This is a genomic window from Planomonospora corallina (assembly GCF_042650625.1).
In the GTDB taxonomy this organism is placed as follows: domain Bacteria; phylum Actinomycetota; class Actinomycetes; order Streptosporangiales; family Streptosporangiaceae; genus Planomonospora_B; species Planomonospora_B corallina.
Genome location: NZ_JBHSBM010000024.1, coordinates 137413 through 191127, shown reverse-complemented (window position 1 = coordinate 191127; position 53715 = coordinate 137413). Strand labels below are relative to the sequence as shown.

Here is a 53715-nt window from a genome sequence, read left to right as displayed (position 1 = left end):
GTGCGGCGCAGTTCGCCGGTTCTCCGGCCCCGGGTCGTCAGCAGCAGATCGTTCACCCCCGGCCGCGGCCGGCCGCCGGTCTCCTGGAAACGACGGATGTGCTCGGCGACCCAGGGGTTCGGACTGTCGTGGACCTCGGGCATCACGCCTCCCGGACGCTGACGGCGGCACGGCGGTGACGGGGGACCTCGATCTCGTCGAGCAGCGCCACCGCGAAGTCCGCGTACGTGATCCTGTCGGCCGGGTCCGCGTGGCCGGCGATCCGGTACCGGCCGGTGCGCGTGCCGCCATGGTCGAAGTCGCCTGCCGGAGCGACGTACGCCCAGTCGAGGTCGCATTCCTGAAGCACGGCGAGACCCGCCGCATGGCCGAGGTAGAAGGCGCGGTACTCGTCGGGGTAACCGGGCTCGTCCATCAGCGGAGCGCCCGACGCCCCGGGCATGATCGATGCCAGGCCGACCACCAGCAGCCGTCGCACGCCCGCCTTCACCAGGCCGGTGGTCAGGGCGCGAGCCGACGCGGTGAAGAATTCGTGCGGCGAGACGGACAGGTCCACGGCGGCGCTGATGGCCGCGTCATGACCCGCGGCCGCACGCGCGACTCCCGTCCCATCCGTGACGTCGCCCGCCACCACCCGCACGTCGGTCAGATCGTTGTGACCCGCGGGGTCACGCACCACGGCGGTGACCCGGTGCCCCCGCCGGCGCGCCTCGGCGACGGCCTGCCTACCGGCCCTGCCGCCCGCGCCGAAGACCACGATGTTCATGGCGAACCACCTTTCACCGAGGCCGGATCCCGTCCGCCCGGCCGCTCCGCGGACGCTACCGAGGGCTGCGGTTACCACGGGGATACCGGCTACCGTGAGGCCATGAGGGAACCCCTGCCCGCCGACATGTTCGACGAGTTGTGCCCGTCCTCGCTCAATCCGATCCGGTTCGGTGACAAGTGGGCGGCGCTCGTCATCCGCTGCCTCGAGCACGGGCCGCGCCGGTTCTCCGAGCTGCGGGTGCCGCTGAGCCGCGTCACCCCCAAGGTCCTCACCCGGTCACTGCGCTCCCTCGAACGGGACGGCCTGGTCAAGCGCACCGTCCACGCCGGCGCCACCCCGCATGTCGAGTACGAGCTGACCCCGCTCGGCCGCAGCATGCTCGGACCGATGGCGATCGCCTGCGCCTGGGCGCAGGAACACTGGGACGAACTGCTCGACGCCCGCGAGTCGTACGGCGACGGCCCCCGCACCGACCCCCGCACCGACCGCCGCACCGACCGCGTCGACCGCGTCGACCGCGTCGACCGCGTCGGCTGACGCGGTGAACCGCTGCCCGGATGCACGCGCCGCCTCGACGGCGACCGGCAGCCGCGTCAGGGCCGGTTCTTCTTTCCGTCCAGCCAGAGCGTGTCGGACTCGTCACGGTGGGAACCGGAGCCGCCGACGTGCTTGGCGTCGATCTTCGGCCCGTTCTTGATCACATGCACCAGCGCCATCGCGTGTCCGCGCCCGAGGCCGTGGTCCTGCTTCAACCAGTCGATGATCGCGCCCGCTTTCGTGAACGGGCCGTCGAAACCGCGCTCCTTCGCCAGCGCGATGAACTCACGCGGGGTGAGGCCGGTCTTGTCCTCGATGTTGTCCAAGTACGCCTGGAACGACATGTGCATCTCCGTTCATCGTGGGCCGCCGGACCGCGGTGTGCCGCCCATGCGGTTCCGCATGGGCGGGCCCCCGGCCGCTCCCGTCCCGGTCGCTCATCGCCGTCGCCGATCCGCGTCGCCGGCGTGTGATGCCTCCCGTTACGTTTCTGGTGGTGAACGATCCCGTGCACCAACCACCTGGATCAACGTGTGATCAGCGAAGGAACGTTTAGCCGGACTCAACGGCGGGGGCCGCGATGCCGGAACGACAGGAGATCCAGGTGTTCCCGGTGCTCGCCGACGAGTTGCACTTCACACGCACGGCCGAACGCCTGCGGCTCACTCCGGGACACGTCAGCCAGACGATCAAAAAGGTGGAGCGGCTGGTCGGCGCGCCGCTGTTCGAGCGGACCAGCCGCCAGATACGTCTGACGCCGCTCGGCAAGCAGCTGCCGATGACCTGAGACCGCACGCCGACGACATCCAGGACGCGCTCCAACGGGCGATCGACGCCGTCTCACCCCCGATGGCGCGCGCCGGAACACCACCGGTCACCCGGCAACGCGGAGGACCGCTTCCGATCTGCCGGGAACGGTCTTGCACTTGAGTCGGTACGAGGGGATTCGAACCCCTGACCTCTTCGATGCGAACCCCTGTCGGGCGTACCGCGCCTGATTGCCGGATGCCAACCGGTGCCGTCAGATGCCGCGACGGTGACGTCCGTCGATCTCGGCTGCGCTCCCGTGTCAGCGGGTCCGCTGACTTTTCGCTGACTCCCTCCGGCGTCTATCGACCGGAGATGATCCTGACCACGGGGAACGCCGTGCCAAGCATCGTCAGATCAGCAGGAGAGTCTTGCCCAGAGCACTTCGCGACTCGATCACGGCATGCGCGTCCGCAGCACGCTCCAGGGGGAAAGTCTGCCCGATGATCGGCCGGATCCGACCCGCCGCCGCCTCCGACATCACCCGCTCGGCCCAGCCCCGCATCTTCGGCCCGAACCCGAAGAGCTGCTCGATCCCGATCACCTCGACTCCGCGCCGATGCGCCTGGGCAGGATCGATCTCCGTGACTTGACCGCTGGAAGCACCGTGTACAGAGAAGCGGCCGCCAGCCGCTGTCACCTCGAACGCGGCCCGGCCGATCGCTCCACCGACCCCGTCGAACACCACATCGGGACCCGCGCCACCGGTCACCTCGCGTACCTGCTCCGCCCAGCCCGGATCCGAGTAGTCGACCGCTGCATCCGCGCCCAGATCACGGACCATGTCCAGCTTCCGCGCACCGCGCGCGGCCCCCACGACCCTGGCACCCGCCGCCCGAGCCAACTGCACCAGCACAGTGCCGACGCCGCCACCTGCCGCCTCGACCAGCACCCACTCCCCGGGAAGGATCCGAGCCCTCTCGACCAGACCCAGAGCAGTGCTGCCGTCGGTATGAAGAGCGGTCGCCTCGGGCAACCCCAGCCCGTCCGGCACCGGGATCAGATCATCCACCCCGGCCACCGCGCGCTCGGCGAAGCCACCGGTCTCTCCCACATCGGCGATAACACGCCGTCCGGACCAGCTCGGATCTACGCCCTCCCCGACCGAACCCACCTGACCGGCCACCGTACCGCCCGGCACGTACGGCAGTGCGGGCCTGTTGTGCCATTTGTCGACACCCCGCCGGATCTGCGTCTCGACGAACGTGATGCCGGCGACGGATACGTCGACCACCACCTGTCCCGGTCCGGCGACCGGGTCCGGCACCTCGCCCGGAACCAAAACCTCGGGACCTCCGAAACGCTCCGCCTGCACCACTCGCACGTCAACCGCTCCCCTGTACTCAGCTCGCCCGACACCGGTACAGAGGAGTCTTCAACCGCAACCGAGGTTGAGGTCAAATGATCACGAGGCGGCATGGCTCCGATCCGTCCGCAGGCGAGCCAGGCCCACCCTGCGTCCGACGAGTATCGAGATCGTCCCGGCGAAGCGACAGCAGGTTCTCCCGTCATGCGGGTCGTTGCTGGATGACCCCTGCGGCGAGGAGGGCTGCTCCTGCTGCGCGGTCGTGAAGCGCCCGACGAACGAGGAGTCTGCTGGTGGGCGGCACGGGGCCGGAAATGGCCGTACTCGATCACCCAGTCGCAGACACCCGTGTCGAGGGGTACTCCGTGAGCATCCCCGTCAGCTTGCCGACCTTGATCCAGGACTCTGCGCGCTCTCGCGTCCGGAACACGCCGGACGGCCACTGCGCACCGTCGCCCAAGAAGACCCAAACGGTCACGGGACCGGAATCGCTCACCGCTGAGGCACCTCGCCACTGCACTCTGCGCAGCCCGAAGGGGTACGGCTCTGATGGATGGACCGTAAATCACTCAGCAACGCAGAAGGCCGCTCCCGATCTCTCGGAAGCGGCCTTGCGACCTGGGTGGAGATGAGGGGATTCGAACCCCTGACCCCTTCGATGCGAACCCCCTGTCGGGCGTACCGCGCCTGATTGCCGGATGCCAACCGGTGCCGTCAGATGCCGCGACGGTGACGTCCGTCGATCTCGGCTGCGCTCCCGTGCCAGCGGGTCCGCCGACTTTTCGCTGACTCCCCGACCTTCCGACTCGCCGGTGAGCCCTCCTCGCACCCTCAGCAACCGCACACACGCACAGTGCCTGGATACTTGCGGCCGTGGTCATCGTCGAAGTCGTCCTGGAGACCTACGATGCGGTGGACTTCACGGCCTGGCCGATCGCGGAGCCGTCGCGCGACCGTCTTCTCTCCCTCTCCGGCCAGATGTCTCCCGCCGAGGTCGGGACGGCCATGGCCGTCATCTTCAGCTACAACGGCATTCCCGTCACTCACGCCGCCGACCTGACCGAGGCGCACCTGGAGCAGCATCTCGCCGAAGCGGAATGCCTGATCGCTCCGGGTGGGCTGCGCTTCCACGACACCACCACCGACGTCAGCGTCTCGCCCGGTTGCTGCTTCGGCTTGGAGAACTGGCGGGACTGGTAGGACGTGGCCTGCGGGCAAGGATCTTGGCTCGGCCACGACCCCACGCCGCACATCACACATGTGGGTCGCATCATCCAGCTCCGGCAACACGATGAGGACGCTTCGTCCATCGAGATCACTCGCGGCGAGCTCTCCGGCCTGCTCACCACAGCTCAACGGCACTTCTCCGGATTTCTCGATCTCGCCCGGCGATGGGCGGCGGCCACTACGCCAGGGCTGGCCGACCGGCTCACCTCAGCCCTCGACCGACACTTCATGATCAATGGAGTCTCTTCGTTCTCGGACGGCCGTGCGACACAGTGATTCTGAATACTTCCGCACAAGGCGGGACATTGTGCCACCATGATGCGTCGTTCCGACGGAGGAGACTGATTGGTCGTTTTCGCCTGTGCGGAGTGCGGCGCCGCGATGACCACGAAGGTGGCCCGGGTGGCGCTTCCCGACCACTCTGGCCAGAAGTACGGGCATGGTCTGCTCCCCAGCCTTCTGGAGCCAGGGACGTACGCGGTGGACCCTGGAGACGGCCAGTCCTGGGAACCATTGAAGCCCGAGCCGGAAGCGCAAGGCGTCCGGCTGCTGACGTACTGCATCTCGGGCGCTCCGAACAGGATCGGAATCGCGCCGGGTGACGTCCGCGGAACCGTCTTCATCCCGGAGCGGTTAGGCGGCTGCTGCTGCGGCTGGGACGGCCAGTACGGCCCCAACCTGGCGTGCGCGAGGTGCGACCGTCCGGTGGCGACTCGCGTCGACGACTGCGGGTTCTGGCAGGTGGTGTGGCTGGAGCCGGAAGCCGTGCGTCCTGTCGCCGTCGGCGGCCCCGTCCAACGGGTGATCGACTGGGCGGAACTGCAGAGCATCCCGCCCGTTGATCCGCGTGGTTTCTGGAGCCCTCTATGGGAGGCCGCGGCGGCGGTGGCACTGGCCCACCTGCTGGCAGTATCGGGCGGTAAGCGGGTATCCGTCCCTGAGGGACCTGTCGCACAGGTGTTCCGCCGGGCGATCGACAGTCTGCTCCCTCCGGAGCCACCGGAACGCCATCTCGTCCTGGCCGGGCCCGGCCTGTCTGCCGCGATCACGGACATCGCCCTGGTGCCGCGGCATCCGCAGACCGGTGAGGTATGGCCCTGCGACGCGGGAGCGGTGGTGCCCCTGTCCGCGGGCGTGTGGACATACTTGGCGTTCAACGATGACCGGCGGCTCGTGCCGGCGGCGTACGGGATGCCTGCCGTCGTTCGCCGTGATGATCCGCCCCCGCTGCTACCGTCCAGCCCCTTCCGTCCCGACGGGCGAGTGTTCCTCAGCACGCTGGAGCGGCTGGCGGCGGTTCGGCAGCCGTGGTTGCGCCGCATCTACGACCGGGTGAAAGACCGCCCCCACATGGACCCGTTCGCGTAGATGCGCGAGCAGGGCGATGGCCTCACGGATAGGTGTCGTCTATGGACGTGACCGCCGTCCACAAGCCGGTACGGCCATGCCCCCGGAGGACATCCTCCTGCAGACCATCTGCGATATCAGTCCGAATCTGTCGGCCTCGCACGCCATGATCGGCGTTCATGCGTCCTATACGTCTACGTCCCCTCAAGGAGCGCCATGGCCGCCACCGACGATGTCAGATGGTGGGGCATCAAAGACTGGACGGATCTCGACCTGGTCCGCGCCGAGCTCGCCGCGGGCGCAGATCCGAACTACGGCGCGTTCATCTTTGAAAAGCCGCTGCACACCGCGGCTGATCGCGGCTCGCCGGACGTGGTCGCCGAGCTGGCCCGGCTCGTCGACGACGTCGACGCGGAACGCGAGGGCCGTACCGCGCTGTGGATGGCGGTCTTCGAAGGCCGCACCGAAAACGCCCGAGCCCTCGTCTCCGCCGGGGCGGACCCGTGGCGCCCCATGATGGCGGGCTGGTCCCCCGGCCGCCTCAGCCTGACCGGCCCCACTCCCGACCTCTTCCCCCTCCCCTCACCGGAGGCCGGTCTGTCCGAGGCCGAGGCCGCCGCCGTGGCGGAAGCCGGACGGCTGATCTCCGCGCTGGGAGACTACGACCACGACCTCTACGACGGCCTGGGCCTGGCCTGCGTGGCCGGGCTCAGCGCAGCCGAGGCGACGGCGCGGCTGGAGGCCGCACCCGCCGACGACGTGGACATCGACGGACTCTACGAGGCCTGGTGGAACAAGCCGGACGCCGATCTGATCGTCGGCGTCACTGACGTGCCCGGCGGCTGCGTCATCATCCAGCCCTGGGGATACACCCCGGGGACACCCGGTGTCGTCAAGCGCGTCTCGCCGGGCACGGTCTGCTACAGCATGTACGACAACCCCAAAGGTGGCATTTCTGGATATGTAGCCCGAAACAGCGCGATCTCAGGCTGGGAGTCCCACACCGCCTACACCATGCCCACCGACGCCTCCGCCGAGGAGATCCTCGCCGCCTACCTCTACAGCGACCACCCTGTGGCGTTCTGCTGCGCCGGCGCAGGCCTGCGCCTGGCCGACGCCGGGCCGATCATCGGCGCCGACATGTGGCTCAGGCTGCCCGAGCGGGACCGTTGGACCTGACCTGGGCAGATGGCGAAAGGCCCGGCTCCATGTTCCGGGCATCGAGCCTTCCGAACCGCCTTCCGGGAGCTGATGACCGCTCTGACGGCGCGCTGGGGCAGCCCCGAGACGGTCGATCTGGAACCGTACCTCTGGGCCGAGGCTCCGACCCCTGAGCCGATCAACGAACTGCGTCAGATGGCGGACAGCTGCTCGTCTGGCGGCGACCGGACGCGGGCCGGTGGTCGCGCTCACCGTCGGCCGGGTCGACCGGGAGTTCCCCATCCAGCTGTCAGCGGCGGTTGGAGCCGTCCCTGTCCCTTGATTCCTGTGGCCGACCGCCTCCGGCGTGAACGCGAGCACTCCCGTTCCCCGTACCTTCGTCTCGCGCGTCAAGGTGAACGGGCTGACACCGCGGGGTCCAGCCGCCCACCTCTGGAGTGACGAAGACCCGCGACAGGCGACGGCGATCATCCGGGTCATCATGGCCGCCGGCATCGATCGTCTGCCGGGCCTCAACGAACGTGGCCGGCCTGGGCGAGGACAGGCCCAGGACGTCCATGACTCCCGCCTGCTCACCGGCCGGGACCGCGCTCCAGCGGTTTCCAGCACGTCGACACCGGCTCAAGCCGGTCCTTCAGTGCTGCCATCACTTCCGTGGACACATCCTCGTTGTGGGCTGTGACTCCAGGAGGAAAAGACTCGCTGTCAGCCGACGTTACGACTTGACCGGTTCCGGGACGACGCCCCACACGAACGTGGAACTCTTCAACAGTTGCTCCGTCAACCTGATCCCGGTCAGGTGCTCGACGAGCAGGAAAGCCGGCCCTTCGTAGAGCCGGGGACCCGATGGGTAGAGTTTGCCGATCTCCGTCATCGTGTCCATGAGTTCGTCCGGGGTCTCCTCGAAGTGGTTGTCCTCGTCGCCCCAGGCGAATCGAATCTCGCCGTCCTCACACCAGTAGAAGTAGTCGATGTCCTCGATGCCGAGTGCCGCTTGGGAGACGAGGCGGGTGTCCTTGGAGAGCTGAGTGATCACCTCTTCGCGGGTGCCGAGCCAGTCAGGATCGAAAACGAACGTCCACTCACCGATGGAGGTGACACCCAGAGGATCCCCATAGCTTGGGTAGCGATCCGGGTCCTCAGGGAAGGGGCCCGGCGTGAAATCCTCCCATCGGCCGCCGAGGCGGGAAACCACCTGTTCGGGCGTGGCACGGACGTAGACGAAGCTGTAGCACTCCCCGCCGTATTCGCCGCGGAGCCAGGAGACATCGAGGGGCTGCATGGTCATGTCGCCATACTGCCAACCGGAACCGACAAACCCGGTCGTCACTGGACGATGGGGCCGGGCGCGGCGCGGCGTGACGCACCTTGGCCCGCCTGAACGCCGACATGTGTGAAGATCCATCGGTACTCGATGGGCTCCCCGTCCCAAGAAAAGCGGAAGCCGTCCCCTTGGGTGACTGGGCTTGATCCAGTTTGACGGACATCCGAGATCAAGGGCTCGCCCCCGGAAGGATGTCCATGACGGAGCACATGGGGAAGAAGAAACCGCGTCCTCGCCGCTCGTTCACGCGTGAGTTCAAGGCGGAGATCGTCGAGCTGTGCCGGCGCGGAGACCGTTCGATCGGCCAGGTGGCCAAGGACTTCGATCTGACCGAGACCGCGGTGCGCGACTGGATCCGCCAGGCCGAGGTCGACACCGGCCGACGTGACGGGCTGACCAGCAGTGAGCGCGAGGAATTGGCCGCGCTGCGGCGGGAGAACCGCCGCCTGCGCGAGGACGTCGAAATCCTCAAGCGGCCACGGCTTTCTTCGCCAAGGAGACCCGGTGAAGGTGCATCCCTTCATCGAGGCGGAAAAGCAGGGCGGCCACAACGTCAAACGGACGTGTGAGCTGCTGGAGGTCTCCCGATCCGCCTTCTACGCCCGCCGTCAGGGCGCGCCCGGTCCCCGGGCGGTGCGCGATGCGCACCTGGCCGAGCGCATCGCCGAGGTCCATCGGCACTCGCGGGGTGCCTACGGTGCTCCGCGCATCCATGCGGTCCTGCAGCGGGAAGGGACCGGCTGCGGCCGGCGCCGGGTGGCCCGGTTGATGCGCGCGGCCGGGCTGCAGGGCCGTCACCGGCGCCGCCGGCGGCAGACCACCGTCGCCGATCCGCGCGCCGCGCTGCGCCCCGACCTCATCGGCCGGGACTTCCGCCCGGATGCGGCCGCGCTCGATACCCGCTGGTGCGGGGACATCACCTACCTGCCGACCGGGGAGGGCTGGCTGTATCTGGCCATGGTCATCGACATCGCCTCACGTCGCGTGGTGGGCTGGGCCACCGCCGATCACCTGCGCACCGAGCTGGTCGCCGATGCTCTGCAAGCGGCCTGCCGCCGGCGCCGCCCCGCCCAAGGCGTGATCTTCCACTCGGATCGCGGTTGTCAGTACGCCAGTGGGGCGTTCGCCGAGCTGGCCGAGCGGCTCGGGGTCCGGCTGTCGGTCGGCCGGACCGGTCAATGCTGGGACAACGCCCTGGCAGAGTCGTTCTTCGCCACGCTGAAGGGCGAACTGCTCGGTGATCGGGCCTGGCCCGGCCGGGCCGCCGCCCGCAGCGCGATCTTCGAGTTCATCGAGGGCTGGTACAACCTGCACCGGCTGCACAGCAGTCTGGACTACGTTAGCCCTGCCGCCTACGAGGCCGCTGTCGCGGCCTGATCACCACACCGAAGGTGTCCGCCAAAGCGGAGCAAGCTCAATTTAACCGCTTCGCCGCTGCCCCCGCCAGGGCGAGCAGCCCTCCGAACACCGGCAGCCAGCCCAGGCGCTCCGGCAGCCAGGAGAGGTGGGCAGGCGGGGCGAGCAGTCCCGGGACGGCGCCGAAGCGGAGTGCGGCCAGGGCGGTCACGGCAGCCACTGTCAGGTGCCAGAGGAAGATCGTCATAGCGGACAGGTTGAGCAGCGCCACCGCGGCCCAGAGCCGGGGCCGGCGCATCAGCCGCCCCAGCGGCCCGTGCGCCAGCAGCGCCAGCCCCACCTGGGCGAGCCCGAAGGCGACGGCGGCGAGCGTGGGCGGGCTGAGGTTCGAGACCCCCGCCCCCGGCACGCCCACCATGCTCGCGGGATAGCCGAACCCGGCCACCAGGACCGCCGCCCCGGCCGCCCCTCCGGCCAGCAGCGCCACCGCCGTCCGCCGGGAGGCGAGCCCGCCGCCCGCCCAGCCCACCCCCAGCATGTACGGCACCAGCCACCCGGCCGCGAGGTTCACCCACCCCAGCCAGGCCGGCCCGCCCAGACCGAACCTGACCGCGTCCACCGCGAGCACCACCGCGGCCGCCGAGGCGGCGGTGACGCCCGGCCGCAGTTTCAGCAGCAGGGGAGTGGCGGCGGTGAGCACCGCGAAGACCGCCAGGAACCAGATCGGCCCGAGCGCCGGGAGCGCCAGCGCCCTGACCGTCGCGTACGGCGCGCCGTGCAGCGTCAGCCCCGCCGCGATCCCCGCCCAGACCAGCAGGAGCGGGCCCACCGGCCGCAGCAGCCGCCCCATCCTGGCCCGCACCCACGCCGGACCCGCCGCCGCCCGCGCCGGACCGTCCGTTCTCGCCCGCGCCGGACCCGCCGTCTCCGCCCGCGCCCGATCATCCGCAGTCCGCAGGCTCCGTGCCGCGGCGTACCCGCCCACGAAGAAGAACACCGCCAGCGTCTGCAGCACCCACGACAGCGGCGCGAGCTCCGGCATGAACGCGAGCGGGCTGGAGACGGCGACCGTCCCCCGGGGCCCGGGCACCCACGCCGTGACGAGCCAGTGCCCCAGCACCACCCCGGTGATCGCCAGCGCCCGCAGCGCGTCCACCCCCCGGTCCCGCCCCGGCGGCGTCATCGCCTCGACCCGCGCCGCCGTACGGCGCCCGGCCGGGTCACGCATGGGACACCTCGGTGGTCCGCCCGAGGGCGATCAGGGTGAGGTTGCGCAGGGACTCGCCGCCGGGGGCGAGGTAGTCGCTGTGCCCGGCGGCGCCGGCCGCGAACACCCGGGAACCGTAGCCGGGCTCGGCGGGATCGCGACCGAAGCCCAGCGGGCCGACCTTGATCTTGGGGATGCCGCGTGCCCAGTCCTCCGTGCCGCTGCCCACCCAGAGCGGGACCCCGCCCAGCTCGGCCGCCGAGGAGACGCCGAGCCCGGGGCTGCCGAACACGGCCAGGTTGTCCGCCCGGATCCCCGGCGCGGCCTTGGCGCACACCACCGACCCGTAGCTGTGGCACAGCAGGCTGACCCGCTTGCCGCGGAGCGTCTCGTTCACGTAGCGCCGCAGCGCCGGGGCGCCCTTCTCCGCGGCCCAGCCGGTGGCGGACCTCAGGCTGACGGTCGCCGGGCTGTCGTACCCGAGCCAGGCGACCACGGCCAGCCGGGCTGCCGGATCCAGTTCCCGCGCCTGGGCGAGCACCGCCCGCGCCCCGCCTCCGGGGGTGCTGTACGGCTTGGCCCGCCCGCCGTCGAAGGTGGCGGACGTGGTGTCGGCGCCGGGGACGATGACGGCCACGTGCTCCGCCGTACTGAGATCGCCGTAGACCCGGATGATCCGGTCACCCTGCGGCGAGGGGACGACCAGGTAGGTGAGCGCCGCGGCGGTGGCGACGGCGAGCGAGGAGCGGAGCACGGGGGCCTCCTGTCCGGTTCGGGGGAACGAGACAGGACGCTACGAATCAAGATCGGTAACTCGCGTCACACCGCGGTGCTCACCTTCACGTCACCCCCCGGAGGGAGGGAGGCGGCGCCATCCCGGGGAGCGGGGCGTGGGACGGTCCCCTGGGGACCTCATTCGCCGGGGCGGACCAGCCCGGACTCGTAGGCGTACACGATCGCCTGGGCCCGGTCGCGCAGGTTCAGCTTGGCCAGGATACGGCCGATGTGGGTCTTGACCGTCTGCTCCGAGAGTACGAGCTCCTCGGCGATCTCCTGGTTGGAGCGGCCCTTGGCGATGAGGACGAGCACCTCGGTCTCGCGTTCGGTGATGCCGTCCAGGCGGACGCGCGGGCGCTGCGGCCCGACGCGGGCGAACTCCGCGATGAGCCGCCTGGTCACCGAGGGCGCCAGCAGCGCCTCCCCGGCGGCGACCACCCGTACGGCCTCGGCCAGCTGCTGCGCGGAGGCGTCCTTGAGCAGGAACCCGCTGGCCCCGGCCCGCAGCGCCTCATAGACGTAGTCGTCGAGATCGAACGTGGTCAGGATCAGGATCTTCGGCGGGCGCCCGTCGTCCTCGCCGGAACCGGTCCGCTCCCCGCGCTCCCCGGACTCCCCGCGCGAGCCGGGGGAGAGGATCTCCCGGGTCGCGGCCAGCCCGTCCATGACCGGCATGCGCACGTCCATCAGGACCACGTCCGGCCGCAGCTCGGCGATGCGCTCGACCGCCTCCCGCCCGTTCACCGCCTCGCCCACGACCTCGATGTCGGGCTGGGCGTCCAGGAACACGGTGAAGCCGGTTCTGACCATGCCCTGGTCGTCGGCGATGAGCACCCTGATCGTCATGCGTCCTCCGTGATGGCCTGGATCGTCATGCGTCCTCCGTGATGGCCTGGATCGTCATGCGTCCTCAGCGATCGGAAGTATCGCGGTGACCGCGAAGCCCTTTCCAGCCGGCCCCGCCCACACGCTCCCGCCGAGCATGGCGGCCCGTTCCCGCATCCCGATCAGGCCATGTCCCGTGTGCTTCTCGCGCCCCGCCTTCGCCGCCTCCGCGGCGGCGCGGTCCCCGCCGTCGTCCGCCACGTGGATGTTCAGCTCGTCGCCGGATCGGGAGATCTTCACCGTGACGGCCGAGCCGGGCGCGTGCCGCATGGCGTTGCTGAGCGACTCCTGCACGATCCGGTAGGCGGACAGATTCACCGCGGTGGGCAGTTCGAGCAGGTCACCGCCCAGCTTGAGCTCCACGGCGAGCCCGGCGGAGCGCGCGGTGGCGGCGAGTTCGTCCAGGCGGCCCAGGCTCGGCTGCGGCGCGGTGTCCGTACGCCCGTCCCCGTCGCGCAGCACGCCCAGCACGCGGCGCATCTCGGTCATGGCGGCCAGCGAGAGCGCGCGGATCTCGCCGAGCCCCTCCTCCAACAGCCGCGCGTCCCCCTGCGCCTTCAGCGGTACGGCCTCCGCCTGGATGGCGATCACCGACATGTGGTGCGCCACCACGTCGTGCAGCTCCCGGGCGATCCTGGCCCGCTCCTCCAGCACGGCCTGCCCGGCCAGCGCCTGCTCGCTGCGCCGTTCCTCCTCGGCCAGCCGCCCGGCGGCCGTCCTCCTGGCCTGGACGTTGTAGCCGAACAGGACGGTGACGGTCACCATGGCGATGCCGATGAACGTCACGCCGGGCAGGTTGGGGCCGGATTGGATGCCGAGGATCCACAGGGCGGCAGCCGAGATCATCCACACGCCGATGATGACGTGCCGCTCGCAGCGGACCGCGACCGCGTAGACCACCAGTAGGTACATGATCACGGCGTCGGCGGAGAAGGCCGCCTCCAGGTCCTGGCCGCGGGTGACGATCCCCCAGGGAATCAGCACCACCGCGAGCCGCCAGGCCGTCAGCGGCCAGCGGTCGCGCAGCGCCAGCGGCAGCGAGGAGGTCACGGCGATGAACGCGATCTCTCCCTCGTCCAGAGGCGTCGCCATATACAGCGACTCGTCCCTCATGAGCGCCTGCACGGCGCGGAACAGGATGAAGGCCAGCACGAGATCAGCGACGAGGACCAGGTCGATCGTGCGGAACGGCAGCAGACTCAGGAACCCCGGCACGCGGGGGGCCAGCCGCCGGGGGCGGGGGTGCGGCGGACCGGCCCTGCCGGTCCACACGGCCGCGGTGAGCGCGCGGCCCAGCCGTGCGACGGGCCGCAGCCGCGCCCGCTGGGCGGGGGGAGAAGCCATCCGGCCAGTCTAGGGAGACCGCCGATCATCCGGATCACACCGTGGAGGGATCTCCCGCCTCACCCCGGTGAGCCGGATCACGCTAGTTGGAACCGGCGGAGCGTTGCGACCTGGCGGGCAAGGTTCCTGGGACCAAGCTTGTTGGCACCGATGGCTCATCGTGGTTGGCACCGGCCGAGGAATCCCCATGCTTTCTGCCACCGGCTTTCTGTGGTTGACGGACTGTGATGTTTCGTGTGCGATTTGCTGTGATGTGTGGGGTATCGAAGCCAAAGTGGCATGGGACCTCAAAGCCCGTTGTGGTCTCATCTGGTCGGCTGGGAGGACCTGCTGGTCCCGGTAACGGTAGATGCGGGCCTTTCTGAGCTGGATCTGAGTGAGGGTCGGCCGGATCGGTGGCTGGTGACCTGGAGACCGGACAAGGGCCTGAGATCGTGTTCGGTTCGGGAACTCGTGCGGCGGCCGGTGATGGATGGCGGGCCGATTCGCTGGTTCTCCTGGCGGCGGGCCCAGCGCCATCGGCCCGGACTGCATTTCCTGGTCAATACGGGCCGCCATCACGGAGCCGAGAGTCTTGAGGAAGCCCGGGTGCTGCTGGCGCTGGACTTCGCCAGTGATCTCATCGATGTCGTCTCGCAACCGCTGAAGCTGCGTTTCGGCACCGCAACCGGAAACAGGGAGCATACGCCCGACTTCACTGCCGTGACCCGGTCGGGGGTGTGGCTGATCGTGGACCACATGCTCTCGAACCACGTCCGGACCTGGGCGACGTACTGCGACTGCATCGAGGAGGCGTCCTCGGTCACCTGGTAGTGGAACAGCACGCGTCCTTGCCCATGACGTCGTACGTCTCGTGCGGCTCGCCCTTGATCCGGACCGTGTGCTTGACCACCGGGTAGAAGCCGAAGAACACCTGCTCCCGGTTGATCACGTAGAACTTGAACGCCGGGGTGGTCTGGTGGACGCGGACCTCGACGGAGGCGGACTTCACCAGTCCGAGGTCCGCCAGCTCGTGGACGGCCGCCAGGCCCATGACCTCGCGCGCCTGCCGTACGACCCGACCGCCACGCTGACCCTCGCGAGCTGGAGGTATGCGGGCCAGGGCTACACGGCGGGGGAATCCGCCCTCGCCGCATCGATCGCACCCGAAGGAGGACCCGTTGAGCGTTGACCTGACCTCACCCGCCGAGACCCGGCTCTACCGGGTCCCCGACGCCATGCGGCGGCTCGGGCTGAGCCGTACCGTGCTCTACGAGCCGATGCGCGCGGGACGGCTGCGCTCGGTCAAGGAGGGCCGCACCCGGCTCATCCCCGAGTCCGCGCTCCGCGAGTACATCGCACTCCTGGAGCGGGAGGCCGCCTGATGACCGAACGCCGGAGCCGCGGGGACGGCGGGCTCCACTGGGACGAGTCCCGGCAGCGCTGGATCGCCTCCGTCACGGTCGGATACACCCCTGCGGGCAAGCGGATCGTGAAGAAGGCCAGCGGCAGGACCAAGACCGCGGCGCTGAAGAAGCTCAAGGAGATCGTCCGCGACTACGAGGACGGGCTCCTGGTCTCCTCGACGGGCTACACCGTGGCCGACGCCGTACGGAACTGGCTGGAGTTCGGCCTCAACGGCCGGGGCTCCGCGACCGTGGACAAGTGCACGATCCTGGCGAACAAGCACATCATCCCGGCCTTGGGCGCCCGGAAGCTGGTCGACCTCACCGCCGACGACGTCGACCGCTGGCTGGCCGCCAAGGCGAAGGAACTGAGCACGCGGACCCTCCGTGAGCTGCGCTCGATCCTCGTCCGGGCCGTCAACCGCGCCCAGGCCCGCGACAAGGTGAAGCGGAACGTGGTGCTGCTGTGCGAGATCCCCAAGGGCAGGCAGGGCCGCCCGTCCAAGTCACTCACCCTGGAGCAGGCGGAGGCCGTGCTCAAGGCGTCCGAGGGTACGGCGCTGCACGCCTACATCGTGCTCTCGCTGCTGCTGGGGGCGCGGACGGAGGAGCTGCGGGCGCTCACCTGGTCGCACGTCGACCTCGACGGCACCCCGCCGTCCATCATGGTCTGGCGCTCGGTCCGGGAGGGCGGCGACATCAAGACCCGCAGCTCCCGGCGCACACTGGCCATGCCGAGGCGCTGCGTGGACGCCCTCAGGCTCCATCCTGAGCGCCAGGACGTGGCCCGCAAGGCGGCGGGCGCGAGTTGGCAGGACGACGACCTCGTCTTCGCCTCCAAGGTCGGCACCGAACTCGACTCCCACAACGTCCGCCGCTCGTTCCGGTCCGTGCTCAAGAAGGCCGGCCTGAACGCCGAGGAGTGGACACCCCGCGAGATGCGGCACAGCTTCGTCTCGCTGCTGTCCGACTCCGGCATCCCGCTGGAGAACATCTCCCGCCTGGTCGGCCACCGCAACACCTCGGTGACGGAGACCGTCTACCGCAAGCAGCTCCGCCCGATGCTCCTGGAAGGAGCCGAAGCGATGGACAAGCTCTTTCCCGATCTCTAGCTCAACACTCTGACGTAGACCCATGCCCGGCGAGAGCGTCCGCTTCCGCCGGGCTGTCTCTTTCTAGTACGGCATATGGCTCATGACAGAGGCCGAGGGCACGTCATTCAGCTCGACGGCGCCGTAGCTCCTCAAGCCATTGGTACACCTGCTCGTCGTCGTGCAGAAAGCCCTCCTCCGGGCCGTTGCGCAGGTCGATCCCGTGTAGAAGGCTCAATGCCCACCACGCCGCATCGTCCCAGACGAGATCATCATCGGCGACCCAGCGCCATGCCCAGCGGTCCGCCTCATCCCGGCTCATCCGTCCATCGAGCACCGCGATGAAGCACTGCTCGATCTCATCCAGACCCGGCTGCTCACCGCCGCTCATGGGCTGACCGTACTCCAACGGGGCAGACGTTGCCCGATGCGGCGCTAGTCCGGGTCCCCATCGGTGTAGTGGAAATGCTCCTGCTGCGCGGTCGTGAAGCGCCCGACGAACGAGGGAGTCTGCTGGTGGGCGGCACGGGGCTGAAAGTGGCCGTGCTCGATCACCCAGTCGTAGACGCCCGTGTCGAGGGGGTACTCCGTGAGCATCCCCGTCAGCTCGCCGGTCCTGATCCACGACTCTGCGCGCTCCCGCGTCCGGAACACGCCCGACGGCCACTGCGCACCCTCGCCCAGGAAGACCCACACGGTCACGGGACCGGAATCGCTCACCGCTGAGACACCTCACCACTGAACTCTGCGAAACCTGGAGGGGCACGGCCCTGATGGATGGACCGTAGTCACTCAGTTAGTCACCCGGCAACGCAGAAGGCCGCTCCCGATCTCTCGGAAGCGGCCTCTGACCTGGGTGGAGATGAGGGGATTCGAACCCCTGACCCCTTCGATGCGAACGAAGTGCGCTACCGGACTGCGCTACATCCCCAAGGCGTGCGACTAGGTTAGCAAACTTCCGAGGGCGTTCGCGCCACCGGGGACGATCAGTCGCCGACGGCGCGGCGGTCCGGCTCGGCGTACTGGTCGAAGATCTCGTCGCGGTGCGCGTCCAGCTCGATGACCTCCGCCTTCCGCGCCGCCTCCCTGGCCGCCAGTTCGGCGGCCCGCCGCCGGGCGCGCCTGGCACGTTCCGCCCGGGCCTGCGCGACGGCCCTGCGCCGCTCGGCGTCGACCGCGACCGAGACACGCAGGACGGACAGGTAGGCGAGCAGCAGCACCATCGCGGGGGCCACCCCCCACCACGGGATCACCCGCACCGCCGCGGTCACCGCCGAGGCGACCAGAAGCAGTACGGACCAGAGCAGCATCCGCCTCCGCTTGGCCACGACGGCCGCCCGGCGGCGCTGCGCGGCACGGCGGCGCCGGAGCCGCTCCGCCGCGGCCCCGGAGACCGCCGCGGACGACTCGGGCCCGGTCGCGGATCCCGTGGACGCGCCGACCGGCCCGGAGGCCTTCCCGGCCGGGCCCTGCGCTTCCTCTCCCGGGTTCGGCTCGCCGTCCGCTCCGGAGGTCTCGCCGTACGGCACCGCGAACTCGCCGGTCTCACCGGTGCCCTCGTCCGCGTCGACCTCCACGAGCGTGGTGGTCCGGTCGCGGCGCAGCCACATGGGCACGAGCACGCACAACCACATGACGACGATGGCCAGGTACAGGAGAACGCTGCTCACGGCCACCTCCGGGCAGCACTGAGGCACGCCTGACCGCGGGGCGTCCTCACTGTGCTCACGTCACGCACCGTAAGACCGCGTCTCACTATTTGACGAGTATTCAGTTCGGTGTGTCGCCAGATCGTCACACCTCTTCGTGGGAGGAGCCTCCCCGGGCGGCGGATTCCCGGGCGCGCCAGCGCGCGAGCAGGCCCCTCGGCGCGTCCTCGATCGTCAGGGCGTAGCAGATGTGGTCGCGCCAGGCGCCGTCGATGTGCAGGTGACGGCGGCGGACGCCCTCCTCCCGGAAGCCGAGCTTCTCCACGACCCTCCGGCTGGCCTGGTTCTCCGGCCGGATGTTGGCCTCGACCCGGTGGAGCCCGGTGGTGAAGAAGCAGTGGTCGACCGCGAGGGCGACCGCGGTCGGGATGATCCCCTTGCCGGCCAGCGCGCTGTCCACCCAGTAGCCGATCTGGGCGGACCTGGCCGACCCCCAGACGATCGCGCCCACGGTGAGCTGACCGGCGAAGGCCCCCTCGTAGGTGACCACCCACGGCAGGGCCAGCCCCTGCCGGGCCTCCCGGCGCAGCGTCCCGGCCATCGCGACGTACGGCCCCAGGCCGGTCCGGAACAGCGGTGTCTCGGGGTTGCTCGGCTCCCAGGGGCGGAGCCAGTCGGCGTTGCGCAGCCGTACATCACGCCAGACGCCCACGTCCCGCAGGCGCAGCGGCCGGAGTCCCACCGGGCCCTCCGTCAGGGTCACCGGCCAGCCACGAAGTCGATCCACTCCCTCATCATCCTCCTACGACGCACCCGTGTGCCACGGGAGCGCGGGAGGCGGTCGCGCGCGGCGCGCCCCGGAGCGCGCGGCCGTACGGGCTCACCGGGTGTGGTCTCCGCCCCGGATCTGGTCCACGGCGTGCCTCAGGACGGGCGAGAGTACGGCCATGCCGTCGCGGACCCCGCCGGAGGAGCCGGGCAGGTTGACGATCAGGGTGCTGCCCGCCTGCCCGGCCAGGCCCCGGGACAGGATGGAGGCCGGGACCTTCTCCCGGTTGGCCTGCCGGATCGCCTCGGCGATGCCGGGGATCTCGCGGTCGATCACCCGGGCGGTCATCTCCGGGGTCAGGTCGGCCGGGGTCAGCCCGGTTCCGCCGGTGGTGACGATCACGTCGTAGCCCTCGGCCACCCCGGCCCGGAGCGCCCGCTCGACGGGTTCGCCGTCCGGGACCACCTCCGGCCCGTCCACCTCGCATCCGGCCTGCGCCAGCAGCTCGGCCAGGAGCCTGCCCGAGGTGTCCTCGTACACTCCCGCGGCGGCCCGGTCGGACGCCGTGATCACCAGAGCCCTCATGCGCCGCCCTTCCCTCCCCGCCTGCCGGGGTCCGCCATGCCCTGTGGGAGGCCCGAACCCGTCACGGTCTCCCCTCCCCGCCCGGAGCGCGGCCCGCCCGGAGTCCGCCCGGCGCTCAGGGCCGCGTCCAGACGCCGGTCTTGCCGCCGGTCTTCTCCTCGACCCGGACGTCCGTGATGACGGCCGCCGGGTCCACCGCCTTCACCATGTCGATCAGCGCGAGCGCGGCGACGGCGACCGAGGTCAGCGCCTCCATCTCGACGCCGGTCCGGTCGGCGGTCTTCACCCGGGCGGAGATCTCCACGCCGTCGTCGGCCACGGTCAGCTCGACCTTCACCCCGTGCAGCGCGATCGGGTGGCAGAGCGGGATCAGGTCGGGGGTGCGCTTGGCGCCCATGATGCCCGCGATCCTCGCGGTGCCGAGCGCGTCGCCCTTGGGGATGTCTCCGGAGCGGAGCAGGGCCACGGCCTCGGCGGAGAGCAGCACCTTGCCGGTCGCGACGGCCGCGCGCGCCGAGACGTCCTTGGCCGAGACGTCCACCATGCGCGCCGCGCCGGTCTCGTCGATGTGGGAGAAACCACTCACAGCGGGATGACCTCCACGGTCGTGCCCTCGGGCAGATCGGTGACGTCCTCGGGGACCACGATCAGCGCGTCGGCCTCGGCCAGGGCGGCGAGCTGGTGGGAGCCCTGCCGCCGGACCGGGGTCACACCGCCCTGTCCGGTGAGCGTGCCGCGCAGGTAGGAGCGCTTGCCCGCGGGCGAGCGCAGCGGCGCCGTGGTCACGGCCGTGACGGTCGGGGCGGGTTCCGCGGGCAGGCCCTGCATCTTCCGCAGGGCCGGGCGGACGAACAGCATGAACGAGACGAAGGAGGAGACCGGGTTGCCGGGCAGCGCGAAGACCGGCACCTCGTCCTCGCCCACCACGCCGAAGCCCTGGGGCATGCCCGGCTGCATGGCGACCTTCTCGAAGCGGACCGTGCCCAGCGGGCCGAGCGCCTCCTTGACCGGCTCGTAGGCGCCCATGGAGACCCCGCCACTGGTGATCACCATGTCGGCCCGGACGAGCTGGGCGTCGAGCTGCTCCATGAAGCCCGCCGCGTCGTCGCCGACGATCCCGGCGCGGTAGCCCTCCCCGCCGGCCTGCCGTACCGCGGCGATCAGGGTGTAGCTGTTGGACTCCCAGATCTGGCCGGGCGACAGGGGCGTGCCGGGCTCGGCCAGCTCGGCGCCGGTGGAGATCACCACCACCCGGGGGCGGGGCCGTACCAGCACGCGGCGGCGGCCCACCCCCGCCAGGATGCCGAGCTGCGCGGGGCCGATCCGGGTCCCGGCCGGCAGCACCGCGTCCCCGGCGTGCACGTCCTCGCCGGCCAGCCGGATGGCGTTCCCCTTCGGGGCGGGGCGCTCGATCACGACCCGGGCGGTGCCGCCGTCGGTCCACTCCACCGGGACCACCGCGTCGGCGCCGGCGGGCAGCGGCGCGCCGGTCATGATGCGCATGGCCATGCCGGGGCCGAGCGCGTGCAGTCGGCCGTCGCCCGCGGCGACGTCGTCGACCACCGGCAGGGTCACCGGGCCCTGCGACGCCGCCTCGACGTCCTCCGCCCGTACGGCGTAGCCGTCCATCGCCGAGTTGTCGAACGGCGGCAGCGGGACGGGGGAGGTCACCTCCTCGGCCAGGGTGGTGCCCAGTGCCCGCTCCAGCTCCAGCTCCAGCGGGGCGAGCGCCCGGACGGTGCGCAGGATGTCGGCGAGGTGCTCGTCGACCGATCTCATCGGAGCCGTCTGCGGGCTCGGAGGAACGCTCATCGCGACGCCAGGAACTCCTTCAGCCAGGGCAGGAACTCCTCCGCGAGGTCGGGCCGGTCCGCGGCGAACTGCACGACCGTGCGCAGGTAGTCGAGCTTGTTGCCGGTGTCGTAGCGGCGGCCGCGGAACAGCACGCCGTGGACCGGTCCGCCGCCCTCGCCGCCGCGGCCGGCCAGTGTGCGCAGGGCGTCGGTCAGCTGGATCTCCCCGCCCCGGCCCGGAGGGGTGTTCTCCAGGACCTCGAAGACCGCCGGGTCGATCACGTAGCGGCCGATGATCGCCCAGTTGGAGGGGGCCTCCGCGGCCGGGGGCTTCTCCACCAGGTCGGTCACCCGGACCACGTCCTCCTCGGCGGTGGCCTCGATGGCGGCGCAGCCGTACAGGGAGACGTGGTCCTCGGGGACCTCCATCAGCGCGATGACACTGCCGCCGTAGGTGTTGCGGACGTCGATCATGCGCTTGAGCAGCTCGTCGCGGGGGTCGATCAGGTCGTCGCCGAGCAGGCAGGCGAACGGGCTGTCGCCCACGTGCTGCTTGGCGCAGAGGACGGCGTGGCCGAGGCCGCGCGGCTCGCCCTGCCGTACGTAGTGGAGGGTGGCGAGGTCGGCGGGCTCGCGGACCTGGGAGAGGCGCTCGTCGTCGCCCTTGGCCTCGAGGGCCTCCTCGAGCTCGATCGCCCGGTCGAAGTGGTCCTCGATCGAGCGCTTGTTCTTGCCGGTCACCATGAGCACGTCGAGCAGCCCGGCGGAGACGGCCTCCTCGACGACATACTGGATCGCGGGCTTGTCGACGATCGGCAGCATCTCCTTGGGCGTCGCCTTGGTCGCCGGCAGGAAGCGGGTGCCCAGACCCGCCGCGGGGACAACGGCTTTCGTCACGGGATCGAAGTCGGCCATACCGAAACCTTAGTGGAGGGACCTGTGGACAAGCTGAAGTTGCGGTCGTTGATCCGCCAGCGGCGCGCCTCTATCCCGGAGGCCGAACAGTATGCGTCCTCTGTCCGGATTCGGGAGACCTTGCTGGACCAGCCGTGGGTGCAGATGGCCGGGCTGGTCGCCTGCTACTGGTCGGCCGGATCCGAGCCCGCCACCCACGGGCTGGTCTTCGCGCTCTGGAAGCACGGCGCGACCGTGATGCTCCCGGTGCTCCGCGACGACCTCGACCTCGACTGGGCGGTGTACGACGGGCCCGACAGCCTGACCCCCGGCCGCTTCGGGATCATGGAGCCGACCGACGTGCGGCGCGGGGCCGACGCGATCAGGACCGCCGCCCTGGTGATCGTCCCCGCGCTGGCGGTCGACCGCTCCACCGGCGTACGGCTCGGCCGGGGCGGCGGCTCCTACGACCGCGCGCTGGCCCGGGTCGGGCCGAACGTGCCGACGGTCGCCCTGCTCCACGAGGGCGAGCTGCTCGACGGCGTCCCCGCCGAACCGCACGACCGGCCGGTCCGCTACGCCGCCCTGCCCGGCGGCCTCGTCCGCCTGGGGACGGATCAGCCTGCCGAATAGGACAGAATGGTCCTCGAAGTGAGAGGAGGGGCCAGAGGGAGATGGACATCTGGCTGCTTCTCGGTTCGGGGATCGTCATCGCGTGCATCGTCGCGGTGCGCGTCGCCCACGGCAGCGGTCTGCCCAGTCTCCTCATCTTCCTCGGCTTCGGCCTGGTCCTCGGCGAGGCCGGCTTCGGCCTGCAGTTCGACGACGCCCAGCTCGCCCAGCAGATGGGCCTGATCGCCCTGGCGATCATCCTGGCCGAGGGCGGCCTGACCACCACCTGGAGCCACATCAAGGGCTCCATCCCCACCGCCGTGGTGCTGGCCACCGTGGGCGTCGCGGTGAGCATCACCGCCGTCGCCGTCCCCGTGCACTTCCTGCTCGGCATGGACTGGCGGACCTCCCTCCTGCTCGGCGCGGTCCTCGCCTCGACCGACGCCGCGGCGGTCTTCTCCGTCCTGCGCCGGCTGCCGCTGCCGCCGCGCCTGTCGGGCATCCTCGAGGCGGAGTCCGGGTTCAACGACGCCCCCGTCGTCATCGCGGTCGTGCTGCTGAGCACCAGCACCTCGCCCCATCTCGGGACCGCCCTGCTCGAGGTCGTCTTCGAGCTCGTGGTGGGCGCGGCCGTCGGCCTCGCGGTGGGCCCCGTGGGCGTGTACGCGCTGCGCCACGTCGCGCTGCCGGCCGCCGGCCTGTACCCGATCGCGGTGCTCGCGCTGGCCTTCGCCGCCTACTCCGGGGCCGCCTCCCTGCACGGCAGCGGTTTCCTCGCCGTCTATCTGGCGGCGCTGGTCATGGGCAACTCCCAGATGCCGCACCGGACGGCCAGCCGCGGCTTCGCCGAGGGGATCGCCTGGCTGGCCCAGATCGGCCTGTTCGTCATGCTCGGCCTGCTGGCCAGCCCTTCGGAGATGCCGGGCGCGATCGTCCCGGGGCTGGTCGCGGGCCTGATCCTGGTCGCGGTCGCCCGGCCGCTGTCCATCATGGCCTCCGCCCTGCTGCTCCGGCTCACCGGGGTCGACCGGCTGAACTGGCGGGAGCAGGCATTCCTGTCCTGGGCCGGGCTCCGGGGCGCGGTGCCGATCGTGCTCGCCACCATCCCCTGGGCGGCCACGTTCATCGACGACGCCACCGCCAAGCTCGTGTTCAACGAGGTCTTCGTCATCGTGGTCGTCTACACCCTGCTCCAGGGGCCCACGCTGCCGTGGGTGGCGAGGCGGCTCGGGGTCACGGCCCCGGAGGAGGCCCGCGACCTGGCGGTGGAGTCCGCTCCGCTGGAGGAGCTCAACGCCGACCTCCTGCAGATCCGGGTGCCGCCGACGTCCAAGCTGCACGGCGTGGAGGTCTTCGAGCTGCGGCTCCCGTCCGACGCGCAGGTCACGCTCATCGTCCGGGAGGGCAAGTCGTTCGTGCCGTCGGAGTCCACCCGGATCCGGACCGACGACCAGCTCCTCGTGGTGGCCACCGCGGCCTGCCGGGAGACCGTCGAGCAGCGGTTCCGCGCGATCAGCCGCCGGGGCAAGCTCGCCGGCTGGTTCGGCGAGCACGGCGCCTGACCGCCGGCCGTACCGGCTCGCGGGACCGTCCCGGCTCCGGCGGGCTCGGCCGCGGAGTCCCTGGTTGCGGCGCGGTTGCGGGGACCCGGCCGCAGGGCCCTGCCGGAATGTGACCGCTCTCGCTCGCGTTTATGCTTGTCGACGCCGTACCATTAGCAGTCGCGCCAGTCGAGTGCCAATCGGCGCGGACCGAATGAGGAGGAGAGCGTGCCCACCTACCAGTACGCCTGCACCGCCTGTGACAACCAGTTCGAGATCGTCCAGAAGTTCACGGACGACGCGCTCACCGTCTGCCCGAGCTGCCAGGGTGAGCTGCGCAAGGTGTTCTCTGCGGTCGGCATCGTCTTCAAGGGTTCCGGCTTCTACCGGACCGACAGCCGGTCGTCCAGCTCCAGCACGGTGAGCTCGACCTCGTCGAGTTCGACGAGCTCCTCCACGTCGAAGGAGTCGTCGGGGTCCTCCGCTCCCGCCGCCCCGGCTCCCGCCCCCGCGGCCGCGGCCTCCTGACGGACGGCGCCTCCCCCGGCTGCGCCCTCCTGACGCGCGCCTCCTGCGGCGGTGCTTCCTGAGGCGGTGCTTCCTGAGGCGGTGCTTCCTGACGCGCGGACGGGCCCGGGCCGGGCCCGTCGGCGGGGAACCGCCAGTGCAGATCCACCAGCGGAGATCCACCAGCGGGAACCCGCCGGCCGGACGTCAGCGGGATCAGTGGGGATAGGGGCGGTCGGCCATCGCGCCGAGCAGTTCCCTCGGCAGCCGGTCCAGCAGCTCGCGCAGCCCGGCGTGTTCCTCGGGGTTCCAGTCCTGGATCACCCGGGCGAGGCCCTCACGGGCCTGCGCGACCAGCCGGTCGGCCACCCGCTCCCCCTGAGGGGTCAGTTCGAGGCTGAGCCCGTCCTCGGCCCGGTTGACCAGACCGCGCTCCACCAGGTGGGCGACGTACGGCCGTCCCCTGTCGATGCTCACCCCCGCCCTCTCGGCCAGGTCCGCGCCCGCCTGGGGACCGTGCGTGCCCAGACGGGCGATCAGCCAGACCGAGCCGGCCGGAAGGTCGTGCAGGCCCACCAGGTCACCGAGCCGGCGGTAGTAGTCGCGGCGCATGGCCTCGTCCGCCAGCCGCCACAGCCCTCTCTCCACCTCGTCGAGTGAGGAGCGCTCGGTGGGCACGGCGCCGTAGTTCTCCCCCGGGTCGGTCGCCCTGACGGTCTGCCGCAGCGGCAGCTCCGGCAGGAACCACGCCGCCGCGAACGCGACCAGCGCCACCGGCGCCCCGATCAGGAAGACCCGGGCGATCGCGTCGGAGTAGGCCTCCAGGAACCCCGCCGCGGCCTCCGGCGGCAGCTTCCCGATGACCGTCGGATCCCGCTGGGCCGCCTCGCTGAGGCCAGGCGGAAGCTGCACCGTCCGGGAGAGGCGCGCCAGGTCGTCCGAGAGCCGCGCGGTGAAGATCGCACCGGCGAGCGCGACGCCGAAGGATCCGCCGATCGCGCGGAAGAACGTGGCGCCCGAGGTGGCCGTCCCCAGGTCCTCGAAGTCCACGGCGTTCTGCACCGCGATCACCAGGACCTGCATGACCAGGCCGATCCCCACACCCAGGACAAGCAGATAGGCGCTCAGCTCCACCATGCCGATGCCGGCGTGGATGCGGGAGAGCAGGTAGAGCCCGAGCGCCGCCAGCGCGCTGCCCGCGATCGGGAAGGCCTTGTACCGGCCGGTGCTCGAGATGAGCTGCCCGCTGACGATCGAGGTGACGAGCACCCCGCCCATCATCGGCAGCAGGTACAGCCCCGACATCGTGGGAGAGACGCCCCGCACGACCTGGAGGAAGAGCGGCAGGTAGGTGAGGGCGCCGAACATGGCCACGCCCACGATGAAGCCGATCAGCGACGCCACGTTGAAGACCCGCAGGCGGAACAGGTGCAGCGGCAGCACCGGCTCCGCGGCCCGCCGCTCGGCCAGCCACCAGAGCACCACCAGCACCGCGGAGGCCACGCCCAGCCCGATGATGACCGGGTCGCCCCACGGGTAGGTGCTCCCGCCCCAGGTGGCCAGGAGCACCAGGCAGGCGGTGGCGCCGCCGAGGAAGGCGATGCCGGCGTAGTCGATGGCGTGCCTGCCCGGCCGGGTCCCGGCCGGGAGCGCCCCGGCGATCACCGCCAGCGCGAGGGCGCCGATCGGCAGGTTGACGTAGAAGGCCCAGTGCCAGGACAGGTGGTCCACGAACAGTCCGCCGAGCAGCGGCCCGGCGACGCTGGAGACGGCGAAGACCGCCCCGAACAGGCCCTGGTACCTCCCCCTCTCCCGGGGCGGCACCACGTCGGCGACGATCGCCTGGGAGAGCACGATGAGCCCGCCGCCGCCGAGTCCCTGCACCGCGCGGAAGGCGATCAGCTGCCCCATGTCCGCGGCGAGCCCGCACAGCGCCGAACCGACCAGGAAGACGACCAGCGAGGCCTGGAAGAGCCCTTTGCGGCCGTACTGGTCGCCGAGCTTGCCCCAGAGCGGGGTGGAGACCGTCGAGGCGAGCATGTAGGCCGTCACCACCCAGGACAGGTGGTTCAGCCCGCCGAGGTCGCCGACGATGGTCGGGAGCGCGGTGGCGACGATCGTCTGGTCCAGGGAGCTGATGAGCATGGTGAGCATGAGCGCGGCGATGATGAGGCCCAGGCCCTTCGCGGACTCCCGGGCCCCCGGTTCCCGCGCTGTGGGCTCCGTCCGGACCTGCTCAACGCTCATCTCGATCCCCCCGATCGGCCGTAGGCCTGGTCATACCCTCCGTGACCCGGCGGTCACATCAGGGGCAGAGTTATCCACAGGCCCGGTTCCGCCCCCTTCCGGGACGCGGCCGCGGCGCTAGTGTCTGCGCCATGGTCAATCGCGCGGACGTCGGCGTCATCGGCGGCTCAGGGTTCTATTCACTGCTCGACGACGTCACGGAGGTCTCGGTCACCACGCCGTACGGCCCGCCCAGCGACGTCGTCTCCATCGGGCGCGTCGGCTCCCGGCCGGTGGCGTTCATCCCCCGCCACGGACGGGACCACCGCTTCCCGCCCCACCGCATCCCCTACCGGGCCAATCTGTGGGCGCTGCGTTCCCTCGGCGTCCGCCAGGTCCTCGCGCCCAGCGCGGTCGGCTCGCTCCGCCCGGAGATCGGCCCCGGCGCCCTGGTCGTGCCCGACCAGCTCGTCGACCGCACCTCCGGCCGGGTGCAGACCTACTACGACGCCGGCGGCGTCGTCCATGTCTCCTTCTCCGACCCCTACTGCCCGGCGGGCAGGGCCGCGGCCGTGGCCGCCGCCCGCTCCGCCGACTGGGCGGTGGCCGACGGCGGCACACTCGTCGTCATCGAGGGGCCCCGGTTCTCCACCCGCGCAGAGTCCCGCTGGTTCAGCGGCAACGGCTGGACGATCGTCGGCATGACGGGCTACCCCGAGTCCGTCCTCGCCCGCGAGCTGGCCATGTGCTACACCTCGCTCTCCCTCGTCACCGACCACGACGCGGGGATCGAGGCAGGCGAGGGGGTCACCCATGAGGAGGTCCTCGCCTTCTTCGCCGCCAACGTCACCCGCATGCGCACCCTGGTCACCGACGTGGTCGCCGCTCTTCCCGAGGAGCGCGCCTGCCCCTGCGCCACGGTGCTGGACGGCCTGCGTCTCCCCTTCGAGCTGCCCCGGTGAGATCGGGTCCCCGGCCGGGCACGCCCGGCCGGCCCGTCCCGCCGCTCCCCTCCGACCAGCCCCGGTGACATCCGGACCACCGCCGAGCGTGCCCGGCCGATCCGTCCCGCCGCTCCCCTCCGACCAGCCCCGGCGACCGTCGCCGGAGCCCCGGCCCGCGGCCGGGGCCTGTGCCCGTGGAGTCAGCCATGCGCGTCATCCGCCGTCTTCCCGGCCGGCGCCTCCTCGAGCGTCGCCGCCGCCTCCTCGCAGGCGTCCTGGCCGCCCTCGCCGCGGCGTGCGCCGTGACCGCCCTGCGGCCGGACACCTCGTCGGTGACCGTGCTCGCCGCCGCCCGCGACCTGCCCGGCGGCGTGCTGTCCCCCGGTGACGTACGGCCGGTCGCCCTGCGGCCGGGCACGGCTCCCGAGGGCGCCCTGCGGCCCGGCTCCCCGGTCGCGGGGCGCGTGCTGACCGGTCCCGTGCGGCGCGGAGAGCCCCTGACCGACGTCCGCCTGCTCGGCCCGGGGCTGCTGGCCGCCCACGGTCCCCAGGCGGTCGCCACCCCGATCCGCGTCGCCGACCCCGGCAGCGCCCGACTGCTCTCCCCCGGTGATGTGATCGACGTGCTCGCCGCCACCTCCGCCTGGGACGGCGCGGGAGGCGGCCCGGCCTCGGCTCGCGTCGTGGCCGAGGACGTCTCCGTCCTGGCCGTCCCCGAGAGCGGCCCGGAGAGCGACTCCGGGCGGGACGCCCTCCTCGTGCTCGCCACGACCCCGGATCAGGCGGTCGAGCTGGCCTCGGCGCAGGCCGGCGGACGGCTCTCCATCGCGATCACTCCTCGCGGAGCGTCCCCGGAGCAATGACCGGGACAAGTCAGGGTAATGAGGCATTCACCGTAGAGGACGGACGATCCCGGGCGGCCGGTGCCCGGACAAGGAGTGGTCATCATGCTGAAGGGTTTCAAGAAGTTCCTGATGCGCGGCAACGTGCTCGACCTGGCCGTCGCGGTGGTGATCGGCGCCGCCTTCGGAGCGATCGTGAACTCCTTCGTCAAGGACCTGCTCACCCCGCTGATCGCGGCGATCGGCGGCCAGCCGCACTTCGAGGGACTGACCCTGCGCGTCGGCTCCGGCGAGATCAGGTACGGCAACTTCCTCAACGCGATCGTCTCGTTCCTGATCGTGGCGTCGGTGATCTACTTCCTCGTCATCACCCCGTACGAGCGGCTCACCGCCCGTTTCTCCACGCCGGAGGAGACCAAGCTGCGCGAGTGCCCCGAGTGCCTGTCGGAGATCCCCAAGGCCGCCGTCCGCTGCCGCCACTGCACCGCCCAGGTCGCCCCGATGTCCTGACCCGCGGGCGGAGGTCTCCGGCCGTGGCCTGCCGGAACCCGGCCCTCAGAGCATTCGCCCGGCCCGGGGGCACTCTGTTCGTTCCCACGGAGTTCCCGCGGATCCTGGGCTCGCTCCTACAGGAGTGAGCCCAGCTTCGGGTCGTACTCCCAGTGCCAGGGCTCGAAAGGGCTGGAGTAGGCCCAGGCGGGGTGGATCCAGCCGAACTTCTTCCCGTTGGCCTCCACCCAGTTGAACTCCGCCGACCGGAAGTTCTGCACACCCCCGCACAGGTCGACGGCGAGTCCCCAGCCGTGGTTGCTCCGGCCCGGGACGGCGGCGAAGCCGGGGCGACGATAGTAGACCGACTGCTGCTCCGCCAGGCTCCGGTAGGCGTCGGTCACGCACATGGGCCTGCCGAACCGCTTGCGGTAGGCCTCGTTCATGCTGATGAAGGCGATCGCCGCATCGGCCCGGAGCTGGTGCCCCTTCTGCTGGAGCGGGCAGAGGTAGGCCGCCGGGATCAGCCCGTTGGGGAACTCCCCCGCCGAGTTCACCCTCGTCGGGTCGCATCCCGCGCCCTTGCCCTTGCCGATCTTGACGCCCAGCTTCACCAGCGCGTCGGTCAGCGACTTCACGAGCTTGGCCGAGCGCGCCTGGAGCGTCTTGATCTCGGCGTTCATCTGCGCCTCGGCCAGCAGGGTGGTCGCACGCAGCTCCTGCGCCTCGCCGGCCAGCCGCTCCCGCTCGGCCTGCAGGCGGCCGCTCTCCTCCAGCACCCGGTCCCGCTCGGCGACGAGCTGGGTCAGGGTGGTCATGGCCTGCAGCGTGTCGGTGCCGGAGTCTCCGGACAGCAGGCCCGCGGTGTCCCCGCCGACGGGCTGCTGGTAGAGCATCCCGACGAGGTCGGAGAGCGGCTGCCGCACCTGGGCGAAGGCCCGCTCCGCGGCCTGCAGCTCGCGCAGTTTGGCGGACAGCTCCTTCTGCGCCTGGCCGATCTTCGTGCGCCGCTGCTCCAGCGCCTTGGTGGCGGCCTCCAGGTCCTTCGCCGCCTTCTCCGCCTCGCGGCGGAGCTCCGTGAGATTCACCGGCTCACGTGCGGACAGGGCCCCCGCAGGCGACCGCTGCCCGCCGGCCTGCGTCCCGGCGACCCGCGTCCCGGCGGCCTGAGGCTCGGCCGTCTCCGCCGAGGCCTGCGACGTGGCGGCAGCCGACAACCCGAGGGAAGTCATCGTCGTGACGACGACGATCAGACCCGCTGATCGACGAGGCAGCACGTTCGACCCCTCCGTTTGCGAACTCGTGACCCGGGTCAGGCACGCACGTTACTACAGCCCACCGGATGTCCGAGCCAGACTCCCTGTAGCCGCTATGCGTCGAACGCCCTGTTTTGCGAGATCAACTTGCGGGCTCTTTCACCGAGCGCGCCACCGCGGGAACGCACACCCGCAACGCTCCCCGGCCCACCGGCTCCGCTCCTCCGCGTGCCGGGCCGCCCTTCCTGCGGCCCGGCGCACGCCGATCTCAGATCTTCTGCCGGTTGCCGTCCATGCAGACCTCCCAGAGCCAGGTCTTCCGCCACTCCTGCGAGCACTCCGCATCCTGCAGCTCCTCGGCCTCCCCGGGGGTCACCTCCGGCGACGGCGCGGGGGAAGGGGTGGAGGACGGCGTTGGAGACGACTCCCCGCCCGCCTTCTGTCCGTCGTTCTCCGCCGTGCGCCCGGGACGCGCCGTGCCCGGCTCCCGTGTCTCCCTCGACGGCTCCCGCCCCTCGCCCTTCTCCGGCTCCGGCCGCTTCCTCCGCCTCCGGTCGGCGGTGCTCCCGGTCTCGGCGGCCTCCTCGGGCGAGGCCTCCGGCCGGGAGTAGGACACGCTCACCACGTCCGGCGGCACCCAGCCGTTGTAGATCCGGTAAGGACGCAGGGGCGGGGGCACCAGCCGGGGCTCGGTCCCGGCCGCCGCCCGAGGCACGGCCCGGGACTCACTCCGGGACTCGGCCCGCAGCTCGGTCGCCTCGCGCCGGCCGGGTGCGGCCACGACCGGCGGCCGCCGGTCGTCCGCTCCCTTCCACGCCTGCGTGTCCACGGCGACCCCGTGCACCGCCAGGTCGTAGCCGGAGACCTCTGCCACCATGAGCCCGCCCGCCAGCAGGGCCGGCACCAGCATCGCCACACCCAGCACCATCGGCCGCAGCACTCGACGACCGGCAATCCGCTTCTGCCGCACTTTGATCACAGAGCGTGACAGTAACCGCGCCGACACCCCGATGGCTCGCCCGCTTGCCATCCCTTTGACCCAGCTCAGGGAAGCGATGACTCACCGCTCTCCTCACCCGGTGTCCCCAACTGGGCATGCGGGCCTCATTTTCGCTACTCTTGAAGGCAGTCCCTGCCTCCGTAGCTCAGGGGATAGAGCACCGCTCTCCTAAAGCGGGTGTCGCATGTTCGAATCATGCCGGGGGCACCATCGTGACCTTGTCGTCCACTGTCCGACCTAGGGGTCCTCCCCCGGTACGGCATGCGCCCCTGCGCAGCCGCAGGCCACCGTGAGCGGCCCTGGGTCGACGTTCACGGAATATGTGCGGGATGATCTTGCAGCTCCTCAGCCGGAGAGCGAACCAGACCTTGCCTAGCGGGGATGCTGCCGACTGATCACGGACACCCCTCCCATTCGCCACCCTTGAACATGGTTGTGCGGGAAAGTGGTCTCTGCGATCATCTGCGACCTAGAGGGTCTTACGGCGCCGAGTCCGATTTCCTCCGGACCACGCCAGGGCCGATGGGAGGTCGATCTTCACTTTGCAGTCCTGGGCCGATCACTGGCCAATCGTCGATCCCACCATCCCGCCCCGAGACAAGCGCCGGATCGTCGGCAGCCGAGAGCTCATGGGGATACCAAAGGAAACGCCGACCAGGTATCCCTCTTCGCGGTCGTCGAAGGCCAAAGGCTGGCTGATCATTTTTACGGTCTTCATCGTCGTGGGAATCCTCAGAGCCATCGTCGAAGCCGCGATCAAGGTGCCACGGTTCGGCTTATCTCTCCTCGGCCTGATCATCGTGACCGCAACCGCGTTCCTCGCTCGGAGATACCTCAAGTCTCCAAAACGGCTGGCGCGTCTGTACCGCGATCGATACGTGCTCCCCAGCGATCTCGACGACGAGGCCCACGCCCTGCTCAAGCGAGCTGCTGACGCCACCGTGACGGTCGCCCGGTCCCAGGTCAGCCGACAGGGGTTCTTGGACTCTGTCGCCAATGACGTGCTGTTCCCTCAGCAGCTGTGGGAGATCAGCCGTCTTCTGCGCTTTCAGACCCTGCTCCGCGCTGAGCAGGCCGCTGCTACCCACGGTGTCATCGTCACCCCTGAGCTGGCTGCCGTCCTCGCTCCGCAGCGGCAGGCCTTGCAGCATTCGGTCTCGGTGGTCACACGGCGGGTTGCGGAGCTGGAGGTCTACGCGCGTCGAGTTCAGGAGGCCGATGCCGCCCTACGGGCCCACGAGCAGCTGCAGAACAACGACAAGTACCGCTACCTGCTCGCGCACACCGACGACAGGATGGGCATGCAGAGCCTCTTGGGGCAGGCGACCGCTATGGAGAGCACTCTCACGCGCAGCGTGCAGAACGCCATCGCAGCAGGTCAGACTCTGAGTCTGCCAGATCCTAGGCACTGAAGCCGATCACTACGCAATGTCGGCGAACAACAGCAAAGGCCCCGGTTGACCGGGGCCTTTGCTGTATGGCCGTTAATCTTCGAGAGTTTTAGTGATCTGGCCGTTGGCGCGGTGTTTGAGACCGCGTTCGTCACGGGTCTTCCCACTCGTTCGTCCACCTTGTCCGCTTGAGGACGAGCCTTCTCCGGGTGAGCCACGGTCTGTTCGGGCAGCTCATGGTTCTGGCACGGGGCGCGACGCGGTACATGCGGGTGAGTATCCAGCGGAGTCGCCCCCACGAATCCGGTCGGCCGCGGAGACGGCCGTCAGGAGCGCACGTGCCCGTGCGGGGTTGACGACCACGGGGGCCGATGCGCTCACGACCTCCATAACGGCTCAGCATGCTAACTGGCATGCCAGTTGGCATGCCCCGTCCGTACCGGCCGACGGGGAGAGAACGATGCGGGACGAGGGGCCGTCCGAGATCATCGGGAACCTCCGGACGCCGGGCGGGGACGTCTCTGACGTAGAGGTGAAGAAGTCCCAGCGCGAGCTGCCGAAGAGCGTCCGGGAGCCCCTCTCGGCCTTCGCCGACATCCGCGGTGGAGTGCTCATCCTCGGCCTGGACGGGACCAGGGGGTTCGCGGCGACCGGCGTGCACGATGCCCTGAAGCTCTCCAACGATCTGGCTCCGCTCTGCTCCACCGACATGGAACCCGCCCTGCGACCGTTGATCCGGGTCCGTGACTTCGAAGATGTGAAGCTGGTCGGCGCGGAGGTTCCCGAGTTGGATCCGGCCCAGCGACCGTGATCGCGAACCATACGCGATCCGATCTCGATCACGTTTTCCCAGGTCGTAACCCGCGCCTCAACCTCTCACGGGATGAGTCGACGCCTGGAACGACGTGACCCCACAGCGAGTGCCACGGCCGCGAGAATGTACGCCACCGCGGCCGGCATGGCGATTCCGGGTTCCCCAGCGCTGGCATAGAAGTCCGGCTGAGCGCCAGAGCTGACATCGTCCGTGACGATGTCGCGGGGAAGCTCTCCGAGGAAAAGCGCCAGATCGATGACCGCCATGACACCGAGAACAACCGCGACGACCGTCCCCGCCAACCACCACCGGCGGCAGCAAACGGCCGCGAGCAAGACCAGCAGCGGCAGACCGCCGGTGACGAAGGCGTCCAGGGCGAAGAGCGAACGCGCAGCAGTGCCGACGAAGAGAGCGGCGAAGGAGACGAGCGGCGTGTAATCTGCGCCGCCGCTCTCGGCCGCGGCCATGAGCACCCAGGGCACCAGCGAGGCGAGCACCGCCACGACCGGCCACGGCCATGCCCGGTGGGCGTTCATTCCACGTTCCAGCTGATCGGACACCGGCGAAGTATGCCAGGCGCATGAGCGTGCCGAAGGATCGGGACCTGGTCCGGAGCCTTCGATACGGATCACGGATCAGTCGCCGGGAGTCCCGGAGATCCGTCTGCCGGGAGTCCCGGAGATCCGTCTGCCGGCGCGGGATCGTCACCCTCGACGCACTCGGCGCAGGCCCTCGGAAGAGCATCGACGCTGCACCTCGCCCGGTTGGCCGCTTCCCCTGCCGGAACCCCGGTGTCGAGCCGCAAGGACAGCGCCGCGTGCCGCAGGCCGTACGACGGGGTGTCCGGCGGGCGTCGTGCGGCGGTGCGCCGTCCGCGGGCTCCGCCGCCGACGGATCCCCGCGGTCAGCGGTGGCCCAGGACGTTGACCACGCGGCCGTCCGGGTCGCGGACGAAGAACCGGCGGACGCCCCACTCCTCGTCCTGCAGCGGGTGCACGATCTCGGCGCCGCCGTCGCGCATGGCCGCGTAGGCGGCGTCCACGTCCTCCACCTCGATGCTCATGTCGGGGGTGACGGGCGCCGTCTTGTCTCCGGTCATGACGCTGACCTGCGCCGTGGGAGCGGACGGCGAGGCGAGGGTCATGATCCAGCCGTGGTCCATGACCTTCTCCAGACCCAGGAGTCCGTAGAACGCCGCGTTCTCCTCCAGGGCGTCGGACTGGATGTTGGGGACGATCCGGCGGATGGTCATCGGCGACTCCTTCGGCGGGCGGGGGACATGCGTCCGGTTCCTCTCCCCACGATGGCGCATGCGGCCCCCGGCCGGGGGGGGTACGGCCGCTCCCGTGCTCACCGGGTCGCGGACCCGTCCGGGTCACGGGATCACGGCCTTCCGCGGAGATCGGCCGGGTGCGGCTCGGCCTGGGACGCGTCGGGCCGCCGGGCGATGGTGAGCACGTGACCGCTCACTCCCAGCAGCGACGGGACGGACTCCATCGAGCGCTGGGCGTCGAGCAGGAGCCTGCGGCGTTCCGGATCGTCGAGCCAGGCGTCGATGTCGCCGTACAGCCAGAAGGCGCCCTCCAGCCCGTACCGTTCGGCCCCGGCCAGCCCGGCGTCGGCGAACTCGCCGGGGATCTCGTCAGGATCGTGGAAGTAGGCGGGGAAGCCACGGCCGGGGGAGAGCATGATCCCGTCTTCCAGCGCCGCGTGCGCCGTCTCCCGCTGCCGCTCCTCGGTGTACGAGCCTGTGCGGACCGTGTCGTGCACGGCCGCGTAGCGGTTGATGGTGGCCGCGGCCACCAGGCCGCCGGGCCGTACCGCGCGCCGGGCCTCGGCCAGCGCCCGCACCCGGTCGGCCCGCTCGGCCAGGTGGTAGAGCGGGCCCAGCAGCAGCACCGCGTCCACGCTCGCGTCCGGCACCGGCAGCTCGCGCGCGTCACCCGGCCGCGCCGTCACCCCGGGCAGCCGCGCGGCCCGCTCCACGTGCAGGGGGACCGGATCCAGCAGTTCGACCTCGTAACCGTCGGCCACCAGCCACTCGGCGTGCACCCCGGTACCGCCGCCCACGTCCAGCACCCGGGCCGGAGCCGGGGGCAGCGCCCGGCGCAGCACGTCCTGCGTCCGCCAGAACTCCAGCCGCGCGTGTCCCTCGCGGAGCCGGCCGTGCTCCGTGTCCTGTCCGTAGTAGGCGAGCAGCAGTTCCCGTGTCACCGTCATACTTGATCATGCCGCGAGTCCTGGGCCGCGGGCGAGCGGATATCCTCCGGCCTCCTCGCAGCCGGTCGGAGCCCCGGCGCGACCGGGGGACGCGGACGGCACCGCTCCCGCGCGAGGACGGCGTCCGCTCCGCATGCGGGTGGCCGTGGCGGACGCCCTCGATGACAATGGCGGGTGGGCCGGTGGCGCGCACGGCCTTCCCGTACGCATCCAGGGAAACCCCGTACACATCCAGGGAAACGGAGTGCCCATGACCGGCCGGAAGCTCATGGAGGAGCTGTACGAGGCGGAGAGGCGCCTGCAGGCGGCGCAGCTCGCCGGGGACGTGGAGGAGCTGGACCGGCTCCTCCACGAGGACCTCGTCTTCACCGGGCCGCCGGACGGCGGGTTCCACCCGGGGGCCAAGCGGCTCGACCTGGAGAACCACCGCTCGCGCACCCAGGTCATGACGAAGGTCGCCGAGGAGGACCTCGCCGTCGTCATCTCGGGGAGCACCGGCGTCACCTGCTTCCTCGGCACGCTGGAGGGCACGTTCGCGGGTGAGCCGTTCTCCGGGCGTCTGCGCTACACCCGGACCTGGGTCCACACGGACGAGTACGGCTGGCGCATCCTGGCCGCCCACGCCGGCCCGGCGTAGAGGCCGCGGCGGTACGGCTCCGCCCGCCGGGGTCGTCCGGCCTCAGCGGACGACCCCACGGAGCACGTCAGGTTTGTTGGTGATGATTCCGTCCACCCGGAGGGAGATCAGGCGGCGCATGGCCGCCCGGCTGTCCACGGTCCAGGTGAAGACCTCCATCCCGAGCGCGTGGACGCGCCGGACGTACGCCTCGGTGAGGGCGGTGTGCGGCGGGTTGATCTGGTCGGCGAACCTCGCCAGCGCCGGAAGGTCCGTGACCGGCGGAGTGCCGAGCAGGCCGATCGGGAGGTCGGGCACGACCTGCCGGAACGTGCGCATCGAGTCCCAGTCGAACGACTGCACCACGGTCCTGCCGGGATCCAGCCAGAGGGGGTGGCGCCGCAGCTCGGCGGCGATCCGGGCTTCGATGCCCGGATAGAGGTGCGGCGCCTTGACCTCCAGCAGCAGGTCGAGCCCGCTGCCGCTCATCGCCCGCAGCGCTTCGCCGAGGGTGGGCACCGCCTCGCCCTCGTACCGCGTGGCGAACCATGACCCGGCGTCCAGCCTCCGGATCTCCGCGAGCGTGAAGTCGCCGACCTTCCACGGCGCCCGCCCCGGGAAGACCTGCTCGACGTCGGTGGTGCGGGCCAGGGTCGTGTCGTGCATCAGGACCAGCCGGTGGTCCTTCGTCTCCTGGACGTCCAGCTCGAACATGTCGGCGCGCTGGTCCCGCGCGAGCTTCAGGGCCGCGATGGTGTTCTCCGGCGCGTAGGCGGAGGCTCCGCGGTGGGCGACGTTGACGACTTCCGGCGGTACCGCGGTGGTCGCTCCGGAGGAGGAGACGGCCGCGGCTGGAACGGCCGTGGTGAGCAACGCCAGCATGGTCGTGGTGATGAGGCCGAGTCGTCGGAACATGCGTCTCCCCAGGCAACGGACGACTTACGGCCCGAACTTGACAGAAGAAGATGACAAGTAGCCGATGTGAGGGTAACAACCGCATGCCCCGCACGTGAGCATTCGTCCTGGTCGGCGCGTCGAGCCGTCCGGTCAGCCGAACACGAGCACCCGGACCGCCTCCCTGGCGCGCGACACGCCGTACTCACCGACGAGGACCGCCATGTGCTCGGCCGCCAGCGGGGCGAGCAGGGCGTGGGCGAGCGGGTCCGCGTCGCATTCCGGGCGGAGGTCGGCGAGCAGGATCGCCACGTGCAGGCGCCAGAACCGGTAGGCGCCGATCCGGTAGCGCGCGCCGGGACTGGCGGTCTCCGACATCCGCACCAGGTCGAGGTGGCCGAGAAGATAGTCGAGATAGGCGTCCACGAACGCGGACAGCCTCTCGGCCGCCGGAGCCCCGGGCCCGAGAGGCGGCGGGCCGGACAGGATCGCCTGCTGGAGCTCGCGCTCACGTTCGTCGAGAAGCGCCGCGGCCAGCCCCGACTTGTCGCCGAACCTGCGGAACAGCGTGCCCTTGCCGACGCCCGCCTCGGCGGCGACCGCGTCCATCGAGACGGCGTCCACCCCCTTCTCCCGGAACAGCCTCGCCGCCGCCGCCAGCACCTTCATCCGGTTGCGGGCGGCGTCGGCGCGCTCCTTCGGCTCCTCGCCCAGCAGCATGCGCAACGATTCACTTGACGAACCGGACCGCGGTCCGCTAATTTCCTGATCACTCACACAAGCGGACTATAGTCCACTTAATCTCGGAGGTCGACATGACCGCACTCATCAGCCGCGACGAACTGAAGGCCGCGATCGAAGCGGGCACGGTGACCGTCGTGGACGCCCTCGGCGGCGCGTACTACGCCCAGCAGCACCTGCCCGGAGCGGTGGCCCTGGTGGAGAGCGAGGTCGGCTCCCGTGCCGCCGAGCTGCTCCCCGACCGGGACGCCGCGATCGTCACCTACTGCTCCAACGCCGCCTGCGGAAACAGCGAGGCGGTGGCCCGCCGCCTGACCGCTCTCGGCTACACCGACGTGCGCAAGTACCGCGAGGGGATCCAGGACTGGGTCGAGGCGGGTCTCCCGGTCGAGACCGGGCAGGCGTGACGGTCCCGACGGCGCCGGAGGCTCCGGGAAACCCCAGGAGGCTCCGGGAGGCTCCGGGAAACACGGGGAGGCTCCGGGAGGCTCCGGAGGTGAACACCGCCGAGGACGTGCCCCGAACCGGTGGTGTCACGACTCGGCCAGGAGCCGCTCCGTCTCACGCTCGGGCCGCACCCCCATCGCGGCCAGGCGCGCCCGCAGGCGCGCCGCCGTCCCCGCCGCCCGCTCGCGCAGGCCGAGGTCGGTCTGGAGACGGATGAGCCGGCGCCAGATCTCCTCCGGCTCCGGGTCCAGGGCGATGGCCCGTTCGAGGACGGCGAGGGCGGCCCGCGGGTCGCCCTCCGCCCGGAGCTCGGCGAGCCGGGCGAACACGTCGGTCTGGAGCCGTAGCTGCCCGCTCCGCCGGTCGTCGGCCCACTCGCAGGCGAGCCCCTCGGCCAGCACGCCCCGGCAGAGCCGGGCGGCGCAGTCCAGCGCGCCGATCCGCGACCTGTCGTCGGCGGCCGTCCTGGCCTCCTCCACCACGGCCTCGAAGTCCCACAGGTCCACCGCCACCATGAGCGGGGCGACGCGGTAGACCCCGTCCTCCCCCGTGATGAACGGGGAGTCGCGGCGCCCCCGGTCCGCGCCGTCGGTGACCGCCCGCAGGGTGTCGCGCAGGTGCCGCAGGGCGTCGTACACGCAGGTGTCGTCCGGCGCGCCCGGCCAGAGCGCGGCACGGATCTCCTCGCTCCGCATGCCGTCCGGGTGGAGGGCGAGGAGGACGAGCAGGTGGAGCCGGGGGCCGCTCAGGGGCACCGCCTCCGGGCGGCCCTTCACCTGGACGACCGGCCGCCCCAGGATGGAGAGCCGTACGGGCTCCGGCCCCTCCCAGAGCGGCAGCCCGTCCGCGGTCTCCCCCGGGCTCCGGCGGCCGCCCTCGCCCACCGGCCCTCCGGCCGCTCCCATGGAGGTGAACTCCTCACCGGGGAATCCTCCGGCCGTCCCCGTGGAGGGGACGTGCTCCCCGCAGGCCCCTTCAGCCGTCCCCGCGGCGGCGAGCTGGCGCAGGCAGTCGAGCCCGTCCCCGGCCGGAAGGTGGAAGAGCCACGCGCCGAGCAGTTCGCCGGCCCGCGGCCCCCGCGCCGATCCGACCCGGCCGTCCCGTCCGACCTCACAGGTGGTCCCGGAAGGCCACTCGCCGAGCAGCAGCGCCCCGGTGCCGGTCCGGGCGGAGGACGCCAGCAACCCGGCCACGTCCCAGTCGAAGAGCTCCTCGGTCACCGAGGCCACGAGCAGTACGGCGGGCAGCACCTCACCGGGGTCGTGTTCCCGCAGCTCGGCGATGCCGGTGGCGCCCCGTTCGATCAACATGCGACGCCGGGCGAAGTGCGTCTCGGTGAACCGGTCGACGGCCGCGTCCGCCGACTCGACGACCACCAGTCCCGGTACGGCTCCGGCCAGAGCCTCCTCTCCGCGGAGCCCCTCCTCCGGGAGGCCGAACAATCCCCGCAGGTCCGCCGCGCGGACGACGACCTCGGCGCGGAATCGGCCGGCCTGACGGAGCAGGTCCAGGACCAGGGCACGGGCGACACCGGTGGCTCCGTCCCCGGTGAGCCCCAGGTTCAGCCCGGCGAGCCCGATCTCGACCCTGCTCCGGTCCGTACGGTGACCGGCCAGCAGCCGGTCCGGGACCCGGAGGGAGAACGCCTCCCGGACCAGCTCCGCGTCGGGTGGCGGTCCTTCTCCCCGGTCGGCGTAGGTCCGCAGGTGGGCCCGGCGCAGCGCCCTGACGACGGGAGCGGGTTCCGGCTGAGGATCCGCTCCGGCCGGGATCCGGCGCGGAGTCGGTTCCCGAGCGGATTCCTGAGCCGGTGCCGTCCCAGCTCCCGCCTGCGGTGCCGCCTCCGCTCCCACCTCCGGCCCTGGGGCAGAGGTCCATGCCGGGGCGGAGGTCCGCGCCGGAGCCGGGGACATGTCTGGAGCCGGGCTCAGGGCCTGCGCAGGCGACATACCGGGGGCCGGCGGCGGGGGCGGGGCCGGGGGCGGAGCGGGCGACATACCGGGGGCCGGCGGTGGAGAATCCGGAGGTCTTGGGAGTCCCGGGGACGTCGAGGCCGCCGGAGGCGTCGAGAGCGCCAGGGGCGGGGTCCTCAGGAGGAACCGCCGCCGATGGCGGTGGAAACGGGCGACGGCATAGGCGGTGCTGACACCCGCGGCGAAGTCCTGGGAGACCACTCCTCCCGACGGCGTCTCCACGGCGAGCCCCGTCCGGGGAGCCGCCTCCGGAACGGCGTCGGCCCGCACCCCCGGATCCTGCGGGCCCTCCGCGGAAAGGTCCTCGGGCACCCCGGCCGCCGGCGCCTCCGCACTCCCGGAGGCCGGGGTCTCCGTCGCCGGTGAGCGGCTCCCTGCGGCCGGCGTAGGCCGAACCGGAGGGACGGAGAGCTGAGAGACGGACGGCTGAGAGGCACGTGGCTGTGGGGTCCGCGCCCGGGGAACCGAGGTTCCGGCGGCCGGGGGCGGACCGCTCGGATCGGTCGCGTCCTTCTCCAGCGTGATCCTGCGCATCGGGGCCGTCGGGCACGAGTCGTCGACGGCGGCGACCACGATCGTCGCGGCCTCCGCCCGCACGGCCGCAGGCGGAGGACCCGCCGGCAGGAGCGCCGTGGAGAGGGAACCGACCAGCCGCTCCGCCGCGGCCCGCACCGGCCCGGGCAGCGGGACGCGGACCTCCACACCGCGGACCGCCACGGTCACCTCGGCGAGCAGTGCGACCGTGAACATCGCCCACAGCAGCCAGAGCGAGCAGGCCAGGAGCACCGGCGGCACACCGTCCGGGACCGGGGCCATGAGCGCCTGCCGGACCTCCTCCCAGGACGGGATCCGGGAGGGGAGCCGCTCCGGGATCCACGCCGGGATCCGCTCCAGCGGGGGCGGGCCCGCGAACCGGACCAGCAGGACCGGGATCCCCGCCTCGGCCGCCGAGAGCAACGCCAGCACGCCGAGCAGACGTGCCGCCCGCGCGACCGCCCTCAAGGCCTTCCTCACCACGGTGCTCCCGCTCGGACCCGCGTAGCCCTCCGCACCGCGCCGTGCCCGGTCGCCCTCCGCACCGCCGCGTGCCCGGCCGCCTTCCGCACGACTCCCCCGCCACGACGCCTCGCCCGGAGCCTCGTCACCCCGTCCGGGGACCGCGCCGGCCCGCCCGGCGCGGTCTCCCCTCCTCCCGGGGTCACGCCGTCCTCCTCATCTCGCCGCTCCCGTCGCCCGGCGCTGCGCCGTCGCCGACGCCCTGCCGGAGACCGGGAACGCGCCCATGCCGACGAGCCCGAAGACCCGGGGCGGCTGGACCGCCCGGACGACGACCGTCACCGTGTCCCCGGAGACCTCCACCGTGGCGGAGTCGGCGGTCGCGGCGACGTAGGCGAGGGCGGCGGCCCTGGCGCGGACCGGGTCCAGCCGCACCTCCCCGGCACGCCGGTAGGCGGCGAAGTCGAGCTGCCGTGCCCCCGAACGCGCCGCCTCGTAGGCCTCGTTGACCGCCCGCGCCCGGGCCGCGAGCACCAGGCCCCCGTCCACGACGATCCCGGCCAGCAGGAGCAGCGCGCCCACGATCCCCACCGCGATCCCCTTCACCGCGTCCCCCCCGCGCATCCGCTCGCCGGGCGCCCCCGGCGCGCCCGCTCACCACGACCTCCTGCGGGCCCGTTCACCGCGCCCGCCAGGAGTGGACCGGTACGGCGAAGGCCGAGGTGATGTCCGTACCGCCCGGGACGTGCGCCATCGCGACGTCCGCCAGCCGGACGCGGCAGGTGACCGTCACGGTCACGGCGCCGCCCGGCTGGAGGGCTCCGACGCCCACGCTCAGGGCACGGCCCGCGCAGCCGGTGCGGCCCGAGGCGAGCGCCGTCTCGGCCGCCGACCGCGCGGCGGTCAGGGCCGTGCCCGGATCGCGGGCGGCCCCCGCGGCCCGGGCGGCCTGACGCGCGGCGGCATCGACGTCCAGCCGGGCGCTGACCAGCCCGCCCGTGACGGCCGCGGCCAGGACCAGCAGGATCAGCAGCGGCACGGAGAGCACCAGCGCCATGCCCGCCGCCCCGCGGTCCCCCCTGTCGGACCTTCCGGCAGCCCCGCGGGCCGCCTCTCGGACGGACCTTCCGGCAGCCCCCCGGGCCGCCTCTCGGACGGACCCTCCGGCAGGCCCTTGGGCCGCCTCTCGGACGCGCCTCCGGGCGAATCCGCCGACGGCTCCTCCGGCCGGGAGGCGGGCTTCCTCCCCGGACCCGCCGGGTACCGGCCTCACCAGCCGTCCCCCACGTTCCCCGCCCTCTCCACCGGCCCGTGCACGACCACCCGGACCGGGAGCTCCAGGAACGGCACGACCTCCTGGGCCGCGCCGCCGACCTCCACACGGGCGGCCTGCGCCGTACGGGACACCGACACCCGCACGTCACGCAGTGCCGACCGCCCCAGCTGGGACGTCAGCAGCGACGCCTTCGCCTGCCCGCTGCCCGCCCCGGCCCCCCGGACCCTGGCCGCCGCCAGCGCCTCGGCCGCCGTCACCTCCGCGACGTGCACGGCGTGCCGCCACACCCCGAACTGGACCACGAGCAGGACGAGCAGCAGCGCGGCGGGGAACGCCACCGCCGCCTGGGCCGTCGCCGCGCCCCGATCCCCCGCGAGACCCCGACCCGTCATCACTCCCCGCTCCCCCGCGAACCTCCGGGACCTGCCATGGACCACCTCGTCCCCCGCCGCACAGCGTTCCCCCGGGCTTCCCCGGCCGTCTTTTCAGAGCCCGGCCAGCACCGAGACGACCGCCGGATAGCCGATGAAGACCAGGAAGGCGAGGAGCAGGCCGGCCACGGGCAGACCCATTCGCTCCGCGGCGGTCCGGGCGGCGTCCTCGGCCTCGGTGAACTCCCGGGCCCGCAGCGCCGCCGCCCGGGCCGCGAGCGAGGCGCGCAGCCGGGCGCCGTCGGCCCCGGCGAGTCCTCCCGCGACGGCGAGCTCGGTCAGCTCGCGCACACCGTACTCCTCGCCCATCCGGCCGAGCGCGAGCCAGGGCGGACGCCCTGCGGCCTGGGCGGCCCGCACCGCGCCGTGGAGCCGGGTGAACGCCCACCCGCTCCCGATCCGGGAGGCGTCGGCCAGCGCGCCGTCGAGGTCGCGGCCGTCGGCGAGGGCGATGACGGTCAGGTCGAGGAAGGCGGACAGCGCGTGCCGGAGCTCGGCCCGCCGCCGGGCGGCCCTGGACCTCAGCACCGGTTCGGGGAGCAGGAAGCCCGCCGCCGCCAGCGGCAGGGCCAGCCCCGCCGTCAGCTGCCACGGCAGCGGGACGCCCGCCGGCGCGGCGGCGAGGTGGGCGGCGAAGTGGACGGTGGGGGCGAGCAGCGCCGCCGCCAGTGCCGCGGCGGCCTTCTCACCGAACAGGCTCTCCGTGGTCCGGCCGCAGACGGCCAGGTCGCGGCGGGTGGCGGTGCCGGGCAGTCCCCACGCGGCCAGTGGCCCGGCCAGCGGGCGGCCGAGGCGTCCGCGCCAGTCCGCCGCGGCGCCCGCGCCGTGCCGGGCGGGGCTGCCGTGGCGCAACCGGTGGAGCTCCGCGGCGAGCGTGGGCCGGGCGGGCCAGAACCCGAACAGGACCGAGACCAGGCCCAGCCCGGCGCCCGCCCCGAGCAGCAGCGCGAGCGTCATCGTCCCTCACCTCCTCCGGCCCGGCGGACGACGGCGCGAGGAGCCCCCGCTCCGTCCGGTCCGGCGAGCCGCGCCGTGCACGCCATCAGCCGTCACCCCCGTCCGGTACGGCGGGCGGCAGGCGCGGCGGGTCGGCGATGCGGCCGAGCCGGTGGAGCAGCAGGAACGAGCCCGCGCAGACCACCCCGGCCGCCAGCAGGACGAGCTGGCCGTCGAAGGTGTCGTAGGGGACGAGGAACTCCCGGTTGAACACCAGCAGGACGCCGGCCGCGACCGCCGTCGAGGCGACGATCGCCCGGGCCGACGCGCGGGCCCGGGCCCGGGCGTCGGCGACGCGCAACCGCAGGGCGGCGTGGGCGCGGGCGGTGTCGGCCAGCGCGCCGAGCAGGTCGCCGAGCCGGTCGGTCCGGCGCCCGGCGGCCAGGATCAGCGCGGCGCACACCAGGTCGCCGGTCGGGTCGGCGAGCTCCCCGGCGAGCTGCCGGAGCGCGTCCGGGAGCGGCTCGCCCCGGTCGACCCGCGCGGCCAGCCAGACGACCCGGGACCGGATCGCCTGGGGGGCGATCGGCGCGGTCGCCGTGACGACCTGCTGCAGCCGGGTCGGTGTGACGAGGACGTCGCGGAGCATCTCCGTCCAGCTCGCGATGGCCTCGATGCGCTCCGCCGCTCGGGCGTGCTCACGGTCCGGGCCGAGCATCCCCGGCAGGAACCAGCCCGCGAGCCCGGCCAGCAGCGTTCCGGCGGGCCACCGGGTCAGCAGGGCGACGGTGGTGGCCGCGGCGAGCGAGGCGGCGAGCCGCAGGAAGGCGCGGCGGTGGGCGGCGGGAGAGCGCGGCGCTCTCCGGTCGTCCCCGCCCCGGCGGAGCCCGGAGACGATCAGGAGGAGCCCGGCGCCCGCGCCCGTCCCGGCCAGCACGGAGAGCAGCACCTGCCCGCTCACGCCGCTCCCTCCGACCGCACCACCGCGACCGGCGTGAAGAGCCACACGGCGAACCGCACCACCGCGACCCGCGTGGGAAGCGGCGTCCGCCCGCTCACGCCGCTCCCTCCAGCGGAGCCACCGCGGCGAGCGCTCCGGAGATCCGGCGGGCGGCCCGGACCAGGCGGGTCCGCTGCCGCCGCCCCTCCAGGAACGCCTGGGCGGCCGGGTCGTGCGCGACGTGGGCGCGGATCCGCACGCCGATCGCGTCGGTCACCTCCCGGGGCGGGTAGTCGCCCCGGCCGACCAGGACCAGCTCGGCGTGGGGCATGACCTCCGCCAGGCCCTCCAGATGCGCCAGGTCCGCCAGCCGCGGGCGGGCCAGGACCAGGACCCGGTCCATGCTCACGGCGAGTTCCGCGGCGGGGCCCGACAGACGGCCCAGGTCGGCGAGGACGGCCGTGCCGGCCGGGAGCTTGCCGAACACCTCCGGCAGGGTGGCGCTGAGCGTCATGAGCGCGGTGTGCGCCTGGTCCGGCCGGGCGGGGCCGGGGATCACCCGCAGACCGCCGGGGAGCACCTGGGTGTGCCGCCACAGCACGTCCTCGTCACGGCGGCTGCGGGTCTCGGCGGCGAGGGAGACGGTGCCCGGCGCCGGTTCGAGCCGGAAGTAGCCGCTCAGCTCGCCCCCGGAGGCGTCCAGCTCGGCCAGGATCACGTCGGGCTCGGGCCAGGTGGCAGCCAGGGCGAGGGCGAGGGTGGTGGCGCCCGGCGAGTTCTTCATCGAGGCGACGCCGATGACGGTCACCGTGCCTCCGGTGCGATCTGGACCAGGCTGAACAGTCCCTGCGCGACCGGGACGGCGACCTTCTCCGCGTCGGCCCGGGCCAGCAGCAGGGTGACCACGGCGGGGCTCTGCGGCTGCTCGGGGCGGCGGACGTCGGTCACCACGGCGATCACCGGCTGCTGCCTCGTCCGGGTGCTCGCGGTGACGGTGTCGCCGGGTATCTCCGCCACGACGACGCGGTCCCCCGGGGCGAGGCCCGGGGTGTACTGGCCGGGCCGTACCGCGGCGCCGATCAGCGCCTGGTCGGGCCGCGGATAGGCGGCCGCGCCGACGTTCTTCTCGGTGAGCAGGGCTCCGGCCACCACCGGGACGGCGAGCTTCCTGCCGACCAGGCTCTGGGCCCGGCTCGCCGGGATGAGCCCCGCCTCCACGCTCCCCGGGACCGTGCGCAGGTCGTCCGTGGTGAGCACGTGCCCGGCCGGGAGGTCCGACCGTACGGCCACCGCTCCGGTCTCGCTCCCGGTCCGCAGGGTGATCGCGGCCGAGGCGAGCGCGCACGCCGCCACGAGAACGGCCCCGAGCAGCACTCTGGCGGTGCTCCGGCGTTTCTTCGGAGCGCCGGTCGTCGGCCGCGCCGGTCTGACCGCCGTCGTGACCACTGCTTCCCCCTCTGCAGGCTGTGACATCAGGCTGTGACTCACGCTGTGACGATGGCTTGGGACTCGGCGACGCGGAAGGCCGTGCCCGCCCGGGTGGTCAGGGGCGCGAGCGGGCCGCTCCGCCCGGCGGCGGTCCAGGTGACCTCCCAGGTGACCGTCGCGGTGACGCGGTACTCGCCGCCCGCGGCGTCCGTGCTCGGTTCGAGGTAGGTGTGGCCGCAGGTGGGCGAGGGGCGGCGCGGGTCGTCCCGGCCCTCGCGGTACGCCGTGCCGGGGCCCCGGCAGACCACCGTGGTGCCGTCGCCCATGCTCCAGGTCACGCGGAGCGGCCGCGCGACGACGGTCGCGGTGGTCCCGTCCACGGTCGCGGTGGCCGTGCGCGGGCGCCAGGCCTTGCGCGGGATGGTGAGCCAGATCGGGAACCTGACCAGCTGCAGCTCGTTCGGCCGGGGCGAGGAGCCGATCTCCGGGTCGGGCAGGTCGAGGCGCTCGGCCGCCGCCACGGCCGCCGCCGGTGGCCGGACCCCGGTCCGGCCGGTGCCCTCCCCGGTCCGGCCGCCGCCGGCGCCGTGTGCCGTCCCGTCGCCGCGCACCCGGGACTCCCGCGGGCCTCCGGGGTCCGCTCCGTACGGCGGCGCCTGCGGATCCGGCGTGTACGGCGTGCCCGGGCGGCCGTCCGGTGGGCCGTCCGGTGGGCCGGGCGGGTCCGCGGCGCCGGCCCGGCTCCGGATCCCGGAGAGCCCGGTGGCGCCAGGCCTGTCCGTGCCGGTCCTGTCTCCGCCGGTCCGGTGGGCGCCGAGCCCGCCGGCGCCCGGTCCGCCCCGCCGCGGGCCGCCTCCGTCCGCCGGGAGATCCACGGTCGCGGCCATCTTCTTCCACCAGCGCCTGGCCCGCGCCAGGCATCCCGGACCGCCCGCGGAGCCGCACCGGATGAACGCGACCCCGCCGACGGCCTCCTCCGCGCCGGTGGAGGCGCGCCGGGCCCCGGTGACGGCGTCCCCGGCCGTCCGGGAGGCGGTGCCGCTCCCTGAGGAAGTGGTGCCGCTCCCCGAGGAAATAGTGCCGCTCCCCGAGGAGGCGCGCGAAGTGACGCTCCTCGCCGGGGAGGCGGCGCCGTCGCCGCCGTCCGGGCGGAGGGCGGCGCTCCTCCTCCCGGAGGCGGCGCTCCTCCTCCACGAGGCGGTGCCGTCCTCCCCGGCCTCCTCGGAGGTGGTGCTCCTCTCAGAGGTGGCGCCTCTCTCCTCGGAGGCGACGAGCTCCTCCCCGGCACCGGCCTCCCCCCCGGCGCCCGGCCTCCAGGCGCCGGAGCCGGGGCTCCGCTCCCCCGAGGCGGAACTCCCGGCTCCGGGGTCGGGACTCCGGAGTCCGGAGACGGCCGCTCCGGTGCCGGGGGTGGCGGCGACGGCCGCGCAGAGGACGGCGAGCACGGTGGTCGTGTGCCGCACGGCACGGTCCGCGGCGCGGCGCCTCAGCATGTCCCGGCCTCCCTGAGCACCAGGCTCCTGACGTACCAGGCGCCGTCGTGCAGGGCCAGGCCCGCGGTGGCCCGGTGCCGACCGGCGGGCGCTCCCCGGGTCACCGGTCTCCCCGACCGGGTGCGGACGGTGAACGCGGTGTCGTCCACGCAGTCGACGATCTTGGCCCGGGCCGGGGCGGCCACCGGCCTGAGCGCGGTGACCTGGGGGGACAGGACCGGCTCCCCCCGGATGATCCGCCCTTTCCGGTCGGCGCGCCAGAGGCCGTGCCGCAGGATGATCAGAGCGTCCCCGGCGGCGTACTCGCCGAGTCCGGGAGCCCTCCAGTCGGCGCTCTCCGCGGCGGAGACGAACTCCCGCCACATGCCGCGGTAGGAGGCGAGCACGGCCTCCTCCGCGGTCGCCCGCGGTCCGGCCGGGGCGGCGGAGGGAGGGGCGGTCCCTCCCGGGGCGGGAGCGGAACCGGCGGGCGCGGACTGGCACCCGGTGAGCAGGCCTGTGACGACGGCCCAGGTCGTCACGAGCCCATAGCTGGCGCACCGTCGCCGCATGACATGTCCTCGCTGGTCAAGAAGAGGTAACCACGTAGAGTAGTCACAGTAATGCGAGGGGTCACCGAATTCCAGTAACGGGCGCCATCGCGGCGGGCCCCGGCGCCCCCGCGAGCGGGCCGGGGCGGACCGCCGGACCGAGCCGGCAGATCGCGTCGGAGACACCGTGGTCAGTCAGACCAAGAGCCGAGCCCTGCCGGGAGGCGTTCCCCCACATCCTCACCGTCAGGCCGGGGCGGGGCGCCGCCGGCCGCCCATCCTCCTGCGCAGCTCGCGCAGGCAGTGGTCCCGGGGCAGGGTCCGGATCCGCAGCGGCAGCCGGGGATAGACGGCGGCCAGCACCTTCACGAGCAGGTGGAAGCGCGCCCGGCGGGCGGGGGTCCAGCTCCAGCCGTACTGCTCGCGGATCGGCGCGGGCATCAGGCCCGCGGTGACGAGCCGGATGACCGGCAGGCCCGGGCGCATGTACCACGGCAGGTCGGGGTGGAGCACCTGCTCGGCGACGGCCCGCGAGGCGTCACTGATCTTGATGGTGGCGAGCGTGTCCGCGTAGTAGACGCGGAAGTCGGCGTAGGTGGCGGGGACCTTCTCCGGCGGGCAGCCGAGGATGGTGGCGAAGACCTTGGAGTCCTCGTAGTACCCGGCGCGCTCGGCGTCGCTCAACCGCCCGAGCAGGAGCTCGTAGATGTGCACGGCGGTGGCGAAGAGCGTGGCGCCCACCCAGACCTGGAGCTCGGGGTCGTTGGCCTCGTAGCCGGGGCCGGTCACCTTGTCGTGCATCCTCGTCACGATCGCGCTCAGCCGCTCGGCCTCCTCGCGGGTGCCCCAGGAGACGGCGTAGACCCACTGCATGGTGCCCCTGAGCCGGCCGAGCGGGTCCTCGGCGGTGTAGCTGTGGTCGTAGACCCCCTGCGCCACCTTGGGATGGGCCGTCTGGAGCAGCGAGGCCGCCCCGCCGGCGGCGATGAGGATGCCCTCGCGGGACACCTTGCGGATGAGATCGTCGTCCCGGAACAGTCCGTTGCTCATGCAATCATGGTAAGTATCCGGTTACGCGGAGACAAGACACTGTTGGCGGTCCGCCAACAGTCTCCGGGTGCCGCCACCGAGTGCAGGCCGGGAGCACGGTGGAACACAGCGGGAGCACAGAGGGGGAGACACGGGGAACACGGGGCGCAGAGACCGAGTGCAGGGACCGGGTGCAGAGACCGGGGACTCAGGGACCGGGGACTCAGGGACCGGGGACTCAGGGACCGAGGGCTCAGGGACCGAGGGCTCAGGGACCGAGGGCTCAGGGCCGGGCGCAGGGGGGAACACGGTGGGCCGATTCCCTACAGCGCGCGGCCGTCCCGCCGATGGGATCCGAGGACGTCCCGGGCGAACGCTCACGGGACGCCCCGGGTCCGGACGCGTCTCGGGGACACGCCTCGCCGGCACACCCCGCCGGCACACCCCGGGTCCGGACGCGTCTCGGGGACACGCCTCGCCGACACACGGCGGAAGGGAGAGGGAGGCCATGGGGGGCTCGTTCCTGATCCCGATCTTCGCCCTGTCGGCGGTCATGGCCACCGCGGTGACCGTCGCGGGCTGGCGCCGCCGGCGCACCGCGCCCGCGGTCGGCACGCTCGCGCTCGTCTCCGCGGCGATCGCGACGTGGTCGGTGACGGAGGCCCTCATCGTCCTGAACACCCGTCCGGACGCCGGACTGGTGCTGGCGATCGTCAAGTATCTCGGCGTCTGCGGCTCCATGGCGGGCTTCCTGTGCATGTCCACGGCCATGGTCGACCGCACCTGGCGACTGTCCCGCCGTACCCTCCTGCTGCTGCTGGCCGAGCCCGCGCTCGTCGTGGCCGCGATCGCGACCAACCCCTGGCACGAGCGGTTCTTCCTCTCGATGGACTGGGCGGTCTCGCCCGAGGCGCGGATCCCGGAGTTCGGCCCGCTGTTCTGGGCGCACACCGTCTACAGCTATCTCCTGTTCACCACCGGCGCGCTGCGGCTGGTCCGCGCGTGGCTGCACGGCCCGGGCGCCCACCGCCCCCTGTACGGGCTCACCCTGCTCAGCGTCGTCCCCTCCACGATGGGCAACACGATCGGCCTGCTGGGGCTCGTGCGCACCGCCGACCTGACCCCGGTCGGCTTCTGCGCCACCGCGGTCATCATCCACTGGGTGCTCGTCCGCCGCTCCCTGCCCGAGCTGGTCCCGGTCGCGCGCGGCCACGTCTTCGACATGATCGGCGACGCGGTCGTGACCGTCGACGCGACCGGCCGGATCCTCGACCTCAACTCCGCCGCCGGCCGGATGCTGCGCCGGCTGACGCCCGGCCTGCCCGCCCGGCTCACCGGGCTCCCGCTCCGGGGGGTGCTCAGCGGGCTCCCGCCCGCCGCGAACGAGGAGATCGACCTGGCCCTCACCGACGGCGCGGGGCGGAAGGTGGACCTGAACGTGCGCACCACCGCCCTGCACGACCGCCGGGGCGGGCACGCCGGATGGGCCATCGTCAGCCGGGACGTCACCGCGCTCAACCGGCAGCGGCGCGAGCTGGAGCGGGCCAACACCCGCCTGCGCGAGCAGCAGCAGGAACTGGAGGGCGCCAACGCCCGCCTTCACCGCCAGCAGCAGGAGCTGGAGCAGGCCAACGGGCGTCTCCACGAGCAGCTGCGCACCATCGAGCTGCTCCGCGCCGACCTGTCCGAGCAGGCCTCCCGGGACGTGCTGACCGGCCTGCACAACCGCCGCCACCTGATGGACGCGCTCCAGCGGAAGGCCGCGGAGGCCGGGCGGGACGGCGGGCCGCTGGCTCTCGCGCTGCTCGACATCGACCACTTCAAGCAGGTCAACGACCGCTACGGCCACCGGGCCGGGGACGAGGTCCTGGTCCGCTTCGCCGAGCTGCTCACCGGCGCCGCGCGCCCGCAGGACGTCACGGCCCGCCACGGCGGAGAGGAGTTCGTCATCGTCTTCCCCGCCACCACCGGGGAGCAGGCACTCTCCCTGGTGGAGGCGTTGCGCGAGCGGGTGGCCGCCGAACCCGTGCCCGCGGCGGGCCACAGGCTGCGCATCACGTTCAGCGCCGGGGTCGCCTCCCTGTCGTGCGGGCAGAGCCCCGACGACCTGCTGCAGGCGGCCGACGAGGCGCTCTACGCCGCCAAGCGCCGGGGCCGCAACCGGGTCGAGCCCGCCGTGCCGGGCTCCGCGGAGCCCGGTGCGGCCGGCGCCGCGGCCTGACTTCCGGCTGAACCCCGCCCGGCGACCGGCGCCGCGGCACGAGACTCCCGTTTGACGACCGGCACCGCGGTCCGGCCTATTGGCGCAGTGCCAACAAAGTGTTTCACTGGCGCTATGGACGCTTCCCGAAGGCTTCCCTTCCGTCCCGGCGACCTCTCCTGGACGATCATGCGTGAGCCGGTCACCGGCCTCGGTGCGGCGCCGACCCTGCTGCTCCAGGTGACCCATCCGCTGGTGGCCGCGGGCGTGCAGCAGTACTCCACCTTCCGGTCGGACCCGTTCGCCAGGCTCTGGCGTACCGCCGACATCATGCTCAAACTGGCGTTCGGCACCCCAGAGGTGTCGGAGCGGCAGTCGCTGGTCCTGCGGCGCATGCACGAGCGCGTCCGGGGGGTCAGCGACGACGGCGTGCCGTACCACGCGCTCGATCCCGACCTGCTGATGTGGGTCTGGGCCACGCTGGTCAAGAACGGCGCCGACCTGTACGAGCTGGCCTTCGGCCGGTTGACGGACGAGCGGCGCGAGCGGTTCTACGCCGAGCAGAAGCTGGTGGCCCACGCCTGCGGGGTCCCCGAGGGGCGCTGCCCCGCCACCTACGCCGGCTTCCTCGCCTACGTCGAGCGCGTCGTCGACGAGGAACTGCGCCCCACGGAGACCGCCCGCGTCGTCATCGAGACGAGGCGGGAGCTGCCGCTGCCCTGGCCGCTGCGCCCCGCCTACGCCGAGCTGAGCATGGTCGCCGCCGGCGCCCTGCTGCCGGAACGGCTCCGCCGGGAGCTCGGCATCCCGTGGAGCCCCGTGCGGGCCCGCGCGTTCGACACCCTTGTCGCGGCGAACAGACTGGCCGCCCAGATCGTCCCCGCCCGGGTACGGCACCGGCCCGTCGACTACCTCGTCTCCCGCGAGCGACCGCTGAGGCTCTTCACCGCGGCCGCCCGGCGGGCGTGACACGGGTCCGGGCCGCGCGGGCATGACGCGGGCGCACACCCCGGCAGGCATGGCAGGAGCACACACCCCGGCGGGCGTGACAGGAGCACGGGCCGGAGCCAGGATGAGCGGCATGGCATCACCCCGTTACCGCCGCCTCGACCGCGACGAGCGGAGGGAGCAGATCCTCTCCGTGGCCCGCCGGATGTTCACCGAGATGCCCTACTCGGCGGTCTCCACCACCGCGATCGCCCGGGAGGCGGGCGTGCAGCGCGGCCTGGTGCACTACTACTTCGGCGCCAAGAGGGAGCTCTTCCTCGAGGTGGTGCGCCACCTCACCGCGGAGCTGGCGCTGGCGGCCCCGGTCCCCCCTCAGGACCTGCCGCTGCCGGAGGCGGTCGACCTCTGCGTCGCGCGCTTCCTGGACATCGCCGAGGCCAACGCCACGACGTGGTTCGCCGCCGTCGACGCCGAGGGCTTCGGCAGGGACCCGGAGCTGGTGCGGATCATCGGCCGGACCCGCGACCTCACCGTCGAGCACATGCTCACGGTGCTGCGCCTGCCCGCGCCGGGGGAGGTGCTCCGGGCGGTCCTGCGGGCCTACTCCGGGCTGGCCGACGCGGCGACCCGGGAGTGGCTCCAGGGCAAGACCCTCACCCGCTCCCAGGCGCACATCCTGCTGTCCCGCTCGCTCCTGGCCCTGGTCCGGGAGGTCGTCCCCGCCGTCGAGCGGGCCGACCTCCCGGACCAGGGACCGGAGCGAGCCGGCCTCCCGAGCCCGG

Annotated in this window: 63 protein-coding genes and 2 tRNA genes (2 of these 65 cut by a window edge); 26 read left to right on the top strand and 39 right to left on the bottom strand. The window is 72.3% G+C overall.

All coding sequences use genetic code 11. The features are described from left to right. Together ACFOWE_RS21995 and ACFOWE_RS21990 are read right to left on the bottom strand one after the other, a co-directional pair. Nucleotides 1-143, bottom strand: the 5' portion of a protein-coding gene (locus ACFOWE_RS21995) for a nitroreductase family deazaflavin-dependent oxidoreductase (protein WP_377290738.1). It extends 277 nt beyond the left edge of the window; only the first 143 of its 420 coding nucleotides appear in the window; it begins with the start codon at nt 141-143; its stop codon lies beyond the left edge, outside the window. Next, entirely contained in the window at nt 143-766 is a 624-nt protein-coding gene (locus ACFOWE_RS21990) for an NAD(P)-dependent oxidoreductase (RefSeq protein WP_377290736.1), read from the bottom strand. Before ACFOWE_RS21990 ends, ACFOWE_RS21995 begins: the two co-directional genes overlap by 1 nt. Before the next feature lie 102 nt (nt 767-868). On the opposite strand from ACFOWE_RS21990, the gene ACFOWE_RS21985 reads away from it, so the two are divergent. Then, nucleotides 869-1306 carry a winged helix-turn-helix transcriptional regulator gene (locus ACFOWE_RS21985; protein WP_377290734.1) on the top strand — a complete coding sequence of 146 codons (438 nt, stop codon included), beginning with the start codon at nt 869-871 and terminating at the stop codon, nt 1304-1306. A 56-nt stretch (nt 1307-1362) separates the two neighbouring features. Here ACFOWE_RS21985 and ACFOWE_RS21980 read toward each other — a convergent pair whose 3' ends face one another. Further along, nucleotides 1363-1650 (bottom strand): DUF4287 domain-containing protein, encoded by a 288-nt coding sequence (locus ACFOWE_RS21980; protein ID WP_377290732.1) that lies wholly within the window; start codon nt 1648-1650, stop codon nt 1363-1365. 260 nt (nt 1651-1910) lie between these two features. On the opposite strand from ACFOWE_RS21980, the gene ACFOWE_RS21975 reads away from it, so the two are divergent. Next, a complete protein-coding gene (locus ACFOWE_RS21975; protein WP_377290731.1) occupies nt 1911-2093 on the top strand; it encodes a helix-turn-helix domain-containing protein in 183 nt (60 codons plus the stop codon). 372 nt (nt 2094-2465) lie between these two features. Here the strand turns inward: ACFOWE_RS21975 and ACFOWE_RS21970 are convergent, their stop codons facing one another. Further along, nucleotides 2466-3437, bottom strand: coding sequence for a zinc-binding dehydrogenase (locus ACFOWE_RS21970; RefSeq protein ID WP_377290729.1), 972 nt, complete (start codon nt 3435-3437; stop codon nt 2466-2468). A gap of 310 nt (nt 3438-3747) precedes the next feature. Continuing rightward, the gene (locus ACFOWE_RS33915; protein WP_449301223.1) at nt 3748-3897 is read right to left on the bottom strand and encodes a DUF7710 domain-containing protein; all 150 of its coding nucleotides are present in this window, start codon (nt 3895-3897) and stop codon (nt 3748-3750) included. A 395-nt stretch (nt 3898-4292) separates the two neighbouring features. Between ACFOWE_RS33915 and ACFOWE_RS21965 the strand changes: the two genes are divergently transcribed. The 4 genes from ACFOWE_RS21965 to ACFOWE_RS21950 all read left to right on the top strand — a co-directional run bounded on the left by ACFOWE_RS21965 (nt 4293) and on the right by ACFOWE_RS21950 (nt 7172). Beyond that, the gene (locus ACFOWE_RS21965) at nt 4293-4619 is read left to right on the top strand and encodes a hypothetical protein (protein ID WP_377290727.1); all 327 of its coding nucleotides are present in this window, start codon (nt 4293-4295) and stop codon (nt 4617-4619) included. Nucleotides 4620-4679: 60 nt separating this feature from the next. Next, a complete protein-coding gene (locus ACFOWE_RS21960; protein WP_377290725.1) occupies nt 4680-4922 on the top strand; it encodes a hypothetical protein in 243 nt (80 codons plus the stop codon). A gap of 69 nt (nt 4923-4991) precedes the next feature. Then, nucleotides 4992-6014 carry a hypothetical protein gene (locus ACFOWE_RS21955; protein WP_377290723.1) on the top strand — a complete coding sequence of 341 codons (1023 nt, stop codon included), beginning with the start codon at nt 4992-4994 and terminating at the stop codon, nt 6012-6014. 195 nt (nt 6015-6209) lie between these two features. Continuing rightward, on the top strand, nt 6210-7172 hold the full coding sequence (locus ACFOWE_RS21950; protein WP_377290721.1) for an ankyrin repeat domain-containing protein: 963 nt from the start codon (nt 6210-6212) through the stop codon (nt 7170-7172). A 697-nt stretch (nt 7173-7869) separates the two neighbouring features. Here the strand turns inward: ACFOWE_RS21950 and ACFOWE_RS21945 are convergent. Then, nucleotides 7870-8442, bottom strand: a complete 573-nt coding sequence (locus ACFOWE_RS21945) for a DUF6461 domain-containing protein (RefSeq protein ID WP_377290719.1) — start codon at nt 8440-8442, stop codon at nt 7870-7872. Nucleotides 8443-8675: 233 nt separating this feature from the next. On the opposite strand from ACFOWE_RS21945, the gene ACFOWE_RS21940 reads away from it, so the two are divergent. Both ACFOWE_RS21940 and ACFOWE_RS21935 read left to right on the top strand, forming a co-directional pair. Next, nucleotides 8676-9047 carry a transposase gene (locus tag ACFOWE_RS21940; protein WP_377290717.1) on the top strand — a complete coding sequence of 124 codons (372 nt, stop codon included), beginning with the start codon at nt 8676-8678 and terminating at the stop codon, nt 9045-9047. Beyond that, a complete protein-coding gene (locus tag ACFOWE_RS21935; RefSeq protein ID WP_377290715.1) occupies nt 8983-9855 on the top strand; it encodes an IS3 family transposase in 873 nt (290 codons plus the stop codon). The genes ACFOWE_RS21940 and ACFOWE_RS21935 overlap by 65 nt, the downstream gene beginning before the upstream one ends. Before the next feature lie 37 nt (nt 9856-9892). Here the strand turns inward: ACFOWE_RS21935 and ACFOWE_RS21930 are convergent, their stop codons facing one another. The 4 genes from ACFOWE_RS21930 to ACFOWE_RS21915 form a co-directional block, all read right to left on the bottom strand. Further along, a complete protein-coding gene (locus tag ACFOWE_RS21930) occupies nt 9893-11062 on the bottom strand; it encodes an acyltransferase family protein (RefSeq protein WP_377290713.1) in 1170 nt (389 codons plus the stop codon). Next, nucleotides 11055-11795, bottom strand: a complete 741-nt coding sequence (locus ACFOWE_RS21925) for an alpha/beta hydrolase (protein WP_377290711.1) — start codon at nt 11793-11795, stop codon at nt 11055-11057. Before ACFOWE_RS21925 ends, ACFOWE_RS21930 begins: the two co-directional genes overlap by 8 nt. A 158-nt stretch (nt 11796-11953) precedes the next feature. Further along, nucleotides 11954-12664 carry a response regulator gene (locus ACFOWE_RS21920; protein WP_377290709.1) on the bottom strand — a complete coding sequence of 237 codons (711 nt, stop codon included), beginning with the start codon at nt 12662-12664 and terminating at the stop codon, nt 11954-11956. A gap of 54 nt (nt 12665-12718) precedes the next feature. Further along, a complete protein-coding gene (locus ACFOWE_RS21915) occupies nt 12719-14047 on the bottom strand; it encodes a sensor histidine kinase (protein WP_377290707.1) in 1329 nt (442 codons plus the stop codon). 255 nt (nt 14048-14302) lie between these two features. On the opposite strand from ACFOWE_RS21915, the gene ACFOWE_RS21910 reads away from it, so the two are divergent. Next, nucleotides 14303-14860 (top strand): hypothetical protein, encoded by a 558-nt coding sequence (locus ACFOWE_RS21910; RefSeq protein ID WP_377290705.1) that lies wholly within the window; start codon nt 14303-14305, stop codon nt 14858-14860. On the opposite strand, the gene ACFOWE_RS21905 is transcribed toward ACFOWE_RS21910, so the two are convergent. Beyond that, a complete protein-coding gene (locus ACFOWE_RS21905; RefSeq protein ID WP_377290703.1) occupies nt 14850-15080 on the bottom strand; it encodes a hypothetical protein in 231 nt (76 codons plus the stop codon). The two genes, ACFOWE_RS21910 and ACFOWE_RS21905, sit on opposite strands and share 11 nt — an antisense overlap. A gap of 127 nt (nt 15081-15207) precedes the next feature. Here ACFOWE_RS21905 and ACFOWE_RS21900 point away from each other — a divergent pair, with 127 nt between their 5' ends. Both ACFOWE_RS21900 and ACFOWE_RS21895 read left to right on the top strand, forming a co-directional pair. Continuing rightward, a complete protein-coding gene (locus ACFOWE_RS21900) occupies nt 15208-15411 on the top strand; it encodes a helix-turn-helix domain-containing protein (RefSeq protein WP_377290701.1) in 204 nt (67 codons plus the stop codon). Further along, nucleotides 15411-16544, top strand: coding sequence for a site-specific integrase (locus ACFOWE_RS21895; protein WP_377290699.1), 1134 nt, complete (start codon nt 15411-15413; stop codon nt 16542-16544). Before ACFOWE_RS21900 ends, ACFOWE_RS21895 begins: the two co-directional genes overlap by 1 nt. Before the next feature lie 103 nt (nt 16545-16647). Here ACFOWE_RS21895 and ACFOWE_RS21890 read toward each other — a convergent pair whose 3' ends face one another. The 9 genes from ACFOWE_RS21890 to galU all read right to left on the bottom strand — a co-directional run bounded on the left by ACFOWE_RS21890 (nt 16648) and on the right by galU (nt 22234). Continuing rightward, nucleotides 16648-16914, bottom strand: a complete 267-nt coding sequence (locus ACFOWE_RS21890) for a hypothetical protein (RefSeq protein ID WP_377290697.1) — start codon at nt 16912-16914, stop codon at nt 16648-16650. Between the two features lie 44 nt (nt 16915-16958). Continuing rightward, nucleotides 16959-17243 (bottom strand): DUF7710 domain-containing protein, encoded by a 285-nt coding sequence (locus ACFOWE_RS21885; protein WP_377290695.1) that lies wholly within the window; start codon nt 17241-17243, stop codon nt 16959-16961. A gap of 137 nt (nt 17244-17380) precedes the next feature. Continuing rightward, nucleotides 17381-17454: transfer RNA gene (locus ACFOWE_RS21880), tRNA-Ala, on the bottom strand. Between the two features lie 55 nt (nt 17455-17509). Next, entirely contained in the window at nt 17510-18193 is a 684-nt protein-coding gene (gene sepX / locus ACFOWE_RS21875) for a divisome protein SepX/GlpR (RefSeq protein ID WP_377290693.1), read from the bottom strand. 124 nt (nt 18194-18317) lie between these two features. Beyond that, complete coding sequence (locus tag ACFOWE_RS21870) at nt 18318-18959, bottom strand: GNAT family N-acetyltransferase (protein WP_377290691.1); 642 nt, start codon at nt 18957-18959, stop codon at nt 18318-18320. 93 nt (nt 18960-19052) lie between these two features. Then, nucleotides 19053-19526 carry a MogA/MoaB family molybdenum cofactor biosynthesis protein gene (locus ACFOWE_RS21865; protein WP_377290689.1) on the bottom strand — a complete coding sequence of 158 codons (474 nt, stop codon included), beginning with the start codon at nt 19524-19526 and terminating at the stop codon, nt 19053-19055. A 115-nt stretch (nt 19527-19641) separates the two neighbouring features. Then, nucleotides 19642-20112, bottom strand: a complete 471-nt coding sequence (moaC, locus tag ACFOWE_RS21860; RefSeq protein WP_377290687.1) for a cyclic pyranopterin monophosphate synthase MoaC — start codon at nt 20110-20112, stop codon at nt 19642-19644. Further along, entirely contained in the window at nt 20109-21305 is a 1197-nt protein-coding gene (gene glp / locus ACFOWE_RS21855) for a molybdotransferase-like divisome protein Glp (RefSeq protein ID WP_377290774.1), read from the bottom strand. The genes moaC and glp overlap by 4 nt, the downstream gene beginning before the upstream one ends. 29 nt (nt 21306-21334) lie before the next feature. Then, nucleotides 21335-22234, bottom strand: a complete 900-nt coding sequence (gene galU, locus ACFOWE_RS21850) for a UTP--glucose-1-phosphate uridylyltransferase GalU (RefSeq protein WP_377290685.1) — start codon at nt 22232-22234, stop codon at nt 21335-21337. Nucleotides 22235-22246: 12 nt separating this feature from the next. On the opposite strand from galU, the gene ACFOWE_RS21845 reads away from it, so the two are divergent. From ACFOWE_RS21845 to ACFOWE_RS21835, 3 genes are all read left to right on the top strand, one after another. After that, on the top strand, nt 22247-22846 hold the full coding sequence (locus ACFOWE_RS21845; protein ID WP_377290683.1) for a 5-formyltetrahydrofolate cyclo-ligase: 600 nt from the start codon (nt 22247-22249) through the stop codon (nt 22844-22846). A 41-nt stretch (nt 22847-22887) separates the two neighbouring features. Beyond that, the gene (locus ACFOWE_RS21840; RefSeq protein ID WP_377290681.1) at nt 22888-24387 is read left to right on the top strand and encodes a potassium/proton antiporter; all 1500 of its coding nucleotides are present in this window, start codon (nt 22888-22890) and stop codon (nt 24385-24387) included. 207 nt (nt 24388-24594) lie between these two features. Next, nucleotides 24595-24894 carry an FmdB family zinc ribbon protein gene (locus tag ACFOWE_RS21835; protein WP_377290679.1) on the top strand — a complete coding sequence of 100 codons (300 nt, stop codon included), beginning with the start codon at nt 24595-24597 and terminating at the stop codon, nt 24892-24894. 195 nt (nt 24895-25089) lie between these two features. On the opposite strand, the gene ACFOWE_RS21830 is transcribed toward ACFOWE_RS21835, so the two are convergent. Beyond that, nucleotides 25090-27120, bottom strand: a complete 2031-nt coding sequence (locus tag ACFOWE_RS21830) for an MFS transporter (RefSeq protein ID WP_377290677.1) — start codon at nt 27118-27120, stop codon at nt 25090-25092. A 131-nt stretch (nt 27121-27251) separates the two neighbouring features. On the opposite strand from ACFOWE_RS21830, the gene ACFOWE_RS21825 reads away from it, so the two are divergent. From ACFOWE_RS21825 to mscL, 3 genes are all read left to right on the top strand, one after another. Continuing rightward, a complete protein-coding gene (locus tag ACFOWE_RS21825; RefSeq protein ID WP_377290675.1) occupies nt 27252-28061 on the top strand; it encodes an S-methyl-5'-thioadenosine phosphorylase in 810 nt (269 codons plus the stop codon). A gap of 188 nt (nt 28062-28249) precedes the next feature. Next, nucleotides 28250-28906, top strand: coding sequence for a Flp pilus assembly protein CpaB (gene cpaB, locus ACFOWE_RS21820; protein ID WP_377290673.1), 657 nt, complete (start codon nt 28250-28252; stop codon nt 28904-28906). An 84-nt stretch (nt 28907-28990) separates the two neighbouring features. Continuing rightward, nucleotides 28991-29395 carry a large conductance mechanosensitive channel protein MscL gene (gene mscL / locus ACFOWE_RS21815; protein ID WP_377290671.1) on the top strand — a complete coding sequence of 135 codons (405 nt, stop codon included), beginning with the start codon at nt 28991-28993 and terminating at the stop codon, nt 29393-29395. Between the two features lie 116 nt (nt 29396-29511). Here the strand turns inward: mscL and ACFOWE_RS21810 are convergent, their stop codons facing one another. Together ACFOWE_RS21810 and ACFOWE_RS21805 are read right to left on the bottom strand one after the other, a co-directional pair. Then, a complete protein-coding gene (locus tag ACFOWE_RS21810; protein ID WP_377290669.1) occupies nt 29512-30651 on the bottom strand; it encodes a D-alanyl-D-alanine carboxypeptidase family protein in 1140 nt (379 codons plus the stop codon). Between the two features lie 247 nt (nt 30652-30898). Then, nucleotides 30899-31609 (bottom strand): hypothetical protein, encoded by a 711-nt coding sequence (locus tag ACFOWE_RS21805; RefSeq protein ID WP_377290667.1) that lies wholly within the window; start codon nt 31607-31609, stop codon nt 30899-30901. A gap of 155 nt (nt 31610-31764) precedes the next feature. Between ACFOWE_RS21805 and ACFOWE_RS21800 the strand changes: the two genes are divergently transcribed. The 3 genes from ACFOWE_RS21800 (at nt 31765) to ACFOWE_RS21790 (ending at nt 33832) form a co-directional block, all read left to right on the top strand. Next, a tRNA-Arg gene (locus tag ACFOWE_RS21800) sits at nt 31765-31840 on the top strand. 332 nt (nt 31841-32172) lie between these two features. Then, complete coding sequence (locus ACFOWE_RS21795; RefSeq protein WP_377290665.1) at nt 32173-33042, top strand: hypothetical protein; 870 nt, start codon at nt 32173-32175, stop codon at nt 33040-33042. 511 nt (nt 33043-33553) lie between these two features. After that, nucleotides 33554-33832, top strand: coding sequence for an AlbA family DNA-binding domain-containing protein (locus ACFOWE_RS21790; protein ID WP_377290663.1), 279 nt, complete (start codon nt 33554-33556; stop codon nt 33830-33832). Nucleotides 33833-33897: 65 nt separating this feature from the next. Here the strand turns inward: ACFOWE_RS21790 and ACFOWE_RS21785 are convergent, their stop codons facing one another. The 3 genes from ACFOWE_RS21785 to ACFOWE_RS21775 form a co-directional block, all read right to left on the bottom strand. Next, the gene (locus ACFOWE_RS21785) at nt 33898-34395 is read right to left on the bottom strand and encodes a hypothetical protein (protein ID WP_377290661.1); all 498 of its coding nucleotides are present in this window, start codon (nt 34393-34395) and stop codon (nt 33898-33900) included. Nucleotides 34396-34739: 344 nt separating this feature from the next. Next, nucleotides 34740-35087: a VOC family protein gene (locus ACFOWE_RS21780; RefSeq protein WP_377290659.1), complete on the bottom strand. Its 348-nt coding sequence runs from the start codon at nt 35085-35087 to the stop codon at nt 34740-34742. 131 nt (nt 35088-35218) lie between these two features. Further along, nucleotides 35219-36055, bottom strand: a complete 837-nt coding sequence (locus ACFOWE_RS21775; protein ID WP_377290657.1) for a class I SAM-dependent methyltransferase — start codon at nt 36053-36055, stop codon at nt 35219-35221. A gap of 250 nt (nt 36056-36305) precedes the next feature. Between ACFOWE_RS21775 and ACFOWE_RS21770 the strand changes: the two genes are divergently transcribed. Continuing rightward, nucleotides 36306-36692: a nuclear transport factor 2 family protein gene (locus ACFOWE_RS21770; RefSeq protein ID WP_377290655.1), complete on the top strand. Its 387-nt coding sequence runs from the start codon at nt 36306-36308 to the stop codon at nt 36690-36692. Nucleotides 36693-36734: 42 nt separating this feature from the next. Here the strand turns inward: ACFOWE_RS21770 and ACFOWE_RS21765 are convergent, their stop codons facing one another. Next, nucleotides 36735-37586, bottom strand: a complete 852-nt coding sequence (locus tag ACFOWE_RS21765) for a glycerophosphodiester phosphodiesterase (RefSeq protein WP_377290653.1) — start codon at nt 37584-37586, stop codon at nt 36735-36737. Between the two features lie 132 nt (nt 37587-37718). Beyond that, on the bottom strand, nt 37719-38285 hold the full coding sequence (locus ACFOWE_RS21760; protein WP_377290772.1) for a TetR/AcrR family transcriptional regulator: 567 nt from the start codon (nt 38283-38285) through the stop codon (nt 37719-37721). 95 nt (nt 38286-38380) lie between these two features. Between ACFOWE_RS21760 and ACFOWE_RS21755 the strand changes: the two genes are divergently transcribed. Continuing rightward, nucleotides 38381-38713 carry a rhodanese-like domain-containing protein gene (locus ACFOWE_RS21755; protein WP_377290651.1) on the top strand — a complete coding sequence of 111 codons (333 nt, stop codon included), beginning with the start codon at nt 38381-38383 and terminating at the stop codon, nt 38711-38713. Nucleotides 38714-38839: 126 nt separating this feature from the next. Here ACFOWE_RS21755 and ACFOWE_RS21750 read toward each other — a convergent pair whose 3' ends face one another. Further along, nucleotides 38840-40606 carry a BTAD domain-containing putative transcriptional regulator gene (locus ACFOWE_RS21750; RefSeq protein ID WP_377290649.1) on the bottom strand — a complete coding sequence of 589 codons (1767 nt, stop codon included), beginning with the start codon at nt 40604-40606 and terminating at the stop codon, nt 38840-38842. Nucleotides 40607-41246: 640 nt separating this feature from the next. Here ACFOWE_RS21750 and ACFOWE_RS21745 point away from each other — a divergent pair. Beyond that, nucleotides 41247-41768 (top strand): hypothetical protein, encoded by a 522-nt coding sequence (locus ACFOWE_RS21745; RefSeq protein WP_377290647.1) that lies wholly within the window; start codon nt 41247-41249, stop codon nt 41766-41768. Between the two features lie 170 nt (nt 41769-41938). On the opposite strand, the gene ACFOWE_RS21740 is transcribed toward ACFOWE_RS21745, so the two are convergent. From ACFOWE_RS21740 to ACFOWE_RS21695, 10 genes are all read right to left on the bottom strand, one after another. Continuing rightward, on the bottom strand, nt 41939-42313 hold the full coding sequence (locus ACFOWE_RS21740; RefSeq protein ID WP_377290645.1) for a hypothetical protein: 375 nt from the start codon (nt 42311-42313) through the stop codon (nt 41939-41941). 88 nt (nt 42314-42401) lie between these two features. Continuing rightward, complete coding sequence (locus tag ACFOWE_RS21735; RefSeq protein ID WP_377290643.1) at nt 42402-42779, bottom strand: TadE/TadG family type IV pilus assembly protein; 378 nt, start codon at nt 42777-42779, stop codon at nt 42402-42404. 212 nt (nt 42780-42991) lie between these two features. Next, the gene (locus tag ACFOWE_RS21730) at nt 42992-43390 is read right to left on the bottom strand and encodes a pilus assembly protein (protein WP_377290641.1); all 399 of its coding nucleotides are present in this window, start codon (nt 43388-43390) and stop codon (nt 42992-42994) included. Nucleotides 43391-43483: 93 nt separating this feature from the next. After that, the gene (locus tag ACFOWE_RS21725; RefSeq protein WP_377290639.1) at nt 43484-44386 is read right to left on the bottom strand and encodes a type II secretion system F family protein; all 903 of its coding nucleotides are present in this window, start codon (nt 44384-44386) and stop codon (nt 43484-43486) included. Between the two features lie 85 nt (nt 44387-44471). After that, on the bottom strand, nt 44472-45326 hold the full coding sequence (locus ACFOWE_RS21720) for a type II secretion system F family protein (protein ID WP_377290637.1): 855 nt from the start codon (nt 45324-45326) through the stop codon (nt 44472-44474). A 94-nt stretch (nt 45327-45420) separates the two neighbouring features. Beyond that, on the bottom strand, nt 45421-46113 hold the full coding sequence (locus ACFOWE_RS21715; RefSeq protein WP_377290635.1) for a hypothetical protein: 693 nt from the start codon (nt 46111-46113) through the stop codon (nt 45421-45423). Further along, a complete protein-coding gene (locus tag ACFOWE_RS21710) occupies nt 46110-46751 on the bottom strand; it encodes an SAF domain-containing protein (protein ID WP_377290633.1) in 642 nt (213 codons plus the stop codon). The genes ACFOWE_RS21715 and ACFOWE_RS21710 overlap by 4 nt, the downstream gene beginning before the upstream one ends. Nucleotides 46752-46789: 38 nt before the next feature. Next, on the bottom strand, nt 46790-47344 hold the full coding sequence (locus tag ACFOWE_RS21705; RefSeq protein WP_377290631.1) for a hypothetical protein: 555 nt from the start codon (nt 47342-47344) through the stop codon (nt 46790-46792). An 875-nt stretch (nt 47345-48219) separates the two neighbouring features. Next, nucleotides 48220-48777, bottom strand: coding sequence for a hypothetical protein (locus ACFOWE_RS21700; RefSeq protein WP_377290629.1), 558 nt, complete (start codon nt 48775-48777; stop codon nt 48220-48222). Between the two features lie 225 nt (nt 48778-49002). Beyond that, nucleotides 49003-49806, bottom strand: a complete 804-nt coding sequence (locus tag ACFOWE_RS21695) for an oxygenase MpaB family protein (protein ID WP_377290627.1) — start codon at nt 49804-49806, stop codon at nt 49003-49005. A 487-nt stretch (nt 49807-50293) separates the two neighbouring features. Here ACFOWE_RS21695 and ACFOWE_RS21690 point away from each other — a divergent pair, with 487 nt between their 5' ends. The 3 genes from ACFOWE_RS21690 to ACFOWE_RS21680 all read left to right on the top strand — a co-directional run. Continuing rightward, entirely contained in the window at nt 50294-52006 is a 1713-nt protein-coding gene (locus tag ACFOWE_RS21690) for a histidine kinase N-terminal 7TM domain-containing diguanylate cyclase (RefSeq protein WP_377290625.1), read from the top strand. Between the two features lie 114 nt (nt 52007-52120). Further along, nucleotides 52121-52954 carry an oxygenase MpaB family protein gene (locus ACFOWE_RS21685; protein WP_377290623.1) on the top strand — a complete coding sequence of 278 codons (834 nt, stop codon included), beginning with the start codon at nt 52121-52123 and terminating at the stop codon, nt 52952-52954. A 112-nt stretch (nt 52955-53066) separates the two neighbouring features. Then, nucleotides 53067-53715 carry the 5' portion of a TetR/AcrR family transcriptional regulator gene (locus tag ACFOWE_RS21680; protein WP_377290621.1) on the top strand. 35 nt of this gene lie beyond the right edge of the window, so the window shows 649 of its 684 coding nt (coding positions 1-649); the start codon lies at nt 53067-53069; its stop codon lies off the right edge, out of view.

Excerpts from the sequence above, each read along its gene's own strand:
- ACFOWE_RS21725 (WP_377290639.1), bottom strand. The coding sequence starts at position 44,386 with ATGACGCTCGCGCTGCTGCTCGGGGCGGGCGCCGGGCTGGGCCTGGTC.
- ACFOWE_RS21840 (WP_377290681.1), top strand. The coding sequence starts at position 22,888 with ATGGACATCTGGCTGCTTCTCGGTTCGGGGATCGTCATCGCGTGCATC.
- ACFOWE_RS21865 (WP_377290689.1), bottom strand. The coding sequence starts at position 19,526 with ATGAGGGCTCTGGTGATCACGGCGTCCGACCGGGCCGCCGCGGGAGTG.
- ACFOWE_RS21775 (WP_377290657.1), bottom strand. The coding sequence starts at position 36,055 with ATGACGGTGACACGGGAACTGCTGCTCGCCTACTACGGACAGGACACG.
- ACFOWE_RS21990 (WP_377290736.1), bottom strand. The coding sequence starts at position 766 with ATGAACATCGTGGTCTTCGGCGCGGGCGGCAGGGCCGGTAGGCAGGCC.
- ACFOWE_RS21920 (WP_377290709.1), bottom strand. The coding sequence starts at position 12,664 with ATGACGATCAGGGTGCTCATCGCCGACGACCAGGGCATGGTCAGAACC.
- ACFOWE_RS21760 (WP_377290772.1), bottom strand. The coding sequence starts at position 38,285 with ATGCTGCTGGGCGAGGAGCCGAAGGAGCGCGCCGACGCCGCCCGCAAC.
- ACFOWE_RS21695 (WP_377290627.1), bottom strand. The coding sequence starts at position 49,806 with ATGAGCAACGGACTGTTCCGGGACGACGATCTCATCCGCAAGGTGTCC.
- ACFOWE_RS21770 (WP_377290655.1), top strand. The coding sequence starts at position 36,306 with ATGACCGGCCGGAAGCTCATGGAGGAGCTGTACGAGGCGGAGAGGCGC.
- ACFOWE_RS21780 (WP_377290659.1), bottom strand. The coding sequence starts at position 35,087 with ATGACCATCCGCCGGATCGTCCCCAACATCCAGTCCGACGCCCTGGAG.
- ACFOWE_RS21735 (WP_377290643.1), bottom strand. The coding sequence starts at position 42,779 with ATGGCGCTGGTGCTCTCCGTGCCGCTGCTGATCCTGCTGGTCCTGGCC.
- ACFOWE_RS21950 (WP_377290721.1), top strand. The coding sequence starts at position 6,210 with ATGGCCGCCACCGACGATGTCAGATGGTGGGGCATCAAAGACTGGACG.
- ACFOWE_RS21985 (WP_377290734.1), top strand. The coding sequence starts at position 869 with ATGAGGGAACCCCTGCCCGCCGACATGTTCGACGAGTTGTGCCCGTCC.
- ACFOWE_RS21945 (WP_377290719.1), bottom strand. The coding sequence starts at position 8,442 with ATGACCATGCAGCCCCTCGATGTCTCCTGGCTCCGCGGCGAATACGGC.
- ACFOWE_RS21905 (WP_377290703.1), bottom strand. The coding sequence starts at position 15,080 with ATGGGCCTGGCGGCCGTCCACGAGCTGGCGGACCTCGGACTGGTGAAG.
- ACFOWE_RS21895 (WP_377290699.1), top strand. The coding sequence starts at position 15,411 with ATGACCGAACGCCGGAGCCGCGGGGACGGCGGGCTCCACTGGGACGAG.
- ACFOWE_RS21690 (WP_377290625.1), top strand. The coding sequence starts at position 50,294 with ATGGGGGGCTCGTTCCTGATCCCGATCTTCGCCCTGTCGGCGGTCATG.
- ACFOWE_RS21700 (WP_377290629.1), bottom strand. The coding sequence starts at position 48,777 with ATGCGGCGACGGTGCGCCAGCTATGGGCTCGTGACGACCTGGGCCGTC.
- ACFOWE_RS21830 (WP_377290677.1), bottom strand. The coding sequence starts at position 27,120 with ATGAGCGTTGAGCAGGTCCGGACGGAGCCCACAGCGCGGGAACCGGGG.
- galU (WP_377290685.1), bottom strand. The coding sequence starts at position 22,234 with ATGGCCGACTTCGATCCCGTGACGAAAGCCGTTGTCCCCGCGGCGGGT.
- ACFOWE_RS21930 (WP_377290713.1), bottom strand. The coding sequence starts at position 11,062 with ATGCGTGACCCGGCCGGGCGCCGTACGGCGGCGCGGGTCGAGGCGATG.
- ACFOWE_RS21980 (WP_377290732.1), bottom strand. The coding sequence starts at position 1,650 with ATGTCGTTCCAGGCGTACTTGGACAACATCGAGGACAAGACCGGCCTC.
- ACFOWE_RS21915 (WP_377290707.1), bottom strand. The coding sequence starts at position 14,047 with ATGGCTTCTCCCCCCGCCCAGCGGGCGCGGCTGCGGCCCGTCGCACGG.
- mscL (WP_377290671.1), top strand. The coding sequence starts at position 28,991 with ATGCTGAAGGGTTTCAAGAAGTTCCTGATGCGCGGCAACGTGCTCGAC.
- ACFOWE_RS21755 (WP_377290651.1), top strand. The coding sequence starts at position 38,381 with ATGACCGCACTCATCAGCCGCGACGAACTGAAGGCCGCGATCGAAGCG.
- ACFOWE_RS21825 (WP_377290675.1), top strand. The coding sequence starts at position 27,252 with ATGGTCAATCGCGCGGACGTCGGCGTCATCGGCGGCTCAGGGTTCTAT.
- ACFOWE_RS21765 (WP_377290653.1), bottom strand. The coding sequence starts at position 37,586 with ATGTTCCGACGACTCGGCCTCATCACCACGACCATGCTGGCGTTGCTC.
- ACFOWE_RS21940 (WP_377290717.1), top strand. The coding sequence starts at position 8,676 with ATGACGGAGCACATGGGGAAGAAGAAACCGCGTCCTCGCCGCTCGTTC.
- ACFOWE_RS21890 (WP_377290697.1), bottom strand. The coding sequence starts at position 16,914 with ATGAGCGGCGGTGAGCAGCCGGGTCTGGATGAGATCGAGCAGTGCTTC.
- ACFOWE_RS21685 (WP_377290623.1), top strand. The coding sequence starts at position 52,121 with ATGGACGCTTCCCGAAGGCTTCCCTTCCGTCCCGGCGACCTCTCCTGG.
- ACFOWE_RS21730 (WP_377290641.1), bottom strand. The coding sequence starts at position 43,390 with ATGACGGGTCGGGGTCTCGCGGGGGATCGGGGCGCGGCGACGGCCCAG.
- glp (WP_377290774.1), bottom strand. The coding sequence starts at position 21,305 with ATGAGATCGGTCGACGAGCACCTCGCCGACATCCTGCGCACCGTCCGG.
- cpaB (WP_377290673.1), top strand. The coding sequence starts at position 28,250 with ATGCGCGTCATCCGCCGTCTTCCCGGCCGGCGCCTCCTCGAGCGTCGC.